The following is a 55,698-nucleotide window of genomic DNA, read 5'->3' as shown; positions in this document are numbered from 1 at the left end:
AGGCACCCGGGTGGATCTCGTCACGTGTCGCGATGTACTGCTGACGCACCGCCTGACCCGCCGCCAGTTCCTCCCCCGGCTCGAAGACCTGCGCAGCGGCGCCCTGCCAGGCCGGCGGGGTGTGCGCGGCGAGCGTGCCCTGCGAGACGCCGAGCGCCCAGGCCGCCTGCCGCGCCGCGCCCAGCGCCGCGTACTCGGCGGGCTGGGGCACGACCACCTGCGTACCGAAGAGGGCCGGCGCGGCCGCCTGCACGGCGGGCAGTTCGGCCGCGGCCCCGAGCAGGAACACCCGCCGGACCTCCACGCCGCGCCCCCGCAGCACGTCCAGGGCGTCAGCCAGCGAGCAGAGCATCCCCTCGAAGGCGGCCCTGGCCAGGTGCTCCGGCTTCATCGACTCGCGCCGCAGCCCGGTCAGCGTCCCGGCCGCGTGCGGCAGCCGGGGCGTCCGCTCGCCTTCGAGGTACGGCAGCAGTACGAGACCGCAGGCGCCGGGCGTGGATTTCAGGGCCAGCGCGCTGAGTTCGGCGAGGTTCTCGACGCCGAGCATCTCCGCCGTGCCGCGCAGGGCACGGACCGCATTGCTCGTATGCACGACGGGCAGATGCATCCCGGTGGCGTCGGCGAAGGACGTAATCATTCCGCTCGGATCGGCCAGCGCCTCGTGATGCACGGCCATGACGGAGCCCGAGGCGCCCAGCGAGACCACCGCGTCGCCCGGGCCGACGCCGAGCCCGAACGCCGCCGCCATCGTCTCGCCGGTACCGGCCGAGATCAGCAGCCCCTCGGGGGTGGTGCCGGCCGCGTCCGAGGGCCCGAGCACCTCGGGCAGCGCCACCTGGTGCCCGAGCGCGAGCTCGACCAGATCGGGGCGGTAGAAACCGGTGGCCGCGGACCAGTAGCCGGTGCCGGACGCGGCGCCGCGGTCGGTGGTGCGGCGGGCCGGCCGGCCGAGCAACTGCCACACCAGCCAGTCGTGCGCCTGCAGGACACCCACGGTGCGCTGGGCGGCCTCCGGCTCGTTGCGCGCCAGCCAGCGCAGTTTGGCCACCGCCTGCGCGGCCTGCGGCACGCAGCCGACGGCCTGCGCCCAGGCCTCCCGGCTACCGAGCCCGTCGACCAGGTCGGCCGCGGCGACCTGCGCCCGCTTGTCGTTCCCGGTCAGCGCGGGTCGTACCAGAGCGCCCTGGCCGTCCAGCGCGATCAGGCCGTGCTGTTGGGCGGAGACACCGATGGCCTGGACCCCTTCGAGGAGCCCGCCGGCCGCGGCCTCGCCGAGCGAGAGCAGCCAGGCCTGCGGATCGACCTCGGTCGCCTTCGGCTCGACGGGATGCGGGGCGTACCCCTGCCGCAGCACGGCACCCGTGTCCGTGTCGCAGACGACGATGCGAGTGAAGGCGGAAGAGCTGTCCAGCCCGGCGACTATCCCCATGGTTGACGATTCTGCCGCACGCGAAGGGCTGCTGGGACGCCGGTGGCCGGGACAACGCTGTCAGCGGGTCTCCGGGGTCTCCGGGGTCTCCGGGGTTTCTCCGGGGTGCGCAGGGTTCCCGGCGTTCCCCGGGTCAGGTGTTGCTGGTGCCCCAGTCGTCCTCGGAGCCCTGGCCGCGCTCGCGCAGGGAGCGCATCCGGTCGGCGACGGAGGCGGGCACCCGGTCCCCGACCTTGTCGCTCACCGCGTGGAAGGCCTTGCCCGCGACCTCGCGCGAGGTCTGCGCGGCCGATTCCGCGGTGTTCCGCACAGCGGGGTTCTGCGCCATCTGACGTGCGGACTTCTTCAACTGCTCGTAACGCTCGCGCCCGGCCCGGGTTCCGAGCACGTATCCGAGAGCCAGTCCGACGGCGAACGTGAGCCGGTATCGCATGGCGGTCACCCTTCCCTAGCGTGTGTGCCGCGCCTACCCGCACGGCCCCGTGATCACCCGGGGCGGAACCGATTGGCGGAGCACCCCCCTGCTTGCGCTAATGTATGTGTCGCAGCGAACGCACGCCGCCCGGGATCACCCGAGGTGGGTACGTTCGAAGCAACGAGGCATTCCCCTGTAGCTCAATTGGCAGAGCAGCCGGCTGTTAACCGGCAGGTTACTGGTTCGAGTCCAGTCGGGGGAGCTCGATCTCCTGTAGCTCAATTGGCAGAGCAGCCGGCTGTTAACCGGCAGGTTACTGGTTCGAGTCCAGTCGGGAGAGCAGCGGAATCGGACCCTTCGGGGTCCTTTTTCGTATCCGGCGGAACCGCTGGGATCTCCGCGCAGTCCTCATGGTCGTGCGATGCCGACCATCCGAGGCAGGAGATCGTATGAGCGGCTATGCTGCGGCAGACGGCGCGCACAAATGTGCGCGACGCGCCGTTAGGGGCGGTAGCTCAGCCGGTTAGAGCAGCGGACTCATAATCCGTCGGCCGTGGGTTCGAGTCCCACCCGCCCCACTGCGAGGCGCAGGTGCAGAAACGATCTGGCCTGCGCCTTTGGCGTTTCCGGGGAGCCCGGCAACCTCTGGTGGGGAGGGGCTCAACGGGCCCGCTGGGAACGAGTGGAGGGCCTCCTTCGAGCGATCACCCGCACGGCCCACCGCACCCCCGGACGGGTGCTCCGAAGCCGGCCGAGCGAGGCCTCGGAGCGTGGCGCGGGATCCCCGCGACCGGTCCAGCGGCTGGGTCGAATTGTGCTTGCACACCGGTGGCCCGAAAAACGGGCCCGGCACATTGGCGGTTTCCCGCCGCCGTTCACCCGGCACCCGTACTTCGTCTCACCCCGCACCCGTACTTCGCACCCGTACCTCGTCATGCCCGCTGTCGAGTCGCCCGGCACGCGGGGCGGCCGCGGAACGGAAGAAGCCCCCAGTGGCGCGCACGGTTCGTGCGACTGCCGGGGGCTTCTTCGTCGGGCCCGGGGATTACGGAGTTTTCACAGGGCGGACTGGAACGCCGAGGCGCTCGGGACGTTGGTGGCGGCTGTGGTGACGCGGTCGAGGGTGGCCGGGACGTGACCGGTGTGCTGCGCCGCGGCCCGCGCGGCGAGCGGCACGCGCCGGGTGGTCTGCGGGGTGGCGGCGCTGCGAGTGGCGGCGGAGATCAGGGTGTTCATGGCTGGCCTTCCGGGTGATGCGTCGCCGCCCCCGCCGGATGACGGCGGGGGCGGGTTCTGACGCGTACTGATCGGGGGAAGCGTAGCGGCGGCCGAGGGCTGCGGCGCGCGCATGTAGACGTGGCATAAAGGTGGTCCCCGCCACCGGAACGGGCCGCCACGCCCCCTACCTGAGGCGATGTGCGCGCGGGGGCGTGTTCGCCGGTGCCGTACGGCCGCACATCGGTCGGGAAATCGGGTTCCGGGCCATTGACCCGCCCGGGGCACGGACCCGGTGGTGAGCGGGGCTTGCCGGAGGCGGGCCGGGCGTGGACATTACGGGTCATGGCTGTAGTCGTACTGCTCGGAACGCTGGACACCAAGGGCGAGGAATACGGCTGGATACGCGAGCGGCTGCTGCGTGCCGGGGTCGGCGTCGTGCTGGTGGATGCCGGGGTGATCGGTGAGCCGCGGGTGCCCGCGGATGTGCCGCGGGCGGCGGTGGCCGCGGCGGCCGGGGCCGATCTGGCCGCGTTACGGGCCGTCGGGGACCGGGGCTCCGCCGTCACGGCGATGGCCGACGGAGCCGCCGCGACCGTCCAACGCCTCTACGCGGAAGGCGAGTTGCACGCCCTCATGGCCATCGGCGGCAGCGGCGGCACCTCCATCGCCACCCGGGCGATGCGCGGACTCCCGCTCGGCGTACCGAAGTTGATGGTGTCCTCCATGGCGGGCGGTGATGTCGCCCCGTACGTCGGGTCCTCGGACGTCGCGATGATGTACAGCGTCGTCGACATCGCCGGGATCAACCCCATAACGCGCTCGGTGTTCGCCAACGCGGTGGACGCGGTGGCCGGGATGGCGAAGGGGTTCGCCGCCGCCTCCCGGGCGCTCGGACCCGGGCAACTGGGCTCCGGCGGACGGCCGTTGATAGCGGCCAGCATGGCCGGGGTCACCACCCCGGGCGTGGACGTGGCGCGCGGGCGGCTGACCGAGCTCGGCTACGACGTGCTGGTGTTCCACGTCAGCGGGGCCGGCGGACGCCCCCCTGGAGGCCCTCGCCGAGCAGGGGATGTTCGCGGGCGTACTGGACCTGACGCTCAGCGAGCTCGCGGACGATCTCGTCGGGGGGGGCCTGACCGCCGGGCCCGACCGGCTGCGCGGGGCCGGGCGGCGCGGCGTTCCCCAGGTGGTGAGCCTCGGCGCGCTCAACATGGTGAAGTTCGGGCCGCTCGCCTCGCTGCCCGAGCGGGTGCGCGGCCGCGATGTCAGGGTGCACAACCCGTCGATCACGGTGGTCCGCACCAGCGAGGGGGAGTGCGCGGAACTGGGCCGCAGGGTCGCCGCCAAACTCCGTGCGGCGACCGGGCCGACCTCGGTGTGCCTGCCGCTGCGCGGACTCTCCACGCTGGGCGAGCCGGGCGGGCCGTACCACGATCCGGCCGCGGACCGGGCGCTGTTCCGGGCGTTGCGCGAGGGGTTGCGGGGCAGCGGCACGGAGATCTTCGAGTACGACACCCACATCAACGACCCCGCGTTCGGGCGGGCGGCGGCGGACCGGCTGCATGCGGTGGTCTCGGCCGCGGTCTCGGCCGCCGGGGAGCCCTCGTGAGGTGAGCCCGGGCGGGACTCGGTGACCGGACGCGCACGTCGGGGCGGCCCGCGCTGTGAGGCCGCCCCTATCTGGCCGCTCGGGCCGGGGGTTAGCATCCCGCGTGACCGAACAAGCCGAACAACCCGCCGAGACGAAAGCGCCGCCGGACGCCACCGGGGCCGACACCGGGGCGGTACCGAACACCACCGGCGCCGACACCGGGGCGATACGGACGAGGCGGAGCATATTCGCCGACCTCACCCCCTTCCGTACCTCCCCGGACTACCGCCGCCTCTGGTTCGGCAACATGGTCTCCTGGGTCGGCAGTGCCATGACGGCGCTCGCGATCTCCCTCCAGGTCTACGACCTCACCGGCTCCAGCTTCTCCGTCGGCCTGGTCGGCATCTTCACCCTCGTACCTCTCGTCGTGTTCGGCCTGTACGGCGGTGCCATCGCCGACACCGTCGACCGCCGCAAGCTCGGCCTGCACAGCGCGCTCGGGTCCGCCGTGCTCTCCGCCGCCCTGTCGGCCGGGGCCTTCGCCGGGCTCGCGAACGTCTGGTTCCTGTACGCCGTCATCGCGCTCCAGTCGGTCTGCCAGGCGCTGAACGCCCCCGCCAGGTCAGCGATGATCCCCAAGCTGCTGCCGCCCGAGCAGCTGCCCGCCGCCAACGCGCTCAACTCCATGATCATGACGACCGGCACGCTGGTCGGCCCCATGCTGGGCGGGCTCGTCGTCGGCTTCGCCGGGTACAAGACGGCGTACCTCATCGACGCGATCACCTTCGCCGCCTCCCTGTACGCGATGTGGCGACTGCCCGCGATGCTGCCCGAGCGGACCGGCGCCAAGCGGGCCTCGGTCCTGGACGGGCTGCGGTTCCTGGCCACCCGGCCCAACCTGCGGATGACGTTCTTCAGCGACTTCTGCGCGATGATCCTGGCCCACCCCCGCGCCCTGTTCCCGGCCGTCGCCGTCCTCTGGTACGGGGGCGACGCCCGCACCACCGGACTGCTGGTCGCCGCGCCCGCCATCGGCGCGCTGCTCGGCGGGGTGTTCTCCGGCTGGCAGGGACGCGTCCACCGGCACGGGCTCGCGGTGCTGATCTCGGTCGGCGGGTGGGGCGCCGCCATCGCGGTGTTCGGGCTGACCCGGAACCTGTGGCTCGGCCTGTTCATGCTAGCGCTCGCCGGGTTCTCGGACACCGTCTCGATGGTTTTCCGCAACACGATGATGCAGGTCGCGGCGCCCGACGAGATGCGTGGCCGGCTCCAGGGCGTCTTCATCGTGGTGGTCGCGGGCGGGCCCAGGCTCGGTGACTTCCTCGCCGGTACGGTCGCCGACCTCACCTCGCCCGCCGTGATGATCGTGGGCGGCGGCCTCGCCTGCGTCCTCGCGGTGACGGTGCTCGGCCTCAGCCGCCGCGGCTTCGCCCGCTACGACGCCCGCAACCCGGTTCCGTAGCGGGCTGGTCGGGGCCCGCGCCCCCGCTTCGGGGCTCCGCCCCGGACCATCAGGCGCCCAGTACTCCCCTCGCCACCCCCAGTTCCACCAAGTCCTGGGGGCGCAAGCGGAGTTGGGAGGCTGTGTGCTCGATGTCTGCCGGGGGGCGCTTCAGGATTGCCGCTGCCAGTTCCGGCGCGATCACCGAGAAGTAGCTGTCCGCCGTCACCCAGGTGCGGCCCGGGGACGTCAGGGCGAGGGCGCCGCCCGAGCCGCCCTCGCCGATGACCAGCGTGGTCACCGGCACCCGCGCGGCCGCCAGCGCGGCGAACGCGTCGGCGATCGCCGCGCCCTGCCCGGCCCGCTCGGCCGCCGCGTCGTTCGCCGCGCCCGGGGTGTCGACGAGGGTGAGCACCGGGATGCCGAGCCGGTCGGCCAGCCGGACCAAGCGGGCCGCGGTGCGGTAGCCCGCCGGGCGGGTCGCGGTGCCGGTCTGGGCGGCGTACGCGTAACTCGCGCCCTCGTGCAGGCCGAACCCGCACAGCATCCCGGGGTCGACACCCCCGCAGCGGTCGCCGGCCAGTGCCTGCCGGTGCGGGAAGTACGCGTCCAGGTAGGCCTCGGCGCGCGGGCGGCCCGCCGACCGCGCCCGCCGCACCGCCTCCCACCCGTCGGCGGGCAGCCCCGCCGACCCGAACGCCTCGGGCACCGGGGCCGGTTCGGTCCGCCGGCCGCCGCCGAGCAGGGTGAGCCACCCGGCGAGGACACCCCGCAGGTCCTCGCCGGGCACGATCGCGTCGATCTGGCCGGCGGCCAGCTGGCCCTGCGCCCCGTAGGCGGCCGGGTCCGCGTCCGCCGGGCGCACCCGGGAGCCCGCGAAGCCGATCTGGGCGCCCGGCAGCGCCAGGATCACATCGGCGCCAGCGCCGAGGGTGGCCCAGCCGCCGCCGGTCGTGGGGTCGCGCAGTACCGCGATCTGGGCCAGCCCGGCTTCCCTCAGCAGCGTCGACTGCCGTGCCACGCGCTGGAGTTGGCTGAGGGCGAGCATGCCCTCCTGCATGCGGCTGCCGCCCGTGGCGATCAGCGAGACCAGGGGCAGGCGCCGCTCGCGTGCCGCCCGGTACGCGGATTCGAGACGGTCGCCGGTGCGCTGGCCGAGGGAGCCGCCGAGGAAGCCGAACTCGAAGGAGATCAGCACGCAGGGCCGCCCCTCGACGGAGGCGAGGCCGCAGACGACCGACTCGTCCTCGCCGGTACGCTCCGTCGCCCTGGCGCGTGAACGTCCGTACCCTGTCCAGGAGATGGGGCCGTCCTCGGGGAAGTCCCGTTCGGGCAGGGCGAATTCGGTGAAGTCGGCGGCGACCGTCGCGATCGCCGCGCGGGCGGACATGCGCTCAGGCAGGCGTTCGGACATGCGCTCAGACATGCAGGGCTCGCTTCATGATCTTGCCCATGTCGTTCCGGGGCAGCTCGGTGAGGAAGTGCACGACGCGCGGGCGCTTGTGCGGGGCGAGTTCGGACGCCACGTGGTCGGTCAACTCGCTGATGGATGGCGGGGATTGGGGGTCCGTCGGCACCACCCAGGCCACGATGCGCTCGCCCAGGTCGGGGTCCGGCTCGCCCGTCACCGCGGCCTCGCGGACGCCCGGATGGTCGAGCAGCGCGTTCTCGATCTCGCCCGCGCCGATCTTGTAGCCGCCGCTCTTGATGAGGTCGGTGGCCTTGCGGCCGACGATCCGCACCTGGCCGTCCGCGTCCCGGCTCGCCAGGTCGCCGGTGCGGAACCAGCCGTCCTCGGTGAACGCGGCGGCCGTGGCGTCCGGCCGGTTCAGATAGCCGCTGAACAGGTTCGGGCCGCGTACCTGGATCTCGCCGATGCCGTCGGCCTCGTCGGCGAGGCGCAGTTCGACGCCGGGGAGCGGGGTTCCCACCGTGCCGGGGTGGGCGTCGTCGCTCTCCCGTACCGCGCACAGCATGAGCGTCTCGGTCATGCCGTAGCGCTCGATCACCGCCCGGCCCGTCGCCTCGGCGATACGGCGGTGGTCGGGCGCGGGCAACGCGGCGGACCCGGACACCAGCAGGCGCGCGCCCGTCAGCGCCTTCGCCAACTCCCGGTCCTCGCCCACCGCTTCGGCGATCCGGTGGTACATCGTCGGCACTCCGAACAGCATCGTCGCGCCCGCCGACAGCTCCCGCGTCACGCCCTCCACCGAGAACCGGCCGAGGTGGCGCACCGAGCCGCCGCGGCGCAGCGGGCCGAGAATGCCCAGGATCAGCCCGTGGACGTGGAACAGCGGGAGGCCGTGCACCAGGACGTCGTCCGCCGTCCAGCCCCAGGCGTCCTGGAGCGCATCGAGCGTCGCCGCGATGGCCCGGCGCGGCAGCACCGCGCCCTTCGGCGGGCCCGTGGTCCCGGAGGTGTAGACGATCAGCGCGGCCGCGTCGTCGGCGGGCTCCGGCGGCAGCTGCCCGGCGGGCCCGGAGAGCGGTACGTCGATGCGTACCACATCGGCCAGGGCGGGCGGGAGTTGGTCGCCCTCCGCGGCCAGGACCACCGACGGCGTGCTGTCGCGCATGATGTGGGTCAGCTCCCGCTCGCCCGTCTTCGGGTTCAGCGGCACCGCGGGCACGCCCGCGACGAGGGCGGCCACCACGCCGACCACCGTCTGCGGGGTCGGTGTCGCCCAGACCGCGATCCGCCCGGCGCCCGCGAGGCGGCGGGCCAGCGAGCCCGCCGCGCCCGCCAGTTCGGCATGGGTCAGCGACAACTCGCCGAAGCGGATGGCCTCCCGCGGCTCGGCGGCGTACAGGGAGGGCAAGAGAGGGGACACGTACGGGACTCCTCGCGGTCGACGGCACGGGCGGGCGCCGGACGGTGCCGGGCCCAGGCCATCGACCCTACGCGGCGCCGTCCGGACGCGTGATCCGCATCCCGCCGTCCGCGGTTCGCGGGCGCCTGCCTGCTACGGCGGCACCCGCCCGTTACGGCGGCGCCTGCCTGGTGCAGGGGCACCCGCCCGTTACAGCGGCGCCTGCCAGGTCAGGGTGGTGCCCCGGATGCCGTCGTCGCGCATTCCGTTGTCCACGACGGTCAGCCGCACCCCGGCCCGCCCGTCGGGCAGTTCGGCGCCCGCATCGATGGCCACCCGCACCGACGACACCCCGGCCCTGCGGTGCGCCGCCGCCAGTGCGCCGCGCAGCGCGGCGATGAGCTGGGTGTCCACCGGCTCGGTGACCAGGGTGTCGACCGCGCCCTCGAAGCGCACCGAGGGCCGGAAGCCGAGCAGCGCGCCCGCGCCGGCCGTCTCGCGCAGGACCCGGCCGCGCAGGGTGGTTGGCGCGTCTGCGGGCGGCTGCTGGAGGGCGAAGATCGCGGTGCGCACCTCCTGGATGGTGGAGTCGAGCTCGTCCACGGCCCGGGTGAGCGTCTCGTCCGTGTCGTCGGCCGCGGCCTTCTCGGCCCGGCGCCGGGTCGACTCCAGCATCATCTCGGTGGCGAACAGCCGCTGCACGACCAGGTCGTGCAGATCGCGGGCGATCCGGTCGCGGTCCTCGTACACCGCGAGCTGTTCGCGGTTGTGCTGGGCGTCGGCGAGTACGAGGGCGAGGGCCGCCTGCGAGGCGAACTGGGCGGCGAGCAGCCGGTCCACCTCCGTGTAGGGGGCGCCGCCGCGCCGCCGGGGCAGGGCGAGGGTGCCGATCAGCTTGCCGCCGCTCTGGAGCGGGAGCAGCATGCTGGGCCCGAACCGGCTGCGTACGTGCGTGGTCATCCGCGGGTCGGTCGCCGAGTCCTCCACGAACACCGGCTCCCCGCCGAGGAGTTGGACCAGGACCGGCGAGCCGGGCTCGATCGTGGTGCCCACGATGTCGTCGGGGTCGTCCGGCGCGGAGGCGGCGACGATCTCCATGCCGCCCGCCGCGGTGGGCTGGAGCACCACCCCGGCCGCCGCGTCCGCGAGCAGCCGGGCCCGCTCGGCCACCGTCATCAGCGCGTTGGCCGCGGTGTCGCCGGTGAGCAGCGAGGTGGTGACGGCCGCGGCGCCCTCGATCCAGCGCTCCCGCAGCCGTACGGTCTCGTACAGGCGGGCGTTGCCGATGGCGATCCCGGCCTGCGCGGCCAGCACCCGCAGCAGCGCCAGGTCCTCCTCGGTGAAGGGGCCGCCGCGCTTCTCGGTGAGGTAGAGGTTGCCAAAGACCTGGGTGTGCACCCGGATCGGTACGCCGAGGAACGAGTCCATCGGGGGGTGGCGGGGCGGCACTCCGGCCGAGCGGGGGTCGGTGTGCAGATCGTCGAGCCGCAGCGGCCGCGGGTCGTGGATGAGGGCGCCGAGCAGCCCGGTGCGGCCGTCGGGCAGCCTGCCGATCCGTTCGCGTTCGGCGTCGGTGAGCCCGGCTGTGAACAGTTGCGTGAGCCGGTCGCGCTCGGGGTCGAACACTCCGAGCGCGCCGTAGCGGGCATCGGTCAGCTCGGTCGCCGTGTCCACGATGTGCTGGAGGGTGGTGCGCAGTTCGAGCTCGGTTCCGACGGCGAGCACCGCCGCCAGGAGCACCGGCAGCCGGGGCGGCGCACTGGCCACGCCTGCCGGGCCGGCCGTACTGTCCGGGCCAACTGCGCTGTCCGGGCGGGCCGTACGGTCGGCGTTGTCCGTATTATCCGGACTATCCGGGTTGTCCGCTCCGTGCAGGCTGTCCGTCCGCCCCGGGCTGTCCGAACAGTCTGGATTCTCCGTACGGTCCGGATTCTCCGCTTCAGTCATCCTTCGAGGATCCCTCACCGCGGCCGTCCACCCCGGTCGGGGCTGCTGTCGCGCCCTTCACTCGGCCAGCGGGTCGAGGACCATGGGATGGATGGTGCCGTCCAGCATCGCGCCCAGGCCGAGGATCGCGCACACGTCGGGGCGCTCCGCGATGTGCACCGGCATGCCCGTCGAGGTGCGCAGCATGTGGTCGAGGCCGGGCAGCAGCGCGCTGCCGCCGACCATCATGATGCCCCGCTCGGCGAGGTCGGCGACCAGATCGGGCGGGCACTCCCGGAGCACCTTGCCGATGCCGTCGAGCACGGCGGTCAGCGGGGTGTGGATGGCATCGCGTACGGCGGCCGTGTCGACCAGGACCGAGCGGGCCAGGCCGGTGGCGACGTCGCGGCCGTGGATCTCGGTGGACTCGGGGCCCTGCGGGGTGAGTCCGTTGCCGCTCAGGGCCACTTGCAGGGGGCGCACGGACTGGCTCGGCAGCATCAGTTCATGCTGGTGGCGCAGGTGCTGGATGACGGCGTGGTCGATGGCCTCGCCGCCGACCGGAATGCGTACGGCCGTCACGATCGCGCCCAGCGAGAGCACGGCGATCTGGGTGGTGGCCGCCCCGCACACCATGATCATGGTGGCGGTCGGCTGTTCCACCGGCAGCCCGCAGCCGACGGCCGCCGCGATCAGGGTGTCCACGAGCTCGACCCGGCAGGCACCGAGCCCCAACAGCGTCTCCGTCGCGGCGCGCTGGGCGAGCGGGTCGCTGTCGTGCGGGGTGCAGGCGGCGGCGCGCAGCCGGGGCTTGCGGCGCAACTGGCGGCGCAGCTTCTCGCCGAGCAGATGGCGGAGCATGCGCTGGGCCATCTCGATGTCGACGACCGTGCCGCCGGACACCGGGCGGGCCACCCGGATGTATTGCGGGGTGCGGCCCGTCATCTGTTCGGCGAAGGCGCCGACGGCGATCAGCGCGCCGGTACGGGTGTTGACGGCGGCCACGCTCGGCTCGTCCACCACGAGCCCGGCACCCTTGATGTAGACCCGGGTCCTGGCGGCTCCGAGGTCGACGGCTACATGGCAACGGCGCAACTGCTCAAGACTGACGGTCACGGCGAATCCTCCCGAGAACGGTACGTAATTCGCATCATGTGACCGTTCGGGAGTGGGCGCGCGCTGGGCTGCGCCGGTCGGGGAGCAGCCGACTGACGACCAGCCAGAAAGGGGCGCCCCGCAGGTCGGCCCCTGTCCCGCCGACCCTGGCCGGCGAACCGGCGAACCGGCGAACCGGCGAACCGGCGAACCGGCGAACCGGCGGAGCTCGGCTGCCGGTCCGTCAGCCAGTTCAGTGGTGTCCGTCCGATGACGTACGGGAATGTCAGGGCAGCAGCCGCTGGAGCAGCCCCCAGGTGAACTCCGCCACGCGCTCCCGGCCGCCGGGCAGGGTCAGGGCCAGCTGCCAGCGGGTCGGCGCCGAGCCCTCCATCGGGCGGGCCGGGGCGAAGGCCCGTGCCACCTCGTCCACCGTGCACGACCAGGGCCGCAGATCCTCCTCCCCGCCCAATTCGGGACCCGGTATGCCGGGGGCTCTGACCAGCCACTCGTTCCACACCGCACCACCAGGCCCGGCCAGCACCTCGAACCGCAGCTGTGGCCAGAGCGGCACCGGCCACAGCTGCGCCTCGCAGTGCAGATCCCCGATCGTGCGCGGCACGACCGCCTCGGGTGCCCCCAGCACCGAGCGGTAGCGGGACAGGGCGCCGCGCGAGCGGGAGGACCGGAGCATCGCCTGCCAGTGCTTGTTGGCCTCGCGCATGTCGGCTATTGAGGCGCCCAGCTCCTGGCGGGCGTCCTCGACGAGCCCCGGCTGGTGGTCGGCCATCCGCCGCAGCAGCACGAGTTGGAAGTCCAGCGGGCCGAACGGCCGCGTCACGGTTTCCGTCATGACGTCCATCCTGCCCGGCCCCACTGACAACGCCCCGGTCCATGACGATTCGTCACGCCGCCACGCCACGGAATTGGACCTTCCACACAGGATCCACACACCTCCGGCCCCTTTTCTTGGCCGACCGCCGAATAGCCTCCCGGGGCCATGGATTACTGCCACTCCTGCCAACGGCACCTCAACGGCGCCCTGGCCTGTGCCGGGTGCGGAACCCCCGCGGAGGAGCTCTGGCGCGCGCCCGAGGACGAGCTCCTCGTGTACGCGGGTGCGCCGTCCGGCCCAGGCCGCGCGGAGGTGCTCGCACCCTCCGGCCACCGGCGTGCCCGCAGAGGCCGGCGGGCCCGGCGCGGACGCGGGCGGGTGATCCTCTTCGGCGCGGCCGGTCTTGCGCTGGTGGCCGGGGCGGTGGTGGTCGTACAGATCGCCACGCAGCCGTCGGGCGTCGACCGGGCGTCCGCGGTGCGGCAGGACCAGACGATCTCCGACCCGCAGCCGCTGCCGTCGGGCAGCGCGGCGGCCGTGCCGGTCAAGCCGAGCGGCAAGCCGGTCTCGCGGGAGCGGAAGCGGGGGCGGGAGGCTGGTTCGGCCTCCGGGGAGCCCGGGCGGACCGGCCGCTCCGGGCCCGGCGGGGGCGATCCGCGCGGGAACGGTTCTGCGGCGGGCCGGGCTTCCGACCCGGCCGCGCCCGGCCCCGTGCCCTCCGGGTCCGCGCCGCCTCCCGCGTCGCCGGGGCCGTCCGGGGCGCCCGCGCCGGGTGGGCCCGCGCCGTCCGGGGGGCCCTCGACGCCGGGGGCGCCACCGCCACCGCCGCCCCCTCCGGCGCCCAAGCCGACCAAGACCTGTACGCCGTTCCTGTTCTGGTGCGTCTGACTCACCGCTGCCGGGGGCGCCGCTCCCGGACCCCTGCTCCTCAAACTCCCCCAAGGACTACGTCCAGGGGGGACCCCCAAGGGGCTCGATCACTCCGCCGACAGCATCCGCCGCAGCAGATCCCGCAGCACCGTCCGCTCCTCCGTCGTCAGTTCAGCCAGTGGCTCCCGGGCGAAGTTCAGGGAGTCTCGCAGGCGGGTGGCCGTGGTGAGGCCCTCGGGGGTGGGGGCGGCCAGTTTGACGCGGCGGTCGGCCGGGTCGGGGCGGCGTTCCACCAGGTCCCGGGCTTCGAGGCGGTCCACGATGCCCGTGATGTTCGACGGCTCGCACTTCAGCTTCTGGGCGATCCGCCGCATCGGCATCGGTTCGAGGGAGAGCAGACCGAGGACCCGGGCCTGCGCGCCGGTGAGGGAGTGCTCGGCGGCGGCCCGTTCGTACTCCTCGTGGTAGCGGCCGACGACCGTGCCGATCAGCTCCACGACTTCGAGGCTCAGGGGATCCATTCGTGGGGTCATGCCCCTCAGCGTACCCAGTTACTTGACAATCTCAAATATCGAGGAGCATTGTTCTTTCAGTACCTGAAGCATCGACCCGATGCGCTCTGGTATCCGATCTGAACGTATTTGCTCGCAGGAGGACGCACCCTCATGGCCACCTCGTCCGCACTCCCCGCCACCAGCCGTGAATGGCACCTCGTCGCCCGCCCGAACGGCTGGCCCGTGCCGTCCGACTTCGCGCTGCGGGAGGCCCCCGTCGCCGCGCCCGCCCCGGGCCGGATCCTGGTCCGCAACCTCTTCATGTCGGTCGACCCGTACATGCGCGGCCGGATGAACGACGTGAAGTCGTACATTCCGCCGTTCCAGCTCGACAAGCCGATGCAGGGCGGTGCGGTCGGCGAGGTCGTGGCCTCGAACGACGAGAAGTTCGCCGTCGGCGACCACGTCCTGCACCCGCTGGGCTGGCGCGAGTACGCCGACGTCGAGGCGCAGCACGCCACCAAGGTGGACGCCGGTCTCGCCCCGCTCTCCGCCTACCTCGGCGTGCTGGGCATGCCCGGCCTCACCGCGTACGCGGGCCTCCTGGACGTAGCCTCCTTCAAGGAGGGCGACGCGGTGTTCGTCTCCGGGGCGGCCGGCGCGGTCGGCAGCCAGGTCGGCCAGATCGCCCGGCTCAAGGGCGCCTCGCGGGTCATCGGCTCGGCCGGTTCCGACGAGAAGGTCAAGTGGCTGGTGGAGGAGCTCGGCTTCGACGCCGCGTTCAACTACAAGAAGGGCCCGGTCCTGGAGCAGCTGCGCGCGGCCGCCCCCGACGGCATCGACGTCTACTTCGACAACGTCGGCGGCGAGCACCTGGAAGCCGCCATCTCCACGCTCAACGTGCACGGCCGCGCCACCCTCTGCGGCGCGATCGCGGGCTACAACGACACCGAGCCCACCCCCGGCCCGCGCAACATGATGATGATCATCGGCAAGCGGCTGCAGCTCAAGGGCGTCCTGGTCGGCGACCACTACGGCATGCAGCAGCAGTTCGTCGGCGAGGTCGCGGGCTGGCTGGCCTCGGGCGGGCTCAAGTACAACGAGACCGTTGTCGACGGCATCGACAACGCCGTCGAGGCCTTCCTCGGCATGCTGCGCGGCGAGAACACCGGAAAGATGGTCGTTTCTCTCGGTAAGTAAGGGCGAGCGGCTGGGGTGACCCGGCGCACACTCCGCCTCACGGTTTCCGCGATCCGATAAGGTTTTTCCACATCACGGCGGCCGTGAGGCGCGAGCGGCCGCGAACCCAGGAGGAGCACCCCAGCATGTCCATCCAGAAGTCCGAGGTTCTCTACACCGCCGTCGCCACCGCCGAGAACGGCCGGGACGGCCGCGTCTCCACCGACGACGGCCAGCTGGACGTCGTCGTCAACCCGCCGAAGGCGATGGGCGGCAACGGCGCGGGCACCAACCCGGAGCAGCTGTTCGCCGCCGGTTACAGCGCCTGCTTCCAGGGCGCCCTCGGTGTCGTGGCGCGCAACGAGAAGGCCGACATCTCCGGCTCGACCGTCACCGCGCACGTCGGCATAGGCAAGAACGACGACGGCTTCGGCATCTACGTCGAGATCACCGCGACCATCCCGAACGTGGACCGCGCCACCGCCCAGGACCTGATCGAGAAGGCCCACCAGGTCTGCCCGTACTCCAAGGCGACCCGCGGCAACATCACGGTGAACCTCGCGGTCGCGTAACGGCGTCCCGAGTGTGCAGGGCCGCGCCCCGGCGGGCGCGGCCCTTTGTCATGCTGGTCCGCATGACCTTTCCCGAGAGCGCCCCGTACGACCACGGCCTGCTCGACACCGGTGACGGCAACCGCGTCTACTGGGAAGTCTGCGGAAACCCGGACGGAAAGCCCGCCGTCGCGGTGCACGGCGGGCCGGGCTCCGGCGCGACCCCCTTCTGGCGCCGCCACTTCGACCCGGCCCGCTACCGCGTCGTCCTCTTCGACCAGCGGGGCTGCGGCCGCTCCACGCCGCCCGTCAGCGACCCGGCGACCGGCCTCGCCGCCAACACCACCCACCACCTGATCGCCGACATGGAACGGCTGCGGGCGCACCTCGGCATCGCCAAGTGGCTTGTGTACGGCGGCTCCTGGGGCGCCACGCTCGGCCTGGCGTACGCGCAGGCGCACCCCGAGCGGGTCGGCGAGGCCGTCCTCTTCTCGGTCGTGACGACCACTCGCGCCGAAGTGGAGTGGATCACCGAGGGTGTCCGGGTGCACTTCCCCGACGCGTGGGCCGCCTTCCGCGCCGCCGCCCGGCCGCGGCCGGGTGAGCGCCTGGTCGACGCGTACGCCCGGCTGCTCGCCGACCCCGACCCGGCCGTGCGCGAGGAGGCCGCCCTGAACTGGTGCCGCTGGGAGGACACGCACGTACGGGAGCCGGGGGCCCCGCTCGCCGGGGACTTCGGCGGCTCGCGGTACGCCGACCCCGCCTTCCGGATGACCTTCGCCCGGCTCGTCACCCACTACTGGCGGCACGCCGCCTGGCTGGAAGACGGTCAACTGGTCGACGGCGCAGCCGCGTTGGCCGGTATCCCCGGTGTGCTCATCACCGGCGCACAGGACATCAGCTCGCCGCCCGACCCGGCCCGGGCGCTCGCCGCTCGCTGGCCGGGCTGCGAACTCGCCGTGATCGACGACGCCGGCCACGGCCTGGCCCACTCCGGGATGAGCGGGGCGGCTCAGGGGGCGCTCGACCGGTTCGCGCGCTACTGAGCGATCGCCGCGTCGTGGACCGCGCGCGACAGCTGCTCGTTTCCGCTGTGCCCGAAGGCGTCCGCGCCCAGTGACGGGTACGAGGCGCCGAGCGCCTGGAAGCCGAGGGCGAAGGTGGTCGGGTTGCCGAGCGCGAGGTTTTTGTCCTGCCCGCGACTCCGGCCGGCCGCTGCGGATCCCGCTCGGTATCGGTACCCCGGTCCCGCTCGGCGTCATCCGGCAGTATGAGCCGTCAACTCCTCTGCCGTGAACCGGAGTTGGGCCAGGAAGGCGGCCGTCGCGGGGGAGGGAGACAGACCGCGCGGGGTCGCCGCGTAGACCGCCCGGTGGGGCACGTCGTCCGGGTGGACGGTGGCCAGCGTGATGTCGGCGCGCACCGAATCCGCGGCGAGCGCGGGCAGCAGGGTCACGCCGAGCCCGGCCGCGACGAAGCCCTGCTTGGCGATCCAGTCCCGGACGACGTACGTGGTGTGCGGCCGGAACCCCGCATCCACGACCGGCCGCATCAGGGTGTCCTCCGGCCGCGTGGACCCGGCCACCCACTCCTCGTCCGCCAGCTCGGCGAGCCTCAACTCCCTGCTGCCCGCGAGCCGGTGGCCCTTCGGCAGGGCGACATACATCGGCTCGTCGAGCAGGTGGTGCAGGGTGCAGCCCGCCAGAGCCTGGCCCGCCGTGTCGCTGACCACGGCCACATCGAGGTCCCCGGCGGCCAACAGCCGCAGGTGCTTGCCCGAGGGGCCTTCCGTGCGGGCCACCGTCACCCCGGGGTGCAGGGTGCGGAACGCGGCCAGGGTGCGCGGGAGCAGCGCCGCGTCGGCGGTCGCGAACGCGCCGACGCGCAGCAGTCCGCCGTCCAGCGTGCGCAGCGCGTCGAGTTCCGCGCGGGCCGTCGCGAGCCGGTCCCGTACTGCCTCGGCATGCGGAAGCAGCACCCGCCCGGCCTCGGTCAGCTGAACACCCCGGGGCAGCCGGTCGAACAGGGTTACTCCCAACTCGCTTTCCAGAGACTGCACTTGGCGCGAGACGGCCGACTGGGTGTAGCCGAGCGCGGCGGCGGCCGAGGTGAAGGACCGGTCGGCGGCGACCCGCAGGAAGATCTCGTACAGGCTATGCGTGGTGGGCATGCCAGCCATGCTAGACATTCGCTTGTTTCATGGCTTGGCCGGCTCGTAGCGTCGCACCCATGACAATCAAGGTCGCTTTTCTCGGTCTCGGCAGCATGGGCGCGCCCATGGCAGCCAGGCTGCTCGCCGCCGGTCACCCGCTGACCGTGTGGAACCGTACGGCCGCCAAGGCCGAGCCGCTCGCGGCCCGGGGAGCGGCGGTCGCGGCCACCCCCGCCGACGCCGTCCGCGGGGCGGATGCGGTCATCACCATGCTCGCCGACCCGGCGGCCGTGACGGCGGTCGCCCGCAGCGCCGGGCCCCAACTGCGCCCGGGCGCCCATTGGATCGAGATGTCGACGATCGGCCCGGACGCCGTACGCGACCTCGCGGGCCTGCTCCCCGAAGGCGTGACGCTGGTCGACGCGCCGGTTACGGGCAGCGTCGACAAGGCGACTGCGGGGGAGCTCGGCATTCTCGCGGGGGGCCCGGCCGACGGGGTGGCGGAACTGCTCGGCCACCTCGGCACTGTGACCCGCTGCGGGCCGCTCGGCTCGGCCGCCGCGCTCAAGCTGGTGCTCAACGCCGCGCTCATCGGGGGCGTGGCCGTCGCCGCCGAGGCGCTCGCCCTGGCGGACACCCTCGGCGTACCGGCGGCGACCGCCGAGAACGCGCTTCTGGGCAGTGCGCTGGGCGGCGCCGCCCAGCGGGCCTTCGCGAGGGACTCGTCCTTCCACGCCTCCCTCGCGGCCAAGGACATCGCGCTCGCGACCGCGACGGCCCCGCTGCCGGTCCTGGCGGCCGTCCTCGGCCACCTCCGCGCCCACCCCGACCTCGCCTCGCAGGACCTCGCCCGCACCGCCGACCGCATCCGCGCCGACCGATAGGAGCACTCCCGTGCAGATCACCCTCGACAGCCCGGCCGGCGCGCCCCAGCCGTTCAGCCCGTACTACTCGCAGGTCGCCCGCGTCGAACTCGACGGCGGTGGAGCCCTGTTGTACCTCTCGGGGCAGGTCGCCGAAGGGGCGGACCTCACCGAGCAGAGCCGCGGCGTCTTCGAGGCCATCGGCGCCCTGCTGGCCGCCCACGGCGGGACCCTGGACGACATCCTCAACATCCGTACGTATCTCACCGACATCACCCGGCTCGCCGAGTACGCGGCGGTGCGCGGGCGCTGTCTGACGGCCACCCCGCCCACCAGCACCACGGTCGAGGTACCCCGCCTCTTCGTGCCGTGGGCGCTCATCGAGGTGGAGGTGGTGGCCGCGGTCGGCGGGTGACCACCACACGCCGGGCCCCGGGCCGACCCCGACCCCGCACATCGGGCCTGTGGCCGCGAATGGCATGATCTGGCCGTCATGACGAATGCCCGGTCGCCGCTGCGCACCCTGCGGGCCGCGATGTTCGCGGCGTTGTGCGTGGCATTGGCCGCGGTGGGGCATTCGTCCATGTCCGGCCATGACATTCCGCTGCCGGTCCTGCTCGCCGCGTTCGCCGCGACGGGGGCACTGGCCTGGTGCGCGGCCGGACGTCAGCGCGGGGTCGCCGCCATCGCGGGCGGCCAGGTCGCCGCGCAGGGCGCCCTGCACTTCCTCTTCGCCCAGACCCAGCCGATGGCCGGGATGGCGGCGGTGGCGGGTGCTTCGGGCCCGACCGGCGGCCGTGTGATGCACGAGATGCCCGGCATCGCGGACCCGTCGGCCCCGATGCCCATGCCCATGTCGACGATGACGTGCGGGGCGCGGTACGCACACCTCATGCCGGACCCGCCCGATGCCCATGCCATGACTGATATGCCGGGCATGGCCGGTGACATGGCGGGCGCCGCGAGCCACGCGCACTCCATGGCCATGGACGCCGCCGCGCACACCATGTCCGGCGGCATGCTCGCCGCGCACCTGCTCGCCGCGCTCGTCTGCGGCATCTGGCTGTGGCGCGGCGAGGCCGCCGCCTTCCGGCTCGCGCGGGCCATCGGCGCGCTCGGGGTGCTCGCCGCACAACCGCTGCGCAGGGCCCTCGCTCTCGTACGGACCTGCGCACCCGCGCTGCCACGGCCCGCGCGCCGGCCGCGCCCGCACACCCGCCCGCGCCCGAGGCTGCGCGGTGCGGTGCACAGCCATGCCTTCATCCGGCGAGGGCCGCCGGGCCGGGGAGCCATCCGAGCCACGGCCCCCGGCCGAGTCGCCTTCGCCTGATCCGGCGCCCGGCGTGGCCAGGGGTCCCTTCACCCATGCCCACGCCCAACGTGAGGATCACCATGTCCGCCGACACCCCGGCGCGCGGAGCCGCGCCCACCGCCGCCCCCGCACCACCCACCGCCCAACGGCCCTCGATCTGGGCCGGATTGCGGCCCCTCGTCCTGCGGCTGCACTTCTACGCGGGGGTGCTGATCGCCCCGCTGCTCTTCGTCGCCGCCGCCACCGGACTGCTCTACGCTCTGTCCTTCCAGGCCGAGAACGTCCTGTACCGGCACGAACTGCGGGTCCCCGCGGGCGACACCGTGCAGCCGCTCACCGCCCAGGTCGCCGCCGCGAAGGCCGCGCACCCCGAGGGCCAGGTGACCGCCGTCTGGCCGTCGCCCGAGAAGGGCGCCACCACCCGCGTCCTGATGAACGCCCCGGGCCTCGGCGCGGGCGAGTCCCTCGCCGTGTTCGTGAACCCGTACACCAATGAAGTACGCGGCGCGCTCCCCAGCACCGGAAGTTCCGGCGCCCTGCCGCTGCGCACCTGGCTGTCCTCCTTCCACGCCGACCTCAAGCTCGGCGAATTCGGCCGCAACTACAGCGAGCTGGCTGCCAGTTGGCTGTGGGTCGTCGCCCTGGGCGGAGTCCTGCTCTGGGTCGGCCGCCGCAAGCGGACCCGGCTGCTGCGGCCCGAGCGCGGTGCCACCGGCCGCCGCCGCACCCTGTCCTGGCACGGCTCGGTCGGGCTGTGGGCGGCGGTCGGCCTGGTGCTGCTCTCCGCCACCGGCCTCACCTGGTCGCGGTACGCGGGCGAGAACATCGCCGAGCTGAAGGACCGCATCGGCGGCGTCACCCCCACCGTCGCGGCGGCCACCGCGGGCGGGGCGGGCGGCGGCGGCCACGAGCACCACGAGGGCATGGTGATGCCGCCCGCCGCGCCGCCCGCCACGATCACCCTTGACCAGGTGGCCGCTACCGCCCGCGCCCAGGGCGTGCGGGCGAGCATCCAGATCAGCCTGCCCAGTCAGGGCAAGGGCTTCGTGGTGGCCGAGCGCGACACCGAGTTCCCCGTGCACCTCGACTCGGTCGCCATCGACCCCGCCGACGGCCGGGTCATGGACGTGCTGCGCTTCTCCGACTATCCGCTCCTCGCGAAGCTGACCCGCTTCGGTATCGACGCGCACATGGGCGTCTTCCTCGGCCTCACCAACCAGCTCGCGCTCGCGGCACTCGCCGTGGCACTGATGGCGCTGATCGTGTGGGGCTACCGCATGTGGTGGCAGCGCAGGCCCACCAAGGGACGTGCCTTCGGTGTCGGCCGCCCGCAGCCGCGGGGCGCCTGGCGCAAGGCGCCGCTGCCGGTGCTGCTCGGCCTCGCGGCGCTGACCGCGGTGGTCGGCTGGTTCGTCCCGCTCCTCGGGATCAGCCTGCTCGCGTTCCTGGCCGTGGACGTACTGCTCGGCCTGCGCGGCCGGGTACGCCGGGCCTGAACTCCTGTGGGCCCGCACGCGGTTGACGCGTGCGGGCCGCTGGGGTCCCTGCTCGGCGGTCTTGTGGAAGTCCAGTGCGGTACCCGCGCCCTGAAGGGGCGCGGGGCTGTGACACCATGCGGCTCCGCCGCGTGGGCGCGACCAGCCTCCCCCAAGCTCTCAACTTCGTTCGAGCAGGGGGGACCCCCATCGGCCCGCAGCCGACGAACACATCTTCCCGCGGAGCGCCTACGCGGCCACCCGCACGATCGCCCTCATCTGCGCCACGATGTCCAGCCGGTTGCGGACGAAGACCGGGTCGGTCACCGAGCCCGTCGCCGGGTCGGTGTTGCCCGGACCGAACTCCAGGACCGGCGTGTGCACATGGCCGCCCGGAATGCTCAGGCCCAGGCGGTCGCGGAGCAGGGTGGCCCGGTAGGCGATCTCGTTGGAGAGGTAGTCGCCGCCGCCCCCGGCGCGGGCGGCGGAACCCGGGGTAGGCCCGTCGGGGCGGTCCACCGGCTCCGTCGCACCGGCCGGGATCTCGGTGACCGAGGTGTGGTCGTACACCGGGAATCGACCGGTGCCGGCGGCCACCATCTTCTTGTACGGCAAGGTCGTCGCGGTCCACTGCGGCTGTGTCGCCGGGTCGCTCACCGGGACCTGCCCGGTGTACGACACGTTGTCGTTGTCGGGGAAGCCGCCCCGCCAGGCGCCGTTGAACCGTTCGACGTCTATGCGGCCGACGCGGCCCTGGCTCACCGTCGTGAAGAGGTCCACCTTCGGCAGCACCGGCGCCAGGGCCCGCTCGACCACCCCGTCCGCGAAGTCCTGCCAGCGCACCGGGAACGTCACGGTCTCGATCCGTGCGAGCTGCCCGTCCGCGGTGCGGATCCAGGTGCCGTCCAGGGCGAGCGCGGTCGCCCCCGAGGGGTTGCTGATCCGGATGTCGCGGTCCAGCGTGAACGGGTCGAAGCCGGTCAGCAGGATCCGCTTGAAGCCCTTGCCCTTCGGATAATCGACGCTGGTCTGGCCGCGAGACGTCTGCTCCAGGCGGTCCAGGAGCGCCGCGCGATCGGCGGCGGACAGGCCGAACTCCGGCTGCCAGAGCCGCAGTTCACGCGTCAGGCCGAGCCGGGCCCAGTACAGCGGGCGGTCGTCGTCGCGGCTGAGGTCGCCGCCCGCCGGGCCCCGGCCCTGCACCCGGTCCACCGCCCGCCGCCACAGCCGTGTCCCCTCGCGTGCGACGAGCCGCTGGGCCGCGCCGTAGGACCGTATGCTCTCCAACTGGCGGGTGAACTCCGGTGCCACGCCGTCGAATCCGCTGCGCGCCAGGATCTCCTTCGGCACTGCCTGGTCCAGCCGCCGCTCCTCCACGGTGGGCGCCTGGGGCGGGGCCGCCGCCTGCGCGGGGGTGGGGCCGAGCAGTGTGCAGAACGTCATGGCCGCTAGTGCCCAGCCGAGCCGTGCCACCCGTACAGGTCGTCGCACCGGAGATCCTTCCGTCGGGGTCGGGGTGGCCCAGTATTCGCAATGAACCCGCCTGTGAACAGAGGGACTTATGAGGCGTCCGCGCCGCACAGTAGGGTCGCGAAGTCACGGAAGGCGGCCGCCATGTCCACGGCCTCCGGGTCGAGCAGCCACTGGTACTGGAGGCCGTCCATCACCGCGGCGAGCAGCGCCTCCTTCGTCGGGAAGTAGTGGAGCAGGCCCTGCTGGGTGAGGCCGACCCGCTCGGCGACCGCGCCGAACAGATAGCCGGGCCACCATGGAGCCCACAGCGGACTTCAACGAGGAGGTACGGCCGTGGCAGGCGCACCCGTTCCCACCCCCGACCACAGCGAGGCCGTCGAAACGGCCCTCGGCAAGCTCGATCTGGAGGCGAAGGCTCGGCTGCTCGCCGGGCAGGACATGTGGTCGCTGCCCGCGCTGCCGGAGATCGGGCTGAGGTCGCTGGTGATGTCCGACGGGCCGGTCGGGGTCCGCGGGGTCCGCTGGACCGCCGATGACCCCTCGGTCGCGCTGCCCTCGCCGACCGCGCTCGCCGCGACCTGGGACCCCGAACTCGCCTGCCGGGCAGGCTACTTGCTCGCCCAGGAGGCCCGCCGCAAGGGCGTCCACGTGCTGCTCGCGCCGACCGTCAACCTGCACCGCTCACCGCTCGGCGGCCGGCACTTCGAGTGCTACTCCGAGGACCCCTGCCTCACCGGCGAGATCGGCTCCGGCTATGTGAACGGCGTCCAGAGCGGCGGCGTCGCCACCACCGTCAAGCACTTCGTCGCCAACGACGCCGAGACCGACCGCTTCACCGTCGACAACGTCATCGCCCCGCGCCCGCTGCGCGAGCTCTACCTCGCCCCCTTCGAGGCCATCGTCGAAAACGCCCGCCCCTGGGCCGTCATGGCCGCGTACAACCAGGTCAACGGCGCCACGATGACCGAGCACCAGCACCTCCAGAACGAGGTGCTGCGCGGCGAGTGGGGCTTCGACGGAGCCATCGTCTCCGACTGGATGGCCGCCCGCTCCACCGTCGGCGGCATCCTCGGCGGCCTCGACATCGCGATGCCCGGCCCCAGGACCGTGTACGGCGAGGCGCTGGCCGCCGCCGTCCGCAGGGGTGACGTCGAGGAGTCCGTCGTGGACGACGCGGTGCGCAACGTCCTGCGGCTCGCCGCCCGGGTCGGCGTCCTGGACGGCGTGGCGGGCGCCGTCACCGAACTCCCGGCCCCCGTCGACGGCCGGGCACTGGCCCGCGAGATCGCCCGCCGCGCCTTCGTCCTCGTACGCAACGAAGTACGCGACGAACGCGCCGCCCTGCCCATCGACGCCGCCCGCGTCCGCACGGTGGCCCTCATCGGCGCCGCCGCCCGCGACGCCCGCGTCCTCGGCGGCGGCTCCGCGACCGTCTTCCCGGAACACATCGTCTCCCCGCTCGCCGGCCTCACCGCCGCGCTGCCCGAGGGCGCGCTGACCTACGCGGTCGGCGCCGACCCGAGCGATGAACTCGCCCCCGCCGACCAGGGGTTCGAGCTTCGCGCCGTCTGCCGCGACGCCGAGGGGAACGTCCTCGGTACGGGGTCTCTGCCCAACGGTCAGGTGCAGTGGCTCGGCGACGACCTGCCCGCCGGGGTGACCCACGAGGCGCTGCACTCCATCGAGGTCACCGGCACCTTCACCCCGCGCGAGAGCGGCGAGCACACCTTCGGCACGCGGGGCATCGGCGCGTTCACGCTCTCCGTCGACGGCCGCCTCCGGTGGGACGGCGTCCAGAAGATGAGCGACGCCTCGGACCCGTTCGAGGCGTTCTTCGGCGCCCCCGCCGAACGCGGCCGCGCCCGCCTCACCGAGGGCGTACCGGTCGAGGTGTCCCTGCTGCACCCTGTGCACAAGGAGGCCGATGCCCCGCTCACGGCCGTGATGTTCTCGCTCACCCACCTCGGCCCGCGGCGCGACCCCGACGAACTGATCGCCGAGGCCGTCGAGGCGGCCCGGTCCGCCGAACTCGCCGTGGTGGTGGTCGCCACCACCGACCGCGTCGAGTCCGAGGGCTTCGACCGCCGCGATCTGCGCCTGCCCGGCCGCCAGGACGACCTCGTGCGCGCCGTCGCCGCCGTCAACCCGAACACCGTCGTGGTCGTCAACTCCGGCTCACCGGTGGAACTTCCGTGGCGCGAGGTCGTCGCGGCGGTCCTGCTGAGCTGGTTCCCCGGCCAGGAGGGCGGCGCCGCCCTCGCCGACGTCCTGCTCGGCCACGCCGAACCCGGCGGCCGGCTCCCCACCACCTGGCCGACCGGCCTCGCGACCGCCCCGGTCACCGAGGTCCGCCCGACGCACGGCCAACTCCCGTACACGGAAGGCCTGTTCATCGGCTACCGCGCCTACGACAAGGCCGGAGTGACCCCCGCGTACCCCTTCGGGCACGGGCTCGGCTACACGAGCTGGGAGTACGAGTCCCTGGAGGTGACCCCCGCGCACGCCAGGGTCCGCGTCCGCAACACGGGTGCGCGCACCGGCCGCGAGACCGTCCAGATCTATCTGGCCCCGGTCGCCGACCCGGTGGAGCGGCCGCGGCGCTGGCTGGCCGGGTTCGCCTCCGTCGAGGCCCCGGCCGGAGCGTCGGTGGAGGTCGAAATCCCGCTGCGCAGGCGGGCGTTCGAGATCTGGGACGAGCCCGCCTGCGGGTGGACCTTTGTCCCGGGTCAGTACGAGGTGCGGGCCTGCCACTCCCTGGCGGATGCCCGCCTGACCGCCACGCTGGAAGTGTGAGCGGGGCGCTCCGCGGGGGTGCGGTTGTTCGGCTGCGGGCCGGTCCGGGCGGGTTGCTCCCCCACGTTCTCGGCTTCTCCCCCAAGGCCTTAAGGGCCAGGGGGGACCCCCACGAACAGGGGGGACCCCCATCGCGGCGGAGCCGCACCATGTCACAGCCCCGCGCCCCTTTGGGGCGCCGGTCAGCCGGGCGCCGTCACCTTGCGGTAGGCGATTTCCGCCAGGCGGCCCTGGCCGTCCTTGCTCGGGTGGAACCAGTCCCACGGGCTCAGCTGGTCCCCGCCGAAGTCGTAGTCGAAGACCGCGCCGTCGTCGTAACGGCAGGCGTGGTCCTTCGCGCACACGTCTTTCAGGACCTCGTTGTACGACACCACCCGGTCGTAGACCTCGGTGCGCCGCTCGGTCGCGGCCGCGCCCAGGTCGTCGGCGTCGGCCAGCATCGACTGGCAGATGCCCAGCTTCCAGATCTGCTTGCCCAGCGGGCTGCCCCGCCCGGTCGACCAGAGCCGCTTCAGATCGGGCACGCTCGTCACGTACACCTGCGACTTCGGGGACACGGCGCGCAACTGCCGCAGCGCCGCCGCGAAGTCCGTGCGGAAGGCGGTCACCGGTGTCATGTCCGAGACGTCGCTGCGACAGGCGTCGTTCGCCCCGGCCATCACGGTGACCAGGCCCGGCTGCTGCGCCCCGGCCTGGCCCATCTGGGCCGGCAGATCGGCCATCCTGGCGCCCGTCTTCGCGAAGTTCCAGCTGTGCTCGGGGGCCGCCGGGCCGAGCAGCCGGACCGCGAGCGAGTCGACCCCGGCGTCGCTGCCGGTCGACCAGGAGACCTCCGGGCAGTCGGCGAGCACCGTACAGGCGTCGAAACCGCGGGTGATGGAGTCGCCCACCGCGGCGACCGACTTCGGGCTGCGGTCCCAGGCCGGGGTGGGGCTCGGCGAGGGCTTCGCGGCGGCCGACGCGTGCGCGTCGGGGTGCCCGCCGCCGGACTGGCAGCCCGTGGCGGTGGCGAGGGCCGCCGCCGCGAAGAGGGCTGCGGTGGTGCGGGCGCGACGGCTCCGGCAGCGGTCCGGCATCCCGGGTCCCCCTCCGTGCGGCAGTTGTGCGGCGGTCATGCGGTGTTCCGGCGTCCTCGCGAGTGAAAGCTTGGTGTTCGAAGGCGCTCCGACCGACATTACGACACCCTTGGCACAGCTCCGCGCGGTAGCTTTGGCCCGTCCAGCCAGAGGAACCACGCCAGACGACTCCGGTAAATTACATCACGTCACATACTGTCCCATTTCAGGAGATTAGCTCCCGATGCTGTTTACTGTTGAACCCAGGGGCAGAATGTCAGGTGCTGTCCTGACCGGGAACGGCAGGGGCGCGAGGCCGCTGGGGAAGGCGACCCTCGAACCGCACTGGAGGTCCCGGTGACGACACGTGGAGTTCTGTACGTCCACTCCGCCCCGCGCGCGCTCTGCCCGCACGTCGAATGGGCGGTGGGCGGCGTCCTGGGGGTGCGCGTCCAGCTCGACTGGATCCGCCAGCCCGCCTCGCCCGGCACCTGGAGAGCCGAGTTCTCCTGGCGCGGCGAACCCGGCACCGCCTCCAAGCTGGCCTCCGCGCTGCGCGGCTGGCACCTGCTGCGCTTCGAGGTCACCGCCGAGCCCTGCGCCACCGCGGAGGGCGAGCGCTACAGCGCCACGCCCGACCTCGGCATCTTCCACGCCGTCACCGGAATCCACGGCGACATCCTGATCCCGGAGGACCGGCTGCGCGCCGCCCTCGCCCGGTCCGTCCAGGGCGAGACCGACCTGGCGGCCGAGATCGCCAGGCTGCTCGGCAAGCCCTGGGACGACGAGTTGGAGCCCTTCCGCTACGCGGGCGAGGGCGCCCCGGTCCGCTGGCTGCACCAGGTCGTCTGATCCGGTACGTACGGTCGTCTGCATCCGGGTACGTACGGTCTCTGATCCGGGTACGTACGCGAAAGGGCCCCCACCCGCGGGTGGGAGCCCTTTTCAGCGCCGTACTCAGACCGAGCGGAACGCCAGCACCACGTTGTGGCCGCCGAAGCCGAACGAGTTGTTGATCGCGGAGATCGAACCCTCGGGGAGCTTGCGGGGCTCGCTGCTCACCAGGGCCGGGTCGACCGCTTCGTCGAGGTCGTCGATGTTGATGGTCGGCGGGGCCGTGCGGTGGTACAGGGCCAGCACCGTGGCGACCGTCTCGATGCCGCCGGCGCCGCCGAGGAGGTGGCCGGTCATCGACTTCGTGGCGGAGATCGCCACATGGTCCAGGTCGTTGCCGAGGACCTTGCGCAGCGCCTTGATCTCGGCGATGTCGCCCTGCGGGGTCGACGTCGCGTGCGCGTTGAGGTGGACCACCTCGGACGGCTTCAGGTCCGTCGACTCCAGCAGGTTCTGCACCGCGGCGGCGACGCCCCGGCCGGTCGGCTCGGGCTGCGCGATGTGGTGGCTGTCGGCCGACAGGCCCTGGCCGAGCACCTCGCAGTAGACCCGCGCGCCGCGCGCGGCCGCGTGCTCGGCCGACTCCAGGACGACGACACCGGCGCCCTCGCCGAGGACGAAGCCGTCCCTGGCCTTGTCGTACGGGCGCGAGGCCTGCTCGGGGTGGTCGTTGTTCTTGGACATCGCCATCATGTTGGCGAACGCCGCGATGGGCAGCGGGTGGATGGCCGCCTCGGTACCGCCGGCGACCACGACATCGGCGCGGCCGGTGCGGATCATCTCGACGGCGTACCCGATGGCCTCGGCACCCGAGGCGCACGCGGAGACGGGGGTGTGGACGCCGGCCCGGGCGTTCACCTCAAGACCGACATTGGCCGAGGGGCCGTTCGGCATCAGCATCGGCACGGTGTGCGGGGAGACGCGGCGTACGCCCTTCTCCTTCAGCACGTCGTACTGGTCGAGCAGGGTGGTGACACCGCCGATGCCCGACGCGATGACCGTGCCCAGGCGCTCCGGAGTGACACCGGAGTCATCGCCCGCGGGGGCGGTGAAGCCCGCGTCGGCCCAGGCCTCCTTGGCCGCGATCAGCGCGAACTGCGCCGAGCGGTCCAGCTTGCGGGCCAGCGGGCGGGGCAGCACCTCGCCGGGGTCGACCGCCGCCGGGGCGGCGATCCGTACCGGCAGTTCGGCGAAGCGCTCGCCCTCGAGCGGGCGGACACCGGAGCGTCCCGCCAGCAGACCTTCCCAGGTCGAGGCCGAGTCGCCACCCAGCGGTGTGGTTGCGCCGATACCGGTGACGACCACGGTGCGATTGGTCGAGCTCACAGGAAATTTCTCCACGTGTGTAAGGGGCGTGAATCAGCGGCGCCACCGCTGGGTGGCAGACCGAATTCAGGTCCTGAATCAGTCCTGGTGCTTCAGGATGTAGCTGGCGGCGTCGCCGACCGTCTTGAGGTTCTTGACGTCCTCGTCCGGGATCTTGACGTCGAAGCGCTCTTCGGCGGCGACGACGACCTCGACCATGGACAGCGAGTCGACGTCCAGGTCGTCGGTGAAGGACTTGTCCAGCTGGACGTCCTCGACCGGGATACCAGCGATCTCGTTGACGATCTCGGCGAGACCCTCGACGATCTGCTCCTGCGTGGCGGCCATGTTGGCGCTCCTTCGGTGTTTAATGCTTCGATTTACGGGCTTCCGGAAGATCCGGAGTGCCTAGGGGAGGGTAACGACCGTCGCGGCGTACACGAGACCCGCCCCGAAGCCGATGACGAGCGCGGTGTCGCCGCTCTTCGCCTGTCCGGTCGCCAGGAGCCGCTCCATTGCGAGCGGGATCGAGGCGGCCGAGGTGTTGCCGGTGGTTTCCACGTCACGCGCGACCGTGACGTGCTCCGGCAGTTTGAGAGTCTTCACCATCGAGTCGATGATCCGCATGTTGGCCTGGTGCGGAATGAAGACGTCCAGGTCGTCCGCCGTGATTCCGGCCGCGTCCAGCGCCTGCTGGGCGACCTTCGCCATCTCGAACACGGCCCAGCGGAACACCGCCTGGCCCTCCTGCGTGATCGCGGGGAACTTGCCCGTGGAGCTGTCGTACTCGGTCCACGGCACGGTCTGCTTGATGGTCTCCGACTTGTCGCCCTCCGAACCCCAGATGGTGGGGCCGATGGCCGGCTCCTCGGCAGGGCCGACGACCACGGCACCCGCGCCGTCGCCGAACAGGAAGGCCGTCGCGCGGTCCTCCAGGTCGGTCAGGTCGCTGAGCCGCTCCACGCCGATGACCAGGACGTACTGGGCGGAACCCTCGACGATCATGCCCTTGGCGAGGGTCAGCCCGTAGCCGAAGCCCGCGCAGCCGGCCGAGATGTCGAAGGCCGCGGCGCGGTTCGTGCCCAGCTTGTCGGCGATCTCGGTGGCGACGGCCGGGGTCTGCTTGAAGTGCGAGACGGTGGAGACGATCACGCCGCCGATCTGGTCGGCGGAGATGCCGGCGTCGGCGATCGCCTTGCCGGAGGCCTCGATCGACATCGCGGCCACGGTCTCCTCGGCGGAGGCCCAGTGACGGGTCGCGATGCCCGAGCGCGAGCGGATCCACTCGTCGGAGGAGTCGATCGTCTCGAGGATCACCTCGTTGGGCACCACGCGCACGGGACGGTAGCCGCCCACGCCCATGATGCGCGCATACGGGGCGCCCTTGCTGGGCCTGATCTTCGACATGGGGCTCGGCTCCTTAGGCGGATGCATGCTCGGCGATGAGCGCACGAGCCGCGTCGAGGTCGGCGGGGGTCTTCAGGGCGACGGTCTTGACACCCGGCAGCGCGCGCTTGGCGAGCCCGGTCAGGGTGCCGCCCGGGCACAGCTCGACCAGCGCCGTCGCGCCCAGCTCCTTGAAGGTCTCCATGCACAGGTCCCAACGGACCGGATTCGAGACCTGGTTGACGAGCCGCGCCACGATCTCCTCGCCCGTCGCGACGGTTTGGCCGTCGGCGTTCGAGACGTACGTGAACTTCGGGTCGGCGATGTCGAGGGACTTCGCCGCCTCCTCCAGCTCCGCCACGGCCGGATTCATGTGGCGGGTGTGGAAGGCGCCGGCCACCTTGAGGGCCACCACGCGGCGCACGCCCTCGGGCTTGTCGGCCTCCAGGGCGGCCAGCTGCTCGGCGGTGCCGGCGGCCACGATCTGGCCCGCGCCGTTCACGTTCGCCGGGGTGAGCCCGAGCTTCTCCAGGTGCGGCAGGACGACCTCCGGCTCACCGCCGAGCAGGGCGGCCATGCCGGTCGGCGTGATGGCCGCGGCCTCGGCCATGCCCAGGCCCCGCTTGCGCACGAAACCGAGCGCGGCCTCCTCGGAGAGGACGCCCGCGAAGGCGGTGGCGGTGATCTCGCCGACGCTGTGCCCGGCGACCGCGCCGGGCGCGACGTCACCCAGGGCGGCGGCGGACAGCAGGCCCGCGGCGACCAGCAGGGGCTGGGCCACGGCGGTGTCGCGGATCGCGTCGGCGTCCGCCTGCGTGCCGTAGTGGACGAGATCGAGACCGATGGCGTCGGACCACACGGCGAGCCGGTCGGCGGCGCCGGGGAGGTCGAGCCAGGGGGTCAGGAAGCCGGGCGTCTGGGCGCCTTGGCCGGGAGCGACGAGTACGAGCACTCTCACACTCTCTCTTGTGGACGGCTCCGCACGCCCGTGGGGACAGGGACGAAGAACCGTCGGGGGAATTGTGGGTGTCCGACAAAAGTCTAGGACTGCGAATCCGCGTCGGCCAGGCGCCCCAGGATCAGCGCGATCCTCAGCGTGAACGCGGAGCGTACATCGGACGGTGACCATCCGGTGACGTCTGTCACACGTCGGAGCCGGTAGCGAACGGTGTTGGGGTGGACGAACAACATCCGGGCCGCGCCTTCAAGACTGCTTGCCTGCTCCAGATAGACGCTCAGGGTTTCCAGGAGCGCGGAGCCGGCTTCCTCCAGCGGTCTGTAGATCTCCTCCACCAGTTGCTCGCGCGCGGCAGGATCGGACGCGATCGCCCGCTCCGGCAGCAGATCGTCCGCCAGCACCGGCCGGGGCGCGTCCTGCCAGGCCGAACACGCCTTCAGGCCGGCCGCGGCGGCCTGCGCGGAGCGGGTCGCGGCCAGCAGATCCGCAACGATGGGGCCCGCGACGACGGGGCCCGCCGCATACGGCCCGATCAGGCCCTTCGCCACGTGCAGCGGGTTGTCGCTGCCGCCCGCGATGACGACGAGGCGGTCGCCGAGCACCCCGGTGAGCACCTGGAGCTTCGCGTGCCGGGCGGCCCGCCGGATCGCCTCCACGGTCAGCTCGCTGTCGCCGTCCGGCGCCGTACCGAGCACGACGCACACGTGCTCCGGCGAATTCCAGCCGAGCGCGGCGGCCCGGGACACCGCCCCCTCGTCGGCCTCGCCGGAGAGCACCGCGTTGACCACGAGCGATTCGAGCCGGGCGTCCCAGGCGCCGCGCGCCTCGGCGGCCTGCGCGTACACCTGGGCGGTCGCGAAGGCGATCTCCCGGGCGTACACGAGCAGCGCCTCGCGCAGGATCGACTCGTCGCCCGGCGCCGCGACCTCCTCGATCGCGGTCTCCATGACCTCGATGGTGGTCCGCACCATCTCCACGGTCTGGCGCAAGGTGATGGCTCGGGTCAGCTCGCGCGGGGCGGTGCCGAAGACGTCGGTCGAGATCGCCTGCGGCGTCTCGGGGTGCCGGAACCACTCGGTGAAGGCCGCGATACCGGCCTGGGCGACCAGACCGATCCAGGACCGGTTCTCCGGCGGCATCGCCCGGTACCACGGCAGCGTCTCGTCCATGCGGGCGATGGCGTTCGCGGCGAGCCGCCCCGAGGACTGCTCAAGACGCTTCAGGGTCGCGGCATGCGGATGGGCATTCTTCGCGGGCTGTACGGGATCGGGTGCTGGCACGGGGACAAGACTGCCTTATCGGGAACCTTCCCCGCCGGGCCGGGGTGAGACCTAGCGACAAATGGGGGGCGGCGTCGCGGGGCTGGGGCACGCACCTCGCCGCGTTGTCGTCACTCGCCGACGCTCCGCGTCGACTCGCTCCTCCGCCTTGCGATGCACGCACCCCAGCCCCGCTCCTTCTTCCACCCCCCATCTGCCGCTAGGTCTACGGTGGACGACGTGATTTCAGTCAGGCGCGGCGACGAGCGTTATCCCGGTGGGGAACCGGACGCCGGTATCGAATCCCTGCACGCCTTCTCCTTCGGCCGGTTCTACGAGCCCGACAACCTCCGCTTCGGGGCGGTCCTCGCCTGCAACGAGGAGCGGCTCGCGCCCGGCGCGGGCTTCGACGAGCATCCGCACAGCCATACCGAGATCGTCACCTGGGTCGTCGAGGGCGAGCTCACCCACCGCGACTCGGCGGGCCGCACCACGGTGGTGCGCCCGGGCGACGTGCAGTGCCTCAGCTCGGCGGCGGGCGTCCGGCACGAGGAACGCAACGAGGGCGCGGCCCCGCTGGTCTTCCTCCAGATGTGGCTGGCGCCCGCGCAGCCCGGCGGCCAGCCCGGGTACGAGATCGTCCGGGGCATCGCGGACTCCACGCCCTACGCGGTACGTTCCGCGGGCGCCCTGCTCCACGCCCGCCGCCTCGCGCCCGGCGAGCGCGCCGAGGTCCCGGACGCGCCCGCGGTGTACGTCCATGTCGTACGCGGCCGGGTGCGCCTGGCCAAGGAGGATCTGGCGGCTGGCGACTCGGCGCGGATCACCGCTGCGCCGCCGGGCCTTGAGCTGACCGCCGACGAGAGCGCCGAAGTACTCCTGTGGGAACTCAGCGCCGGGTGAACTCGGCGAGCACCGCGTCCGTGAACGCGGGCCACGCCTGGGCCGCCCAGGGGCCGAACGCGCGGTCCGTCAGCGCGACGCAGGCCAGGCCCGCGTCCGGGTCGATCCACAGGAACGTACCGGACTGGCCGAAGTGGCCGAAAGTGCGCGGGGAGGACGAACTGCCCGTCCAGTGCGGGGACTTGGCGCTGCGGATCTCGAAGCCGAGGCCCCAGTCGTTGGGGTTCTGGTGACCGTAGCCGGGCAGCACGCCCTTGAGGCCCGGGTACTGCACCTGCATCGCCTCGGCGACCGTGGCCGGATGCAGCAGCTGCGGTGCCTGCACCTCCGCCGCGAACCTCACGAGGTCCTCGACGTTCGACACGCCGTCCTTGGCGGGGGAGCCTTCGAGGCTGCTGTTCACCATGCCGAGCGGCTCGAACACCGCCTGGCGGACGTAGTCGGCGAAGGGGATGCCCGACTGCTTCGCGATGTGGTCGCCGAGCACCTCGAACCCCGCGTTGGAATAGAGGCGGCGCTCGCCGGGCGGCGCCGTCACCCGGTGCTCGTCGAAGGCGAGCCCCGAGGTGTGCGCGAGCAGGTGGCGGACCGTGGCGCCCGCGGGCCCGGCCGGCTCGTCGAGCTCGATCGCCCCCTCCTCGTACGCGACGAGGGCCGCGTAGGCGGTGAGCGGCTTGGTGACGGAGGCCAGCGGGAACCGGTGGGACACCGGCCCGTGCGTGCCGGCAAGTGTTCCGTCGGCCCGTACGACAGCCACCGCGGCGGTCGGCACTGGCCAGTTCTCGATGATCCGCAGGCTCTCCATGCGTACGAGCCTAAAGGGTGCTCCGGGCGGGCCGCGCCGGGTTCGCGGACGGGCACCCGGCCGGGGTGTGCTCGGCCGAGTGCAGCAAGAGGTTCCGGATATCACTTGCTTGGAGTGCACTCCAACGTTCTAGCGTGGTGGTCATGACGGTGATCGCAGACACTCCGGCCACGGCGCTGCAGGCGGCGCACGACTGCTCGACGCAGCCGCGCCACCCGCGCCCCGACGGGCAGGACCGCTACACGATCAGCGAGGTCGTGGCGTGTTCCGGACTCACCGCGCACACTCTTCGCTGGTACGAGCGGATCGGTCTGATGCCGCACGTGGACCGCTCGCACACCGGCCAGCGGCGGTTCAGCAACAAGGACCTGGACTGGCTGGCCTTCGTCGGCAAGCTCCGGCTGACCGGAATGCCGGTCGCCGACATGGTCCGGTACGCCGAACTCGTCCGCGAGGGGCAGCACACCTTCGAGGCCCGCCAGGAGCTCCTGGAGCAGACCCGGCGCGATGTCATAGCGCGCATGGCGGAGCTCCAGGACACGCTCGCCGTACTCGACTACAAGATCGACTTTTACGCGGACGCCCGCAAGGCGTCGGAAGCGGACGCCCGCAAGGCGTCGGAAAGGGCCTGAACACCCATGAGCAACAGCCCCATTGAGAAGATCAGCACGGTACGGCTCGGCACCGAAGGCCCGCGGATCGGCGTTCAGGGCTTCGGCGCCATGGGCATCAGCGAGTTCTACGGCGACACCGACCAGACCGCGGCCCGCGACACCCTGGAGGCCACCCTCGAAGCGGGCGTCAGCCTCATCGACACCGCCGACGTGTACGGCTCGGGAGCCAACGAGGAGTTCCTCGCCCCGTTCCTCGCCGCCCACCGCGACGAGGTGACCCTGGCCACCAAGTTCGCCATCGAGCGCCGCGCCGACGACCCGCAGTACCGGGGCATCAACAACTCGCCCGCCTACATCAAGAAGGCCGTCGAGGCGAGCCTGCGCCGCCTGGGCATCGACGTCATCGACCTCTACTACATGCACCGCCGCGACCCCCAGGTGCCGCTGGCCGAGTCCGTCGGCGCGATGGCCGAGCTGGTCCAGGAGGGCAAGGTCAAGCACCTCGGCCTGAGCGAGGTCACCGGCGCCGAGCTGCGCGAGGCGTACGCCGTGCACCCGATCGCCGCCCTCCAGTCGGAGTGGTCGGTCTTCAGCCGGGACGTCGAGCGCAGCGCCGTACCGGCCGCCGCCGAGCTCGGCGTCACCTTCGTGCCGTACTCGCCGCTCGGCCGCGGCTTCCTCACCGGCGCGTTCGCCGATGCGGGCAAGGAGCTGTCCGGTTCGGACTTCCGCAAGTTCCAGCCCCGCTTCACCGGTGACAACGCGGTGGCCAACGCGGCCCTGCTGGAACCCCTCCACAAGATCGCGGCAGCACACGGCGCGACGACCGCGCAGATCGCGCTCGCCTGGGTGCAGCAGCGTGCCCAGGTGCACGGCTTGACCGTCGTCCCGATCCCGGGCACCCGCAAGCGCAGCCGCCTCCTGGAGAACACCGGGGCGACCCGCATCACGCTGAGTGCCGAGGAGCTGGCGCTCATGGAGCCGATCGCCGGGCAGGTGGCGGGCGACCGCTACCCGGACATGTCGTCCACCTCGGCGGCCCGCGAGCAGTAGGGTCACGCAAGTCCCAGGGCGAACACCGCGAAGCCCGCCGCGAGCAGCCCCGCCGCTGCCCGGCGGGCCTTCGTCGCCTTCGCCCAGGGCGCCTCGAAGCCGCGTGCGTAACGGGCGACGACCGCGAGCAGCACCGCGAACACCGGCATCCACGCGAGCCGTTCACCGATCCAGGCCGGCGTGTCGGGCGCGGTGGTCAGCCCCGGCACCCGGCCGGCGAGGGACGCGGGCACGGCCGCCGCGAGCAGCGCCGTCTGGTGCCAGCACAGGATGGTCATCGCGGACAGGTTGATGACCACGACGGGCGCCCAACGGGCCGGTTTCCGCAGCCAGTCGGCGATCCTGCCGCGCAGCAGGATCGCGGCCCCCGACTGGGCCGCGGCGAGCGCGAGGACCAGCAGCGACGGCGGATGCGAGTTGGTGCGGGCCTCGCCGGGCACGCCGACCATCGACGCCGGGTAGTGGAAGAGGGCGAGCAGCGCGGCGAAGAGCAGCGCCCCGCCCGCGAACAGCAGCCACCCGCCGCGGCGGCCGATCCTCTTCTCCCCCCAGGAGAGACCGAGTTGGTACGCGAACAGCCAGCCCGGCAGGATGTTGAGGAGCGAGAGCCAGGACGCCATGGCGTCGGCGTACGGTCCGTAGCGCAGGAAGTCGACGGCGGCGACCACACCGAGCAGCGGGGCCGCCGCCCACCCGCCGAGCTTGTGGGCGGCGCGTACGCAGTACGGGGTGAGGACGGTGACGGCCGCGTACACCCCGACGAACCACAGCGGCTGGATCACCAGGGTCGATCCGGTGCGCAGGGTGTCGCCGGGCACGCCGAGGGCGTGGAGCACCGGGATCATGGCGGCCCAGACGGCGGTGACGCCGACCACGGGCCGCCCGAGCCGCGCGATCCGCCCCCGCAGCCACTGGCCGGTGGATCCCTTCCTCCGGTGGAAGGAGAGCACCGAGGCATATCCGCCGACCAGGAAGAAGATCCCGAGCATCTGCAGGATCCAGCTGGCCGGCGCGAAGCCCGCGAACGCGGAGAGCGGGCTCGCGTTGTGCAGCGCGCCCGCGCTGTCGCGGGTGAACCCGCCGAGCAGCCAGTGCCCGGTCGGCACGGCGAGCAGCGCGAGGGCGCGCAGCCCGTCGATGGCGCGGTCGCGGTGGGCGGGCGTCTGCCGCTCGATCTCCGCCACGGCCTTGGTCAGCGCACTCATCGGACATCTCCGGTCGCGATGGCGGCGAAGGCCTTGAGGGATTCGGTGCCGGGGGCGAAGTAGCCGGTGTGGCCCTGGGCGTCGGCGGCGGGCACCCGGCGGGCGCCGAACGCCGGGTCGGTGGGGTCGGCGCCGTGGCCGAGCCCCGCGAACTCGACGTGCGGTACGTCGCCGATCCAGTCCGAGGGGTCCCGGGCGGCCCACACCCGGGCGTCGGTGTGCAGGTCGGCGGCGGTGTCGGCACGCATGCCGGGGGAGCCGAGCGCCACGATGTCCGAGGCGTCGGTGTCCTTGGCCGCGAGGCCGCACACCACGGATCCGTAGCTGTGGCAGAACAGCACCGGGTCGGGCGTGCCGACGGCGTCGAGCCCCTCGGTGAACCGGGTCAGCCGCTCGGCCCCCGCCTCGGCGAGCTTCCCGGTGGCCGCGTCGATGCCGACCCCGACCGGGGTGGTGTATCCGGCCCAGGCGATCACGGCGGTCGCGCCGTGGGTCGCGGCCCGCAGCGAGGCGGCCATTCCGGCGGGGGTGCCGTAGCGGTCGTTCGTACGGTCGAAGGTGCCGGCGTCGATATCGGATCCGGGCACGACGACGGAGAGGTGCCCGGATCGGTCCAACTCCCCATAAACCTCGGCCACTTGACCCCTACCCCGTGGATCGAACGCGAGGATCTGCCGCTCGGGGGCGGCGAGCCGGGCGTACCGCGGGTCGTGCGTGGCGGAGATGGCGAGCCGGTTCGCCTGGTACCGCAGATGTACGGGGGCGCCGTCCAGGTTCCCCACGATCTGGGGGTGGCGGCGGGCCAGCGTCTGCTGCTCGGTGGTGCTCAACCCGGCGAAGAACAGGGCGACTTCGCGGGGTGTCGCGGTCGCCGGGTCGGGCAGGGGGTGCCCGAACGCGGTGTCGGCCCGCCAGGCGGCGGCGCCGGGCGGCGGCCCGGTGACGGCCTGCTGCGCGTCGGCCGCCGCCCACCCGGCCGTCCCCGCGACGACCGCCCCCACCAGCGCGGCAGCAACAACCGCCCTCCCGAACCGACGCATGCCCCGACTCCCTTCCTTCTCCTTCGCCATTCCTTGACGAGGAGGAAGGTAGGAAGCGGGCGACGGCCGGGGCGTCGGACTGGGGGGTTGGGCGGGGGGTGGTACCTGGGTAGGGGGTGGGGGAAGTCAGCCCCCGTCCCCCGGCCGCACCACACCCGCCTCGTACGCGAAGATCACTGCCTGTGCGCGGTCCCGCAGGTCCAGCTTGGCCAAGACGCGGCCGATATGCGTCTTGACGGTCTGCTCCGCCAGCACCAAGTGCCCGGCGATCTCCTGGTTCGACAGCCCCCGGGCAATCAGCTCCAGGACCTCCGTCTCCCGCGGCGTCAGCCCGTTCAGCCGCAGCGTCGCCGCCCCCTTGCGCGGCGCGGGCCGCTGCTGGGCGAAGTCGGCGATGAGGCGGCGCGTCACGGAGGGGGCGAGCAGCGCATCGCCCGAGGCGACGATCCGTACCGCCGCGATGAGGTCGGCCGGCGGCGCGTCCTTGAGCAGGAACCCGGACGCCCCGGCGCGCAGCGCCTCGTACACGTAGTCGTCCACGTCGAAGGTCGTCAGCATCAGGACCTTCGGGCGGTGGACGACGCCCACCGGCGGGTCCAGGATCTCGCGGGCCGCGGCGAGCCCGTCCATCTCGGGCATCCGGACGTCCATGAGGACCACGTCCGGGTGGGCGGAGCGGGCCACCCGCACCCCCTGGCGGCCGTCGGGCGCCTCGCCCACCACGTCGATGTCGGCCTGCGCCGAGAGCAGTGCGGCGAACCCCGCGCGCACCATGGCCTGGTCGTCAACGATGATCACGCGGATGGTCAACTGGCGTCCTCGGGAAGGGAGTCCGGTACGGAAGGAGGGTCGAGCGGGAGGCGGGCCGCGACCCGGAAGCCGCCGTCGGGCAGCGGCCCGGTGTCGAGATACCCGCCGGTCAACCGTACGCGCTCGCGCATCCCGACGAGCCCGTGCCCGGTGCCGGAGCCCTCCAGCGGCGAAGTGCGGCCCGCCGCCGGGCCGTTGACGACGAGCACCGTCAGATACCGGTCGTCGCACGTGACGGAGACGCGGGTGCCGGCGCCCGGCGCATGCCGTACGACGTTGGCGAGCGCCTCCTGCACGATCCGGTACGCCGACAGGTCCACTGCGGGCGGCAGCGCGGGCAGCTCGGCCGCCAGCGAGAGCCGCGCGGGCAGTCCGGCCCGTACCGTCGCCTCCACCAGCTGCTGGAGCCGGTCGACGCCTGGCTGGGGCGCGCGCTCGCCGCCCTCCTCGCCGCTGCCCTCGCTGCGCAGCACCGCGAGCAGGCGCCGCATCTCGCTAAGCGACTCGCGGGCGCTCGACGCGATGGACTCGAACTCCCCGCGGGCCGCGTCGTCGAGCCCGGTCAGCCGGTACGGGGCCGAGTCGGCCTGCACGGTGATCACCGACATGTGGTGGGCCACCACGTCGTGCAACTCCCGGGCGATCCGGGCGCGTTCCTCCAGGAGGGTGCGCTGGGCGCGTTCGGCCTCGCTGATGGTCTCCTGCTCGGCGAGCAGCCGCTCGGCCTCGCCGCGGCTGCGCAGCGCGCCCGTGAGGGCCAGCACCACACCCGCCAGGACGAACAGCACGACCTGGGTGCTGGTGGCGCCGGCGGGCGCGTCGGCGCCGAGCACGACACCCGCGGCGCCCGTCACCAGCCACACCGCGACCAGGGTGCGGGTCTTCTCGCGCAGCCCCAGGCAGGCCATGAGGACCAGATAGCCGACGATCACCGCCGCGGTCCACGGCCAGGGGCGCCGGGCGGTGTCGGCGTGGATCAGCAGGATCGCGCCCAGGACGTCGGCGCTGAAGATGATGAGCCAGGCCCGCACGGGCCGGGTCACGGCGAGCAGCAGGGGCACCGTCTGGGCCACCCCCAGCGCCCCGGCCCAGCCGCCCGCCTTGTAGTCGTTGGTCAGGACGGCGATGCTGGTCGGCATCAGGATCACCACGAAGATCCCGGTGACGACGTACGGACTCCACCGCTGCCAGCGCTTGGGCGCCCGGGCGAACAGGGGCCGCGCGGATTCGGCAGTGGGCCGCAGCAGGGCGAGCGCGCGGGGGGACGGAAGTGCGATCTTCATGGCCTGGCCAGCCTAGAGAGGATCGGGCGGGCCGCGCGTCATACCGGGGTGCCACGCCGCTCTCGGTCCCCGGTACGGGGTCCGCGGAATGGTCCCGCCCTACAGCTCGGCCAGCAGCTCCGCCTTCTTGGCGCTGAACTCGTCGTCGGTGACGAGGCCGGCCCGGTGCAGCTCCCCGAGGTGGCGGATCCTTTCCGCGATGTCGGCGGGATCGCGCCGCCCCGCCGGGACCGGGACCGTCTGGTGGGGGATCGAGGGGCCGCCCCCGCCGCGTACCGCCGCGAGGACCGCCGCCGCGAACGGCAGCGACTCGTGCACCGGGCCGTAGCCGAGGCCGAAGACCACGGCCGCCGGGTCGCGGTCGGCCTGCCCGGGGAACCCGCCGGGCTCGCGGCGCAGCAGCCGCAGATGGCCGTCGAAGACATCGGGGGAGCGCCACTCGACCCCGCTCAGCGCCGCCACCGGGAAGGTCTGGTCGCCGGCCTTCCACTTCTCGGAGGACGCGCCCGTCCAGAACCAGCGGAAGGTGACCTGGCGGCCGTCGAAGGCCGCCTTGCCGTCGTACGCCTTGAAGTTCAGGGGCGCATCGGGCGCCGCCACCAGATACCGGTCGGCGGGTCGGGAGGCGTGCGGCACCAGAGCGCCGCGCAGCTCGTCCGCGTAGTACTCGGCGAGCGTCCCGCGCTCGGCCGGCAGCACCAGGCGGTAGGGGTCGCAGACCTCCTTCAACTGGCCCGACGCGGCCTCCATCAGCGGATCGGCGCCCGGTCTCGGCACCGCGTGCAGCACCACCGTGCCGCGTTTGCCCGGGGTCAGCGTGACCGACTCCAACGCCTCGTGGGGGATGCGCCGTTCGCGCAGCGCCTGGAAGAGCTTCGGCGCGCGGATCCCCCGTTCGAAGCGGATGAGTACGGAGTCGGACGCGAACTCCCAGGTGGCATGAATTCCGGCCAGCACATCACCCATGCGCCTCATCGTAGGGGGCGCGCGCCCGCGCGTCCCCCCTCGGCGAAAACCCCGTCGCCGCGCCGCCGCTCCGGCGATCGCGCGGCGTGTACGCGTGTCAGCCCGTCGGCTTGCCCGTCAAGCCGCCGACCGGTCGAAAATTCCGCTGCCGCAGCTGTTGTCGTCGGAGGCGCAGACGACCGACTGGTATGCGCCAACTCCGATCGCGGCGAAGTTGGCGAGGCTCTGGGTTCCCGGCTCGAAATAGCCGGGGTGGCCGATGGCTCCGGCCGCCGAGAGGACCCGGGCGCCGAAGGCCGGGGAGACCGGGTCGGCGCCGTGGCCGAGGCCCGCGACGTCCAGGTAGGGCACGTCCTGGATCCAGTCGTCCTTGTCCCGCATCGACCAGACCCGCGCCGGAGTGTCCAGCTGGGCGGCGCTGCCGACCCGCATGCCGGGGCTGCCGGCCACCGCGATGTCGGTGACCCGGGGCGGCAGTTCACGCGTCGAGACCCCGCACACCACGGAGCCGTAGCTGTGGCAGAAGAGCTCGACGGGGGCGCTGCCGGGCAGCGCGCGCACCAGGGCGGCGAGCCGCACCGCACCGTCCTCGGCCATTTTGCCGACGGCCGCGTCGATGCCGAGACCGGCCGGCGCGGTGTAGTCGGCCCAGGCGATCACGGCGGTACGGGTGCCGGGCGCGGCCGCGTGCTCGGCGTCGTACAGCGACTGCGCCATGCCGACCGGGGCGCTGTTCTTGCGGCTGCTCTTCTCGAACGTCAAGACGTTCGTGTCGACTCCGGGGACGATCACCGAGACTCGCTGGGCGTGGTCCAGATCGCCGAAGACCTCCGCGACCCGGCCGCTGTCGGAGGGGTCGAAGGCGAGGATCTGGCGGCCGTCGTCGAGCAGCGAGTCGAACCGGTGCATCCGGCGGCTCGCCTCCTGGCGGCCGTCGGCGGAGAGCCTGCTGTCGACCATGCGCTTCTGCTCGACCGCGCGCGCCTCGGCGAGCGCGACCCGGTTGGCCTGGTAGCGCAGGGGCACGGGGGCGCCGTTCAGATTGCCGACGACCAGCGGATAGCGGTCGGCGAGCTCGTTCTGCTCGGCGTTGCCGAGAGAGCCGAAGAACAGGCCGAGCTGGTGCGCGGTGGCGTCCGGCTTCGGCAGTGCGTGGCCGTCTATCGTGCCGCGCGCCCAGGCGGCGAGGGCCGCGGCGCGTGGCGCGGTGACGCCCGAGCCGCGGATCGCCGTCCAGCCGGAGGTCGCGAGCATCACGAACACCACGGCGAGCGCGAGCAGCGCACGCCATGCGTTCAAGGTGGGGGAGGAGTCGAAGGAAGTCACTGCTGACCACAGTAGGAGACCCGGGAGGTCCACTGGGCTGACAGTGACTCAGATCACGTTTGGATCAGGAGCGGTCTCACCAAGAGCGCGCGCGGGCGCACGCTCCGTAGGTCCGCGCGTCCCGGCGTCCGTACGCTCCGCGTACGTCCGCGCGCTCCGTACGTCCTCATGCTCCGGACATCCGCGCGCCCGGACCGTCCTCATGCCCGGCGCGTCCGCGCCCGCGGCTCAGCCGCGCCAGTCGTCGGCCAGGGCGGGGCCGAGGTGGTCGAGATAGCCGGCGGTCAGCTCGCGGATCGCCGCCACGCTGGGGTCCTCGCCCTGCCCCCACAGCCCGCCCACCACCCGCATCACTCCGGTGAAGGCCGCCACGGCGACCCGGGGTCGCGGATCGGCGTCGATGTCGAGGCCCTCGCGCTCGGCGATCAGCCGCGCGACGTGCTCCTCCAGCTCCGCCGAGCGGCGCAGATGGGTCGCGAGCAGCGCCGGGGTCGACTCGATCACCTGGTACGTCCGCATGTAGAGGGCGACCGGCATGACGGGGGACAGGAGTTCCTCGATGGTGTCCCAGGCGGACAGTGCCGCCCGGCGCATCGCGGTGAACGGGCCCTCGGCGGGCGGGCGTTGGCGCAGCGCGTCCACGAAGTGGGACTCCACCGCGTCCTGCGCGGCGAAGACGACGGCCTCCTTGTTCGCGAAGTAGCGGAAGAAGGTGCGCTGGGAGACGTCGACCGCGTCGGCGATCTCGTCCACGGTCGTCCGCTCGTACCCCTTGGTGGTGAAGAGCTCCAGGGCGACGCGCAGCAGCGCGTCCCGGGTGCGCTGCTTCTTCAGCTCGCGCAGGCCGCCGACCGGCGCCGTCGGCCGCTGCTCCACCGTCACGTCAGGGTCCTCTTTCCGTCAATTTGGCTTGATCAGTTTAGCTGTGAGCCACGTGACAGTTACCGACTTGTGAAATCGTTTGTCAACTGTCAGAGGCTGACATTAGCCTCTTCGGCATGACTAGTCAGACCAGCCTCGAAAAGGCGCCACAGGACGAGATCGCGGTGCCGCCCAAGGGCTTGCGCGGTCACCCCTGGCTGACGCTCTTCGCCGTGGCCATCGGCGTGATGATGGTCGCGCTCGACGGCACCATCGTGGCGATCGCCAACCCCGCCATCCAGAAGGACCTCGGGGCCTCGCTCCAGGACGTCCAATGGATCACCAATGGCTACATGCTGGCGCTGGCCGTCTCACTGGTCACCGCGGGCAAGCTCGGTGACCGGTTCGGCCACCGCCAGACCTTCCTCATAGGCGTCGTCGGCTTCGGCGCCGCGTCCGGGGCCATCGGCCTCTCCCACAGCGTCACCCTGGTCATCGCTTTCCGGGTGCTCCAGGGTCTGTTCGGCGCGCTTCTGATGCCGGCCGCGCTCGGCCTGCTGCGCGCCACCTTCCCGGCCGAGAAGCTCAACATGGCGATCGGCATCTGGGGCATGGTCATCGGCGCCTCCACCGCGGGCGGCCCGATCCTCGGCGGTGTGCTCGTCGAGCACGTCAGCTGGCAGTCCGTCTTCTTCATCAACGTGCCGGTCGGTGTGCTGGCGCTGGTGCTCGGCCTGGTCATCCTGCTCGACCACCGCGCCGAGAACGCGCCGAAGTCCTTCGACATCCTCGGCATCGTGCTGCTCTCGGTCGCGATGTTCTGCATGATCTGGGCGCTCATCAAGGGCTCGGAGTACGGCTGGGGCAGCGGGAAGACCCTCGGGTTCATCGCCGCCGCGGTGATCAGCTTCGTACTCTTCGCCCTCTGGGAGACCAAGGTCAGGGAGCCGCTCATCCCGCTCGGCCTGTTCCGGTCCGTACCGCTGTCGGCGGGCACGGTCCTGATGATCCTGATGGCGTTCGCCTTCATGGGCGGCCTCTTCTTCGTGACGTTCTACCTGCAGAACGTGCACGGCATGTCGGCGGTGGACAGCGGACTGCACCTCCTCCCCCTCACCGGCATGATGATCGTCGCCTCGCCGCTCGCGGGAGCCCTGATCACCAAGCTGGGCCCGCGGGTCCCGCTGGTCGGCGGCATGGTCTGCACCGCCGTCGCGATGTTCGGCATGTCCCGCCTGACCATCGGCAGCGGCACCCTGACGATGTCGATCTGGTTCGCCCTGCTCGGCCTGGGCCTCGCCCCGGTCATGGTCGGCGCGACCGAGGTCATCGTCGGCAACGCGCCCATCGAGCTGTCGGGTGTGGCGGGCGGTCTCCAGCAGGCCGGCATGCAGGTCGGCGGCTCGCTCGGCACCGCGGTGCTGGGCGCCGTGATGTCCTCGCAGGTCACCGCCAAGCTCCCGGACAACTGGGCCGCGGCGCAGCTGCCGCCGATGACGCCCGAGCAGTCCTCGGGCATGTCCAAGGCGGTCGAGGTCGGCATGGGCCCGGTACCGCCGGGGACCGGGCCGGAGGTCGCCGCCAAGGTCGCGGCCGTCGCCCACGACACGTTCGTGTCGGGCATGAGCACCGCGTTCACCGTCGCCGGAATCGTCGCGGTCCTGGCCGCCGCGGTAGCCATGTTCACCAAGCGCGGCGACAACACCCCGGCGAGCGCGGGCACGGGCCACATCTGACCCGCCCAACTCCCGTACGCGAAAGCCCCGTTGGCCGACCTCAGGCCGGCCAACGGGGCTCTCTTTAGGGGCGCGGGGAACTGCGCGAGCAGCCCCATGCGGCCCGCAGTGAACGGACTTCCTGCGGGAGCGCCACGCACGGCCCACGGCGAGCCGAATGGGCCGCGGCGAACCGCACCTCCCGCGGAGGGAGCTACGGCCCGCAGCGAACCGAAGCCCGCAGCGACCGGCATCGGCAGCCGCAGCGAGCCGAACCCGCAGCGACCCCGAACCCCCGCGGAGCGCTACGCGTCGCCGCCCGCGGCACCAGGGTCGGCCGCGGTGACATCCAGCAACCGGTACCGGTCAACCGCCTGCTTCAGCGCCGAACGGTCGACCTTGCCCTCGCGGGCCAGCTCGGTGAGGACCGCCAGCACGATCGACTGCGCGTCGATGTGGAAGAAGCGGCGGGCCGCCCCCCGGGTGTCCGCGAAGCCGAAGCCGTCCGCGCCGAGCGACTGGTAGGTGCCCGGCACCCAGCGCGAAATCTGGTCGGGGACGGAGCGCATCCAGTCGGAGACCGCCACGAACGGTCCCTGGCAGCCCTGGAGCTTCTGCGTGACATAGGGGACGCGCTGCTCCTCCTCGGGGTGCAGGAGGTTGTGCTCCTCCACCTCGACGGCCTCGCGGCGCAGCTCGTTCCAGGACGTCGCCGACCACACGTCGGCGCGTACGTTCCACTCCTCGGCGAGGATCCGCTGTGCCTCGACCGCCCACGGCACGGCCACGCCGGACGCCATGATCTGGGCCGGGATGGCACCCGAAGTGCCCGCGCGGTAGCGGTGGATGCCCTTGAGGATGCCGTCCACGTCGACGTCCGCCGGCTCGGCCGGGTGCTGGACCGGCTCGTTGTAGACGGTGAGGTAGTAGAAGACGTCCTCGCTGTCGGGCCCGTACATCCGGCGCAGACCGTCCTTGACGATGTGCGCGATCTCGTAGCCGAACGCCGGGTCGTAGGCCACACAGGCCGGGTTGGTCGAGGCGAGCAACTGCGAGTGGCCGTCCGCGTGTTGCAGACCTTCACCGGTCAGCGTCGTACGTCCGGCGGTCGCGCCCAGAACGAATCCGCGCGCCAACTGGTCGGCCATCTGCCAGAACTGGTCGCCGGTCCGCTGGAAACCGAACATCGAGTAGAAGACGTACACCGGGATCAGTGGCTCGCCGTGCGTCGCGTACGCCGAGCCCGCGGCGATCAGCGAGGCCGTGCAGCCCGCCTCGGAGATGCCGTCGTGCAGCATCTGACCGGTCGGCGACTCCTTGTAGGCGAGCAGCAGTTCGCGGTCGACCGCCTCGTACTGCTGGCCCAGCGGGTTGTAGATCTTGGCGCTCGGGAAGAACGCGTCCATGCCGAAGGTGCGGTACTCGTCGGGCGCGATCAGCACGAACCGCCGGCCGATCTCCTTGTCCCGCATCAGGTCCTTCAGGATGCGGACGAACGCCATCGTCGTGGCGATCGACTGCTGGCCCGAACCCTTCTTGGCGGCCTCGTACGTCTTGTCCTCGGGCAGGTTGAGCGGCTTCGACCGCACGACACGGGTCGGCACGTAGCCGCCGAGCCCGAGCCTGCGGTCGTGCATGTACTGGATCTCCTCGGACCCCCGGCCCGGGTGGTAGTACGGCGGCGCGCCGGACTCCAGCTCCTGGTCCGTGATCGGGATGTGCAGCCGGTCCCGGAAGCCCTTGAGGTCGTCGACCGTCAGCTTCTTCATCTGGTGGGTCGCGTTGCGGCCCTCGAAGTTCGGGCCGAGCGTCCAGCCCTTGACCGTCTGCGCGAGCACCACGGTCGGCTGGCCCTTGTGCGCCTTGGCCGCCGCGAAGGCCGCGTACACCTTCTTGTGGTCGTGGCCGCCGCGCCCCAGGTGCAGGATCTGCTGGTCCGTCATGTTCTCGACCATGGCGCGCAGCCGGTGGTCGTCGCCGAAGAAGTGCTCGCGGATGTACGCGCCGGTCTCGGTGGCGTACGTCTGGAACTGGCCGTCCGGCGTGGTGTTCATCTTGTTGACCAGGATGCCGTCCCGGTCCTGGGCCAGCAGCGGGTCCCAACTGCGGTCCCAGATCAGCTTGATGACGTTCCATCCGGCGCCGCGGAACTGCGACTCCAGCTCCTGGATGATCTTGCCGTTGCCGCGCACCGGGCCGTCGAGGCGCTGGAGGTTGCAGTTGACGACGAAGGTCAGGTTGTCCAGGTTCTCGCGGGCGGCGATGGAGAGCTGGCCGAGCGACTCGGGCTCGTCCATCTCGCCGTCGCCGAGGAACGCCCAGACGTGCGACTTGGAGGTGTCGGCGATGCCGCGCGCCGCCATGTAGCGGTTCATCCGCGCCTGGTAGATCGCGCCGAGCGGGCCGAGGCCCATCGAGACGGTCGGGAACTCCCAGAAGTCCGGCATGAGCCGCGGGTGCGGATACGACGAAAGGCCGTACGGCGCCTTCGACTTCTCCTGCCGGAAGGCGTCGAGCTGCTGCTCGCTCAGCCGGTCCAGGAGGAAGGCGCGGGCGTAGATGCCGGGGGAGGCGTGGCCCTGGAAGAAGATCTGGTCGCCGCCGTCGCCCTCGTCCTTGCCCCGGAAGAAGTGGTTGAAGCCCACGTCGTACAGCGAGGCGGAGGAGGCGAAGGTGGCGATGTGGCCGCCGACGCCGATGCCCGGGCGCTGGGCCCTGGACACCATCACGGCCGCGTTCCAGCGGGTCGCGTTGAGGACCTTGCGCTCGATCTCCTCGTTGCCGGGGAAGAACGGCTCGTCCTTGGTGGCGATCGTGTTGACGTAGTCCGAGCTGCGCATCTCGGGCACGGCGACGCGCTTCTCACGCGCCCGCTCGATCAGCCGGAGCATCAGATAACGGGCCCGTTCCCGGCCGCGCTCGTCGACGGCGGCGTCCAGAGAGTCCAGCCACTCCTGGGTCTCTTCGGGATCGAAGTCCGGGACCTGGCTCGGCAGGCCGCCAATGATGATCGGGTTGCGATCGGATCCGGAAGCCACGCTGTTCCTTCACTGTCGGGGGATGCGGAGAACGCCAATTCTGCGCCGCATCCCATCGTGTACCGCTGGGGTGCAAACGTCATCTCTACCGAGAGGTAACCGTCCCCGGAGCAGGAAGTAGGCTCAGGGCCTGGACGGGTCGGGCCAAATCGCAACCTTACGCTCAACCCGGCCATCCGTTCCCGAAGGGTGTTCGGGCCCGATTGGAGTACCCGAAGGAACAGAACGCCGTAAACCGTCACCAATGGTGTGGGATGAATCACCGGCGGGGATGCGGATGTCCCTGAACACGGCCACACTGACCCCCAAAGGACGGGTTCGGGGGCCGGGTACTTGCGAGATTCGTCCCGCCCGTGTGGACTACGCCCAATGCCACGCGTATGCGCGCGGCTGCAGAAGTTACCGAATCAAGATCAGGAGGCAAGCCGTGAGCGCGACCGCGGACCACGCGGAGGAGCGGACCAACCCGGCCGGAAGGCTGGGGTTCGAGCCCGGACAGGTGGTCCAGGAGATCGGTTACGACGACGACGTCGACCAGGATCTCCGCGAGGGCATCGAGTCCATTATTGGCCAGGATCTCGTCGATGAGGACTATGACGACGTCGCCGACGTCGTCACGCTGTGGTTCCGCGACGAGGACGGCGACCTTACGGACGCCCTGGTGGACGCCATCGGTCTCCTCGAGGACGGCGGCACGATCTGGCTGCTGACCCCGAAGACCGGCCGGGACGGCTACGTCGAGCCCAGCGACATCAACGACGCCGCGCAGACCGCCGGCCTCTCCCCGGCCAAGAGCATCAGCGTCGGCAAGGACTGGTCGGGCACCCGCCTGAAGTCCGGCAAGCGCTGATCCTCCTTCACGCCCCCAGGGCCCCCTCAGGCAACCGCCCGAGGGGGCCCTGTGCGTAGGGTGAGCGGTGTCAGCAGAACGGCCCATTGAAGGGAAGGCGTTTCCATGGCTATCGAGGTCGGCACCAAGGCCCCGGAGTTCGAGCTCAAGGACAACCACGGCAGGACCGTGAAGCTCAGTGACTTCCGCGGCGAGAAGAACGTGGTGCTGCTCTTCTACCCGTTCGCCTTCACCGGCGTCTGCACGGGCGAGCTGTGCGAACTGCGCGACAACCTGCCGAAGTTCGTCAACGACGACACCCAGCTGCTCGCCGTCTCCAACGACTCCATCCACACCCTGCGCGTCTTCGCCGAGCAGGAGGGCCTGGAGTACCCGCTGGTCTCCGACTTCTGGCCGCACGGCGAGGTCTCGCGCGCGTACGGCGTCTTCGACGAGGACAAGGGGTGCGCGGTGCGCGGCACCTTCATCATCGACAAGGCGGGCGTGGTCCGCTGGACCGTCGTGAACGCCCTGCCGGACGCCCGCGACCTGAACGAGTACCTCAAGGCGCTCGACACCATCTGAGCGCCGATCCGGCCGACACCCCCCGGCCGCCCGGCCGAATCGTCTCTTTGACCCGGGAACCGGTCACTAGGATCCATTCGTTGATCCGATGCCAACGCACGACGGGGCGCTGACCAAGCCCGCCCCCTCACACCATTGGGAGGACTCGTGGGAGTCAGCCTCAGCAAGGGCGGAAACGTCTCGCTGACCAAGGCCGCCCCCAACCTGACCGCGGTCATCGTCGGTCTGGGCTGGGACGCACGCACCACCACCGGGGGTGACTTCGACCTGGACGCCAGCGCCCTGCTGACCAACGATCAGGGCAAGGTCGCCAACGACTCGAACTTCGTCTTCTTCAACAACCTCAAGAGCCCCGACGGCTCCGTCGAGCACCAGGGTGACAACCTCACCGGTGAGGGCGAGGGCGACGACGAGGTCATCAAGGTCAACCTGACCGGAGTCCCGACCGACGTCGCCAAGATCGTCTTCCCGGTCTCGATCTACGAGGCCGAGAGCCGCCAGCAGTCCTTCGGCCAGGTGCGCAACGCCTACATCCGCGTGGTGAATCAGTCCGACAACAGCGAGCTGGCCCGTTACGACCTGAGCGAGGACGCCTCGACGGAGACCGCGATGGTCTTCGGCGAGCTGTACCGCAACGGCACGGAGTGGAAGTTCCGCGCCATCGGGCAGGGCTACGCCTCGGGCCTGCGCGGCATCGCGCAGGACTTCGGCGTCAACGTCTGAGCCGACCGCTCTCCCTCGTCCGGCGCCGCACCCCTCCCGGTGCGGCGCCGGACGTGCTCACCACCTGTTCACTTCTCGGGGAGGACACGATCATGGGCGTCACGCTCGCCAAGGGGGGCAATGTCTCCCTCTCCAAGGCCGCACCGAACCTGACCCAGGTGCTGGTCGCGCTCGGCTGGGACGCGCGCTCCACCACCGGAGCCGACTTCGACCTCGACGCCAGCGCCCTGCTGTGCGCGAACGGGCGGGTGCTCGGCGACGAGTACTTCGTCTTCTACAACAACCTGACGAGCCCGGAGGGCTCGGTCCAGCACACCGGCGACAACCTGACCGGTGAGGGCGAGGGCGACGACGAGTCGCTGATCGTCGACCTGACGAAGGTGCCGGCCGGCTGCGACAAGGTCGTCTTCCCGGTCTCGATCCACGAGGCCGACAGCCGGGGCCAGACCTTCGGCCAGGTCGCCAACGCGTACATCCGCGTCGTGAACCAGTCCGACGGCCAGGAGCTGGCCCGTTACGACCTGAGCGAGGACGCCTCGACCGAGACCGCGATGATCTTCGGCGAGCTGTACCGCTACGGCGGCGAATGGAAGTTCCGGGCGGTAGGCCAGGGGTACGCGTCGGGGCTGCGCGGCATCGCTCTAGACTTCGGGGTCAACGTCTCCTAAAGAGATCGCCCGGATCCATTCAAGTCGAGCGCCATCCGGGGTGGTCCCTTGCGGAGGCTCCGGGGGGCTGTCCCCGGGAGACAGCAGCGTAAAGCCGTGCGCGGTGCGGGGGGACCCGCTCTACGTCGGGTCGGCCCGCTCTACACGATGGGGAAGTCAGTGCTTCTGAAAACCTTCGGCTGGTCGTTCGCGATCACCGCGATCGGCCTGGCCCTGGCCGTGCTCTACGGGGGCTGGACCGCGTTCGGAGTCGTCGCGATCCTGGGCGTCCTGGAGATCTCGCTGTCCTTCGACAACGCGGTGGTCAACGCCGGGATCCTGAAGAAGATGAACGCCTTCTGGCAGAAGATCTTCCTCACGGTCGGCGTGCTCATCGCCGTCTTCGGCATGCGGCTGCTCTTCCCCGTCGTCATCGTCGCGATCAGCGCCAAGATCGGCCCCATCGACGCGGTCGATCTGGCGCTGAACGACGCCAACCGCTACCAGCAGCTGGTGACCGACGCGCACCCGTCGATCGCCGCCTTCGGTGGCATGTTCCTGCTGATGATCTTCCTCGACTTCATCTTCGAGGACCGCGACGTCAAGTGGCTCGCCTGGCTGGAGCGCCCGCTGGCCAAGCTCGGCAAGATCGACATGCTGTCCGTCTGCATCGCCCTGCTCGTCCTGCTCGTCTCCTCCATGACGTTCGCGACCCAGGCCCACCAGCACGGCGGAACGCACGCCGACAAGGCGCAGACCGTACTGATCTCCGGCATCGCGGGCCTCATCACCTACCTCGTCGTCGGCGGGCTCTCGGGCTACTTCGAGAACCGGCTCGAAGAGGACGAGGAGCGCGAGCACGAGGCGGAGGAAGCGGCCCAGCGCACCGGCAGCAAGGTTTCTGCTGTCGCCATGGCCGGCAAGGCCGCGTTCTTCATGTTCCTCTACCTGGAGGTCCTGGACGCCTCGTTCTCCTTCGACGGGGTCATCGGCGCCTTCGCCATCACCAACGACATCGTCCTGATGGCGCTCGGCCTCGGCATCGGCGCGATGTACGTCCGGTCGCTCACCGTCTACCTGGTCCGCCAGGGCACCCTCGACGACTACGTCTACCTGGAGCACGGTGCGCACTACGCGATCGGTGCGCTCGCCGTCATCCTGCTCGTCACCATCCAGTACGAGATCAACGAGGTCATCACGGGCCTCGTCGGCGTCATCCTGATCGCCTGGTCCTTCTGGTCCTCCGTCCGCCGCAACCGGCGGATCGAGGCGACGGGCGACGGCGATGTGAGCGAACAGGCGGAAGTGGGCTCCGGGGTGTGACCCCGGTGCTCCCGGAGCCCACGTCCGCGGGCGTGTGATCCGCCGCCGATTGCGGAACGCTCTTGTGCGGGGCGGTCACGAGGCCTCGGCCTCACCGGCCGCCCCGCCGTTTTCTGTGCGGGGAAAGTTCACGGACCTATGGGGTGGGGCGAGATGGCGTTCTGGGACGGCCTGCGGAGCAGGAGCTCACAGTTCGACTCGGGCAGCGCGGCGACCAACACGATCGAGCTGACCCGGCGGCACAACACGGTCTCGCTCGGGAAGCAGGGCGCCAACACCGGCAGCCTGCGGGTCAACCTGTCCTGGCGGATGCGGACCTCGGACTTCGGAGGCAAACCCGACGAGGGCGGGCGGCTGCTGCGCCACCCGTTCAAGTACTTCAAACCGGAGATGGTCCAGGGGCACACCCAGTCGATGGTCAACGTCGACCTCGACCTGGGCTGCCTGTACGAGCTCCAGGACGGCACCAAGGGCGTGGTCCAGCCGCTGGGCAACTTCTTCGGCGCCACCAACAAGCCGCCGTACGTGGAGTGCAGCGGCGACGACCGCTTCGGCTCGGCGTCCGGCGAGACGATCTTCGTCAACCTGGACCACCGCGACGAGATCAAACGGCTGCTGATCTTCGTCTACATCTACGACCAGACCCCGGCCTTCGACCGCACCCACGCCAAGGTGACGCTCTACCCGAGCAACGGCCCGCGCATCGAGATCGAGCTCGACGAGCGCGCCCCCGAGGCCCGCTCCTGCGCGGTCGTCTCCATCGAGAACGTCAAGGGCGACATGGTGGTGCGGCGCGAGGTGAAGTTCGTGTACGGCTTCCAGGCCGAGCTGGACCGCCTGTACGGCTGGGGGCTGCAATGGGGCCGCGGCTACAAGACCAAGGCCTGAGGCCCGGGCCCCCGCGCCCTACTGCCGGACGAACTGCGGCCCCATGGGCGGCAGCACGAACCCGGCGTCGGGCCCGCCCGCCGCCGCGGGCTGCGGATAGCCGTACGAAGGCTGCGGTACGGGCGGCTGGGCCGGCGGGGCCGGCTGCGGGTACCCGTACGCGTGCTGGGCCGCCGGCTGCGGATGCGGCCGGGGCACGGACGGCGCACCGGGCGCATTCCGGCCGCTGTCCGTGCTCTCGCCGTCCTCGTCCACCGAGATGCCGTACTGGGTGGCCAGACCCACCAGACCGGTCGGGTACCCCTGGCCCACCGCGCGGAACTTCCAGCCCTCGCCCCGGCGGTACAGCTCGCCGCAGATGATCGCGGTCTCCTCGCCGGTCTCCGGCCGCACATCGAACAGGGCGACCGGCTCGGCCCCGGACGCCGCCGCGTCGAACAGCAGGATCCGCAGATCGCGTACGGCACGGAAGGTCGCGCCGTCCGACGACGCGGTGATCAGCACCCGGTCCACCGACCGGTCGAGCGCGGCCAGATCGGCCTCGATGGTGTCGGTGAGAGCCTCGGCAACGACCTTCTTGGGGAGCCGGCGCACCAGGCCCGAGGGGTGGCGCGGCTGGTTGTAGAAGACGAAGTCCTCGTCCGAACGCACCCTGCCGTCGCCGCCGAGCAGCAGCGCCGAGGCGTCCACGTCCGGGACGTCGGAGCCGGGCGACCAGCGGAGCACGGCCCGCACGGCCAGGGCCTCCAGCGGGACGTTCGATCCCTTCAGCATCGCGTGCGTCATGCCCGTCATCCTGCCTCCCCACGGCGCCCGCGGACAACGCGGGGGCCTGGTCGGTTACGTCCCGTGATGCACCCGCCGGACCCAGGCCGACCCGGCGACGCAGACGAGTTACCTGGATTTCATGGATTTGGGGAACTCTTGACACGTGTTCCTACGTACTATTACCGGCCATCCAAAGTCTCGGACGCCCTGGCAGTACGGGGGATATGTATGCGGCATTTCGGGCACGTCCCGCCGGCTGCGCGGAAGAACCTCTTCCATCAGGAGCCCTGCGAATTCACCGCGGGCTCTCCCGCCCGCGTGCTGTCGGCGGCCCTCGGGGCCACCCTGTACAGCCCGGCGACCCGGCCGACGCTCGCCGACGACGTGCTGAAGCAGGCCCGCCGCGGCGTCGCCTCCATGGTGCTGTGCCTGGAGGACTCGATAGACGACGCCGAGGTGGTGGCCGCCGAGGCCAATCTGGTCCACCAGTTCGCCGATCTCGACGCCCACGGCGAGGAGGCCCCGCTGCTGTTCGTACGGGTCCGCGAGCCGCTCCAGATACCGGACCTTGTGCACCGCCTCGGCGCCTCGGCACGGCTGCTCTCCGGATTCGTGCTGCCGAAGTTCACCGAGGAGCGCGGGCTGCCCTTCCTGGAGGCGCTCGCCGGGGCCGAGTCCGCGAGCGGCCGCCGGCTCTTCGCGATGCCCGTCCTGGAATCGCCCGAGCTGCTCCATCTGGAGACCCGGGCCGAGACGCTGGCCGGAATCGCGCGCACCGTGGAGAAGTACCGCGAGCGGATCCTCGCCCTGCGGCTCGGCGTCACCGACTTCTGCTCGGCCTACGGACTGCGCCGCTCGCCGGAGATGACGGCGTACGACGTCCAGATCGTGGCCGGTGTCATCGGGGACGTGGTGAACCTGCTGGGACGGGCCGACGGCAGCGGCTTCACCATCACCGGCCCCGTGTGGGAGTACTTCCGGCTCCAGGAGCGGATGTTCAAGCCCCAGCTGCGCCGCAGCCCCTTCCTGGAGGGCCGCGCCGAGGAACTGCGCACCACGCTGATCGAGCACGACCTGGACGGACTGCTCCGCGAGATCGAGCTCGACCGGGCCAACGGGCTGCTCGGCAAGACCTGCATCCACCCCAGCCACGTGGTGCCCGTGCACGCGCTGTCGGTGGTCAGCCACGAGGAGTTCAGCGACGCCCAGGACATCCTGCGGCCCGAGCGGGACGGCGGCGGGGTGCTGCGCTCCGCGTACACGAACAAGATGAACGAGGTGAAGCCGCACCGGGCCTGGGCCGAGCGCACCCTGCTGCGGGCGGAGGTCTTCGGCGTCGCCGCGCAGGACATCGGCTTCGTGGACCTGCTGGCGGCCGGCCTGGCCGGCTGACGAACGAACAGAGAGACACAGCGACGTGGTTGAGTGGTCCGGAACGTGGGTGGCCGAGCGGCTGGGAGTCGAGCTCGTCGGGGACGAGCGGCTGAGCGGACTGCTCGGGCTCGCCCTGCGCCGCAACCCGAAGCGCGCACACCTG

The 55,698-nt window shown here is 71.9% G+C and carries 50 protein-coding genes, 3 tRNA genes and 2 pseudogenes (2 of these 55 running past the window's edge); 27 read left to right on the top strand and 28 right to left on the bottom strand.

Translation table 11 applies throughout. The features are described from left to right. Positions 1-1,429, bottom strand: the 5' portion of a protein-coding gene (locus ACIBK6_RS00535) for an FGGY family carbohydrate kinase (protein ID WP_399047514.1). The gene continues 17 nt to the left of window position 1, outside the view; the window shows 1,429 of its 1,446 coding nt (coding positions 1-1,429); its start codon is at positions 1,427-1,429; the stop codon falls past the left edge of the window. 133 nt (positions 1,430-1,562) lie between these two features. Continuing rightward, on the bottom strand, positions 1,563-1,862 hold the full coding sequence (locus ACIBK6_RS00530; RefSeq protein ID WP_399048424.1) for a YtxH domain-containing protein: 300 nt from the start codon (positions 1,860-1,862) through the stop codon (positions 1,563-1,565). Between the two features lie 171 nt (positions 1,863-2,033). Between ACIBK6_RS00530 and ACIBK6_RS00525 the strand changes: the two genes are divergently transcribed. The 3 genes from ACIBK6_RS00525 (at position 2,034) to ACIBK6_RS00515 (ending at position 2,422) form a co-directional block, all read left to right on the top strand. Then, positions 2,034-2,106, top strand: a tRNA-Asn gene (locus ACIBK6_RS00525). 5 nt (positions 2,107-2,111) lie between these two features. Continuing rightward, positions 2,112-2,184 (top strand) — tRNA-Asn (locus tag ACIBK6_RS00520). A 164-nt stretch (positions 2,185-2,348) separates the two neighbouring features. Continuing rightward, positions 2,349-2,422, top strand: a tRNA-Ile gene (locus ACIBK6_RS00515). Between the two features lie 478 nt (positions 2,423-2,900). Here the strand turns inward: ACIBK6_RS00515 and ACIBK6_RS00510 are convergent. Next, positions 2,901-3,080 (bottom strand): hypothetical protein, encoded by a 180-nt coding sequence (locus tag ACIBK6_RS00510; protein ID WP_399047512.1) that lies wholly within the window; start codon positions 3,078-3,080, stop codon positions 2,901-2,903. A 324-nt stretch (positions 3,081-3,404) separates the two neighbouring features. On the opposite strand from ACIBK6_RS00510, the pseudogene ACIBK6_RS00505 reads away from it, so the two are divergent. Together ACIBK6_RS00505 and ACIBK6_RS00500 are read left to right on the top strand one after the other, a co-directional pair. After that, positions 3,405-4,671: pseudogene (locus tag ACIBK6_RS00505) on the top strand (Tm-1-like ATP-binding domain-containing protein). 208 nt (positions 4,672-4,879) lie between these two features. After that, a complete protein-coding gene (locus ACIBK6_RS00500; protein ID WP_399048422.1) occupies positions 4,880-6,115 on the top strand; it encodes an MFS transporter in 1,236 nt (411 codons plus the stop codon). Positions 6,116-6,164: 49 nt separating this feature from the next. On the opposite strand, the gene ACIBK6_RS00495 is transcribed toward ACIBK6_RS00500, so the two are convergent. The 5 genes from ACIBK6_RS00495 to ACIBK6_RS00475 form a co-directional block, all read right to left on the bottom strand. Beyond that, complete coding sequence (locus ACIBK6_RS00495) at positions 6,165-7,496, bottom strand: carboxyl transferase domain-containing protein (protein ID WP_399048420.1); 1,332 nt, start codon at positions 7,494-7,496, stop codon at positions 6,165-6,167. A 16-nt stretch (positions 7,497-7,512) separates the two neighbouring features. Further along, positions 7,513-8,925, bottom strand: coding sequence for an acyl-CoA synthetase (locus ACIBK6_RS00490; protein ID WP_399047510.1), 1,413 nt, complete (start codon positions 8,923-8,925; stop codon positions 7,513-7,515). 189 nt (positions 8,926-9,114) lie between these two features. After that, a complete protein-coding gene (locus tag ACIBK6_RS00485; RefSeq protein ID WP_399047509.1) occupies positions 9,115-10,851 on the bottom strand; it encodes a GAF domain-containing protein in 1,737 nt (578 codons plus the stop codon). 57 nt (positions 10,852-10,908) lie between these two features. Continuing rightward, positions 10,909-11,946 carry a rod shape-determining protein gene (locus ACIBK6_RS00480; protein WP_399047507.1) on the bottom strand — a complete coding sequence of 346 codons (1,038 nt, stop codon included), beginning with the start codon at positions 11,944-11,946 and terminating at the stop codon, positions 10,909-10,911. A 265-nt stretch (positions 11,947-12,211) separates the two neighbouring features. Next, the gene (locus tag ACIBK6_RS00475; RefSeq protein ID WP_399047505.1) at positions 12,212-12,778 is read right to left on the bottom strand and encodes a hypothetical protein; all 567 of its coding nucleotides are present in this window, start codon (positions 12,776-12,778) and stop codon (positions 12,212-12,214) included. A 147-nt stretch (positions 12,779-12,925) separates the two neighbouring features. Here ACIBK6_RS00475 and ACIBK6_RS00470 point away from each other — a divergent pair, with 147 nt between their 5' ends. Beyond that, positions 12,926-13,648 carry a hypothetical protein gene (locus ACIBK6_RS00470; protein ID WP_399047504.1) on the top strand — a complete coding sequence of 241 codons (723 nt, stop codon included), beginning with the start codon at positions 12,926-12,928 and terminating at the stop codon, positions 13,646-13,648. 89 nt (positions 13,649-13,737) lie between these two features. Here ACIBK6_RS00470 and ACIBK6_RS00465 read toward each other — a convergent pair whose 3' ends face one another. Continuing rightward, positions 13,738-14,163: a MarR family winged helix-turn-helix transcriptional regulator gene (locus ACIBK6_RS00465; protein WP_399047503.1), complete on the bottom strand. Its 426-nt coding sequence runs from the start codon at positions 14,161-14,163 to the stop codon at positions 13,738-13,740. Positions 14,164-14,295: 132 nt separating this feature from the next. Between ACIBK6_RS00465 and ACIBK6_RS00460 the strand changes: the two genes are divergently transcribed. The 3 genes from ACIBK6_RS00460 to pip all read left to right on the top strand — a co-directional run bounded on the left by ACIBK6_RS00460 (position 14,296) and on the right by pip (position 16,900). After that, entirely contained in the window at positions 14,296-15,324 is a 1,029-nt protein-coding gene (locus tag ACIBK6_RS00460; protein WP_399047501.1) for an NADP-dependent oxidoreductase, read from the top strand. Between the two features lie 125 nt (positions 15,325-15,449). Continuing rightward, positions 15,450-15,875, top strand: a complete 426-nt coding sequence (locus ACIBK6_RS00455; RefSeq protein ID WP_399047500.1) for an organic hydroperoxide resistance protein — start codon at positions 15,450-15,452, stop codon at positions 15,873-15,875. Positions 15,876-15,937: 62 nt separating this feature from the next. Further along, the gene (pip, locus tag ACIBK6_RS00450; RefSeq protein ID WP_399047499.1) at positions 15,938-16,900 is read left to right on the top strand and encodes a prolyl aminopeptidase; all 963 of its coding nucleotides are present in this window, start codon (positions 15,938-15,940) and stop codon (positions 16,898-16,900) included. 212 nt (positions 16,901-17,112) lie between these two features. On the opposite strand, the gene ACIBK6_RS00445 is transcribed toward pip, so the two are convergent. Further along, a complete protein-coding gene (locus ACIBK6_RS00445; protein ID WP_399047498.1) occupies positions 17,113-18,024 on the bottom strand; it encodes a LysR family transcriptional regulator in 912 nt (303 codons plus the stop codon). Between the two features lie 59 nt (positions 18,025-18,083). Between ACIBK6_RS00445 and ACIBK6_RS00440 the strand changes: the two genes are divergently transcribed. The 4 genes from ACIBK6_RS00440 to ACIBK6_RS00425 all read left to right on the top strand — a co-directional run bounded on the left by ACIBK6_RS00440 (position 18,084) and on the right by ACIBK6_RS00425 (position 21,677). Beyond that, a complete protein-coding gene (locus ACIBK6_RS00440) occupies positions 18,084-18,890 on the top strand; it encodes an NAD(P)-dependent oxidoreductase (RefSeq protein WP_399047497.1) in 807 nt (268 codons plus the stop codon). Positions 18,891-18,900: 10 nt separating this feature from the next. Then, complete coding sequence (locus ACIBK6_RS00435; protein WP_399047496.1) at positions 18,901-19,284, top strand: RidA family protein; 384 nt, start codon at positions 18,901-18,903, stop codon at positions 19,282-19,284. A gap of 78 nt (positions 19,285-19,362) precedes the next feature. Further along, positions 19,363-20,199 (top strand): hypothetical protein, encoded by an 837-nt coding sequence (locus ACIBK6_RS00430; protein WP_399047494.1) that lies wholly within the window; start codon positions 19,363-19,365, stop codon positions 20,197-20,199. Positions 20,200-20,234: 35 nt separating this feature from the next. Then, positions 20,235-21,677 carry a PepSY-associated TM helix domain-containing protein gene (locus tag ACIBK6_RS00425; RefSeq protein WP_399047492.1) on the top strand — a complete coding sequence of 481 codons (1,443 nt, stop codon included), beginning with the start codon at positions 20,235-20,237 and terminating at the stop codon, positions 21,675-21,677. 228 nt (positions 21,678-21,905) lie between these two features. On the opposite strand, the gene ACIBK6_RS00420 is transcribed toward ACIBK6_RS00425, so the two are convergent. Continuing rightward, positions 21,906-23,099, bottom strand: coding sequence for a pyroglutamyl peptidase (locus ACIBK6_RS00420; protein ID WP_399048418.1), 1,194 nt, complete (start codon positions 23,097-23,099; stop codon positions 21,906-21,908). A gap of 116 nt (positions 23,100-23,215) precedes the next feature. After that, a pseudogene (locus ACIBK6_RS00415) lies at positions 23,216-23,416 on the bottom strand (TetR family transcriptional regulator); the annotation flags it as partial. A 46-nt stretch (positions 23,417-23,462) separates the two neighbouring features. Here ACIBK6_RS00415 and ACIBK6_RS00410 point away from each other — a divergent pair. Beyond that, positions 23,463-25,922, top strand: coding sequence for a glycoside hydrolase family 3 protein (locus tag ACIBK6_RS00410; RefSeq protein WP_399047490.1), 2,460 nt, complete (start codon positions 23,463-23,465; stop codon positions 25,920-25,922). 182 nt (positions 25,923-26,104) lie between these two features. Here ACIBK6_RS00410 and ACIBK6_RS00405 read toward each other — a convergent pair whose 3' ends face one another. Beyond that, the gene (locus ACIBK6_RS00405) at positions 26,105-26,998 is read right to left on the bottom strand and encodes an SGNH/GDSL hydrolase family protein (protein WP_399048417.1); all 894 of its coding nucleotides are present in this window, start codon (positions 26,996-26,998) and stop codon (positions 26,105-26,107) included. A 336-nt stretch (positions 26,999-27,334) separates the two neighbouring features. Between ACIBK6_RS00405 and ACIBK6_RS00400 the strand changes: the two genes are divergently transcribed. Next, a complete protein-coding gene (locus tag ACIBK6_RS00400; protein WP_399047489.1) occupies positions 27,335-27,829 on the top strand; it encodes a DUF3145 domain-containing protein in 495 nt (164 codons plus the stop codon). Between the two features lie 105 nt (positions 27,830-27,934). Here ACIBK6_RS00400 and ACIBK6_RS00395 read toward each other — a convergent pair whose 3' ends face one another. From ACIBK6_RS00395 to ACIBK6_RS00375, 5 genes are all read right to left on the bottom strand, one after another. Continuing rightward, positions 27,935-29,197 (bottom strand): beta-ketoacyl-[acyl-carrier-protein] synthase family protein, encoded by a 1,263-nt coding sequence (locus ACIBK6_RS00395; RefSeq protein WP_399047488.1) that lies wholly within the window; start codon positions 29,195-29,197, stop codon positions 27,935-27,937. Positions 29,198-29,275: 78 nt separating this feature from the next. Then, a complete protein-coding gene (locus ACIBK6_RS00390) occupies positions 29,276-29,524 on the bottom strand; it encodes an acyl carrier protein (protein WP_399047486.1) in 249 nt (82 codons plus the stop codon). A gap of 60 nt (positions 29,525-29,584) precedes the next feature. Continuing rightward, the gene (locus ACIBK6_RS00385) at positions 29,585-30,583 is read right to left on the bottom strand and encodes a ketoacyl-ACP synthase III (protein ID WP_399047484.1); all 999 of its coding nucleotides are present in this window, start codon (positions 30,581-30,583) and stop codon (positions 29,585-29,587) included. Positions 30,584-30,596: 13 nt separating this feature from the next. Next, positions 30,597-31,514 carry an ACP S-malonyltransferase gene (locus tag ACIBK6_RS00380; protein ID WP_399047483.1) on the bottom strand — a complete coding sequence of 306 codons (918 nt, stop codon included), beginning with the start codon at positions 31,512-31,514 and terminating at the stop codon, positions 30,597-30,599. An 89-nt stretch (positions 31,515-31,603) separates the two neighbouring features. Continuing rightward, positions 31,604-32,800, bottom strand: coding sequence for a PucR family transcriptional regulator (locus ACIBK6_RS00375; protein WP_399047481.1), 1,197 nt, complete (start codon positions 32,798-32,800; stop codon positions 31,604-31,606). Positions 32,801-33,022: 222 nt separating this feature from the next. Between ACIBK6_RS00375 and ACIBK6_RS00370 the strand changes: the two genes are divergently transcribed. Beyond that, positions 33,023-33,682 (top strand): pirin family protein, encoded by a 660-nt coding sequence (locus ACIBK6_RS00370; protein ID WP_399048415.1) that lies wholly within the window; start codon positions 33,023-33,025, stop codon positions 33,680-33,682. Here the strand turns inward: ACIBK6_RS00370 and ACIBK6_RS00365 are convergent. Next, entirely contained in the window at positions 33,669-34,487 is an 819-nt protein-coding gene (locus ACIBK6_RS00365) for a serine hydrolase domain-containing protein (RefSeq protein ID WP_399047479.1), read from the bottom strand. The genes ACIBK6_RS00370 and ACIBK6_RS00365 overlap by 14 nt on opposite strands. Positions 34,488-34,630: 143 nt before the next feature. Between ACIBK6_RS00365 and ACIBK6_RS00360 the strand changes: the two genes are divergently transcribed. Beyond that, positions 34,631-35,119 carry a MerR family transcriptional regulator gene (locus ACIBK6_RS00360; protein WP_399047478.1) on the top strand — a complete coding sequence of 163 codons (489 nt, stop codon included), beginning with the start codon at positions 34,631-34,633 and terminating at the stop codon, positions 35,117-35,119. Positions 35,120-35,125: 6 nt separating this feature from the next. Continuing rightward, a complete protein-coding gene (locus ACIBK6_RS00355; RefSeq protein WP_399047477.1) occupies positions 35,126-36,154 on the top strand; it encodes an aldo/keto reductase in 1,029 nt (342 codons plus the stop codon). A 2-nt stretch (positions 36,155-36,156) separates the two neighbouring features. Here ACIBK6_RS00355 and ACIBK6_RS00350 read toward each other — a convergent pair whose 3' ends face one another. The 7 genes from ACIBK6_RS00350 to ACIBK6_RS00320 form a co-directional block, all read right to left on the bottom strand. Further along, entirely contained in the window at positions 36,157-37,359 is a 1,203-nt protein-coding gene (locus tag ACIBK6_RS00350; protein ID WP_399047476.1) for an acyltransferase, read from the bottom strand. After that, positions 37,356-38,399, bottom strand: a complete 1,044-nt coding sequence (locus ACIBK6_RS00345; RefSeq protein WP_399047475.1) for an alpha/beta hydrolase — start codon at positions 38,397-38,399, stop codon at positions 37,356-37,358. Before ACIBK6_RS00345 ends, ACIBK6_RS00350 begins: the two co-directional genes overlap by 4 nt. Before the next feature lie 126 nt (positions 38,400-38,525). Continuing rightward, complete coding sequence (locus tag ACIBK6_RS00340; RefSeq protein ID WP_399047474.1) at positions 38,526-39,209, bottom strand: response regulator; 684 nt, start codon at positions 39,207-39,209, stop codon at positions 38,526-38,528. After that, entirely contained in the window at positions 39,206-40,492 is a 1,287-nt protein-coding gene (locus tag ACIBK6_RS00335; protein ID WP_399047472.1) for a sensor histidine kinase, read from the bottom strand. The genes ACIBK6_RS00340 and ACIBK6_RS00335 overlap by 4 nt, the downstream gene beginning before the upstream one ends. Positions 40,493-40,591: 99 nt before the next feature. Next, positions 40,592-41,458: a DUF4429 domain-containing protein gene (locus ACIBK6_RS00330; protein WP_399047470.1), complete on the bottom strand. Its 867-nt coding sequence runs from the start codon at positions 41,456-41,458 to the stop codon at positions 40,592-40,594. A gap of 117 nt (positions 41,459-41,575) precedes the next feature. Next, positions 41,576-42,784: an alpha/beta hydrolase gene (locus ACIBK6_RS00325; RefSeq protein ID WP_399047469.1), complete on the bottom strand. Its 1,209-nt coding sequence runs from the start codon at positions 42,782-42,784 to the stop codon at positions 41,576-41,578. Positions 42,785-43,012: 228 nt separating this feature from the next. Continuing rightward, on the bottom strand, positions 43,013-43,666 hold the full coding sequence (locus tag ACIBK6_RS00320; protein ID WP_399047468.1) for a TetR/AcrR family transcriptional regulator: 654 nt from the start codon (positions 43,664-43,666) through the stop codon (positions 43,013-43,015). 116 nt (positions 43,667-43,782) lie between these two features. Here ACIBK6_RS00320 and ACIBK6_RS00315 point away from each other — a divergent pair, with 116 nt between their 5' ends. Then, complete coding sequence (locus ACIBK6_RS00315; RefSeq protein ID WP_399047467.1) at positions 43,783-45,381, top strand: MFS transporter; 1,599 nt, start codon at positions 43,783-43,785, stop codon at positions 45,379-45,381. Between the two features lie 284 nt (positions 45,382-45,665). Here ACIBK6_RS00315 and aceE read toward each other — a convergent pair whose 3' ends face one another. Continuing rightward, complete coding sequence (gene aceE / locus ACIBK6_RS00310; RefSeq protein WP_399047466.1) at positions 45,666-48,398, bottom strand: pyruvate dehydrogenase (acetyl-transferring), homodimeric type; 2,733 nt, start codon at positions 48,396-48,398, stop codon at positions 45,666-45,668. Positions 48,399-48,825: 427 nt separating this feature from the next. On the opposite strand from aceE, the gene ACIBK6_RS00305 reads away from it, so the two are divergent. The 6 genes from ACIBK6_RS00305 to ACIBK6_RS00280 all read left to right on the top strand — a co-directional run bounded on the left by ACIBK6_RS00305 (position 48,826) and on the right by ACIBK6_RS00280 (position 53,393). Further along, positions 48,826-49,248 (top strand): DUF3052 domain-containing protein, encoded by a 423-nt coding sequence (locus ACIBK6_RS00305; RefSeq protein ID WP_399047465.1) that lies wholly within the window; start codon positions 48,826-48,828, stop codon positions 49,246-49,248. A gap of 105 nt (positions 49,249-49,353) precedes the next feature. Beyond that, the gene (locus ACIBK6_RS00300) at positions 49,354-49,812 is read left to right on the top strand and encodes a peroxiredoxin (RefSeq protein ID WP_399047464.1); all 459 of its coding nucleotides are present in this window, start codon (positions 49,354-49,356) and stop codon (positions 49,810-49,812) included. Between the two features lie 147 nt (positions 49,813-49,959). Further along, on the top strand, positions 49,960-50,535 hold the full coding sequence (locus ACIBK6_RS00295) for a TerD family protein (protein ID WP_399047462.1): 576 nt from the start codon (positions 49,960-49,962) through the stop codon (positions 50,533-50,535). A 92-nt stretch (positions 50,536-50,627) separates the two neighbouring features. Continuing rightward, positions 50,628-51,203 (top strand): TerD family protein, encoded by a 576-nt coding sequence (locus ACIBK6_RS00290; RefSeq protein ID WP_399047460.1) that lies wholly within the window; start codon positions 50,628-50,630, stop codon positions 51,201-51,203. Between the two features lie 159 nt (positions 51,204-51,362). After that, on the top strand, positions 51,363-52,505 hold the full coding sequence (locus tag ACIBK6_RS00285) for a DUF475 domain-containing protein (RefSeq protein ID WP_399047458.1): 1,143 nt from the start codon (positions 51,363-51,365) through the stop codon (positions 52,503-52,505). A gap of 153 nt (positions 52,506-52,658) precedes the next feature. Then, complete coding sequence (locus ACIBK6_RS00280; RefSeq protein ID WP_399047456.1) at positions 52,659-53,393, top strand: Tellurium resistance; 735 nt, start codon at positions 52,659-52,661, stop codon at positions 53,391-53,393. An 18-nt stretch (positions 53,394-53,411) separates the two neighbouring features. Here the strand turns inward: ACIBK6_RS00280 and ACIBK6_RS00275 are convergent, their stop codons facing one another. Beyond that, the gene (locus tag ACIBK6_RS00275; RefSeq protein WP_399047454.1) at positions 53,412-54,179 is read right to left on the bottom strand and encodes a TerD family protein; all 768 of its coding nucleotides are present in this window, start codon (positions 54,177-54,179) and stop codon (positions 53,412-53,414) included. A 210-nt stretch (positions 54,180-54,389) separates the two neighbouring features. On the opposite strand from ACIBK6_RS00275, the gene ACIBK6_RS00270 reads away from it, so the two are divergent. Both ACIBK6_RS00270 and ACIBK6_RS00265 read left to right on the top strand, forming a co-directional pair. Beyond that, positions 54,390-55,553, top strand: a complete 1,164-nt coding sequence (locus ACIBK6_RS00270) for an HpcH/HpaI aldolase/citrate lyase family protein (RefSeq protein WP_399047453.1) — start codon at positions 54,390-54,392, stop codon at positions 55,551-55,553. A 25-nt stretch (positions 55,554-55,578) separates the two neighbouring features. After that, a protein-coding gene (locus ACIBK6_RS00265) for a phosphoribosyltransferase (protein WP_399047451.1) crosses the window boundary here: on the top strand, positions 55,579-55,698 show its 5' end (the start). 2,361 nt of this gene lie beyond the right edge of the window; only the first 120 of its 2,481 coding nucleotides appear in the window; it begins with the start codon at positions 55,579-55,581; its stop codon lies off the right edge, out of view.

This window comes from Streptomyces sp. NPDC050485 (assembly GCF_044458185.1).
GTDB lineage: Bacteria > Actinomycetota > Actinomycetes > Streptomycetales > Streptomycetaceae > Streptomyces.
The sequence above is the reverse complement of the archived record's forward strand: the minus strand, read 5'-3'. Positions and strand labels throughout refer to the sequence as shown.

Excerpts from the sequence above, each read along its gene's own strand:
- ACIBK6_RS00530 (WP_399048424.1), bottom strand. The coding sequence starts at position 1,862 with ATGCGATACCGGCTCACGTTCGCCGTCGGACTGGCTCTCGGATACGTG.
- ACIBK6_RS00510 (WP_399047512.1), bottom strand. The coding sequence starts at position 3,080 with ATGAACACCCTGATCTCCGCCGCCACTCGCAGCGCCGCCACCCCGCAG.
- ACIBK6_RS00485 (WP_399047509.1), bottom strand. The coding sequence starts at position 10,851 with ATGACTGAAGCGGAGAATCCGGACCGTACGGAGAATCCAGACTGTTCG.
- ACIBK6_RS00475 (WP_399047505.1), bottom strand. The coding sequence starts at position 12,778 with ATGACGGAAACCGTGACGCGGCCGTTCGGCCCGCTGGACTTCCAACTC.
- ACIBK6_RS00470 (WP_399047504.1), top strand. The coding sequence starts at position 12,926 with ATGGATTACTGCCACTCCTGCCAACGGCACCTCAACGGCGCCCTGGCC.
- ACIBK6_RS00465 (WP_399047503.1), bottom strand. The coding sequence starts at position 14,163 with ATGACCCCACGAATGGATCCCCTGAGCCTCGAAGTCGTGGAGCTGATC.
- ACIBK6_RS00460 (WP_399047501.1), top strand. The coding sequence starts at position 14,296 with ATGGCCACCTCGTCCGCACTCCCCGCCACCAGCCGTGAATGGCACCTC.
- ACIBK6_RS00455 (WP_399047500.1), top strand. The coding sequence starts at position 15,450 with ATGTCCATCCAGAAGTCCGAGGTTCTCTACACCGCCGTCGCCACCGCC.
- pip (WP_399047499.1), top strand. The coding sequence starts at position 15,938 with ATGACCTTTCCCGAGAGCGCCCCGTACGACCACGGCCTGCTCGACACC.
- ACIBK6_RS00445 (WP_399047498.1), bottom strand. The coding sequence starts at position 18,024 with ATGCCCACCACGCATAGCCTGTACGAGATCTTCCTGCGGGTCGCCGCC.
- ACIBK6_RS00440 (WP_399047497.1), top strand. The coding sequence starts at position 18,084 with ATGACAATCAAGGTCGCTTTTCTCGGTCTCGGCAGCATGGGCGCGCCC.
- ACIBK6_RS00430 (WP_399047494.1), top strand. The coding sequence starts at position 19,363 with ATGACGAATGCCCGGTCGCCGCTGCGCACCCTGCGGGCCGCGATGTTC.
- ACIBK6_RS00425 (WP_399047492.1), top strand. The coding sequence starts at position 20,235 with ATGCCCACGCCCAACGTGAGGATCACCATGTCCGCCGACACCCCGGCG.
- ACIBK6_RS00420 (WP_399048418.1), bottom strand. The coding sequence starts at position 23,099 with ATGACGTTCTGCACACTGCTCGGCCCCACCCCCGCGCAGGCGGCGGCC.
- ACIBK6_RS00405 (WP_399048417.1), bottom strand. The coding sequence starts at position 26,998 with ATGCCGGACCGCTGCCGGAGCCGTCGCGCCCGCACCACCGCAGCCCTC.
- ACIBK6_RS00390 (WP_399047486.1), bottom strand. The coding sequence starts at position 29,524 with ATGGCCGCCACGCAGGAGCAGATCGTCGAGGGTCTCGCCGAGATCGTC.
- ACIBK6_RS00385 (WP_399047484.1), bottom strand. The coding sequence starts at position 30,583 with ATGTCGAAGATCAGGCCCAGCAAGGGCGCCCCGTATGCGCGCATCATG.
- ACIBK6_RS00365 (WP_399047479.1), bottom strand. The coding sequence starts at position 34,487 with ATGGAGAGCCTGCGGATCATCGAGAACTGGCCAGTGCCGACCGCCGCG.
- ACIBK6_RS00360 (WP_399047478.1), top strand. The coding sequence starts at position 34,631 with ATGACGGTGATCGCAGACACTCCGGCCACGGCGCTGCAGGCGGCGCAC.
- ACIBK6_RS00355 (WP_399047477.1), top strand. The coding sequence starts at position 35,126 with ATGAGCAACAGCCCCATTGAGAAGATCAGCACGGTACGGCTCGGCACC.
- ACIBK6_RS00350 (WP_399047476.1), bottom strand. The coding sequence starts at position 37,359 with ATGAGTGCGCTGACCAAGGCCGTGGCGGAGATCGAGCGGCAGACGCCC.
- ACIBK6_RS00345 (WP_399047475.1), bottom strand. The coding sequence starts at position 38,399 with ATGCGTCGGTTCGGGAGGGCGGTTGTTGCTGCCGCGCTGGTGGGGGCG.
- ACIBK6_RS00335 (WP_399047472.1), bottom strand. The coding sequence starts at position 40,492 with ATGAAGATCGCACTTCCGTCCCCCCGCGCGCTCGCCCTGCTGCGGCCC.
- ACIBK6_RS00330 (WP_399047470.1), bottom strand. The coding sequence starts at position 41,458 with ATGGGTGATGTGCTGGCCGGAATTCATGCCACCTGGGAGTTCGCGTCC.
- ACIBK6_RS00315 (WP_399047467.1), top strand. The coding sequence starts at position 43,783 with ATGACTAGTCAGACCAGCCTCGAAAAGGCGCCACAGGACGAGATCGCG.
- ACIBK6_RS00300 (WP_399047464.1), top strand. The coding sequence starts at position 49,354 with ATGGCTATCGAGGTCGGCACCAAGGCCCCGGAGTTCGAGCTCAAGGAC.
- ACIBK6_RS00290 (WP_399047460.1), top strand. The coding sequence starts at position 50,628 with ATGGGCGTCACGCTCGCCAAGGGGGGCAATGTCTCCCTCTCCAAGGCC.
- ACIBK6_RS00280 (WP_399047456.1), top strand. The coding sequence starts at position 52,659 with ATGGCGTTCTGGGACGGCCTGCGGAGCAGGAGCTCACAGTTCGACTCG.
- ACIBK6_RS00275 (WP_399047454.1), bottom strand. The coding sequence starts at position 54,179 with ATGACGCACGCGATGCTGAAGGGATCGAACGTCCCGCTGGAGGCCCTG.
- ACIBK6_RS00270 (WP_399047453.1), top strand. The coding sequence starts at position 54,390 with ATGCGGCATTTCGGGCACGTCCCGCCGGCTGCGCGGAAGAACCTCTTC.